Source organism: Culturomica sp. (assembly GCF_003524185.1).
In the GTDB taxonomy this organism is placed as follows: Bacteria; Bacteroidota; Bacteroidia; order Bacteroidales; family Marinifilaceae; genus Culturomica; species Culturomica massiliensis.
The window spans coordinates 1-57,671 of sequence record NZ_DOED01000042.1 but is presented as its reverse complement, the minus strand read 5'-3'; the positions used below and the strand labels follow the sequence as shown (position 1 = coordinate 57,671).

General features: G+C 48.1%; 14 protein-coding genes (1 of these 14 running past the window's edge). All 14 read right to left on the bottom strand.

The genetic code is table 11. The features are described from left to right. Nucleotides 1–47, bottom strand: partial view of a BamA/OMP85 family outer membrane protein gene (locus tag DD657_RS14030; RefSeq protein WP_068690739.1) — the 5' end (the start) only. Its footprint begins 2,506 nt before the window's first position; 47 of the gene's 2,553 nt are visible here — the first part of the coding sequence; the start codon lies at nt 45–47; the stop codon falls past the left edge of the window. Nucleotides 48–118: 71 nt separating this feature from the next. Then, entirely contained in the window at nt 119–862 is a 744-nt protein-coding gene (uppS, locus tag DD657_RS14025) for an undecaprenyl pyrophosphate synthase (protein ID WP_287050523.1), read from the bottom strand. A gap of 157 nt (nt 863–1,019) precedes the next feature. Then, nucleotides 1,020–1,745, bottom strand: coding sequence for a type IX secretion system protein PorG (porG, locus tag DD657_RS14020; protein ID WP_021988047.1), 726 nt, complete (start codon nt 1,743–1,745; stop codon nt 1,020–1,022). Nucleotides 1,746–1,755: 10 nt separating this feature from the next. Further along, nucleotides 1,756–2,652 (bottom strand): NAD kinase, encoded by an 897-nt coding sequence (locus DD657_RS14015; RefSeq protein WP_287050522.1) that lies wholly within the window; start codon nt 2,650–2,652, stop codon nt 1,756–1,758. Next, the gene (locus DD657_RS14010) at nt 2,649–3,122 is read right to left on the bottom strand and encodes a four helix bundle protein (protein WP_068690741.1); all 474 of its coding nucleotides are present in this window, start codon (nt 3,120–3,122) and stop codon (nt 2,649–2,651) included. Before DD657_RS14010 ends, DD657_RS14015 begins: the two co-directional genes overlap by 4 nt. A gap of 258 nt (nt 3,123–3,380) precedes the next feature. Further along, entirely contained in the window at nt 3,381–5,372 is a 1,992-nt protein-coding gene (locus DD657_RS14005) for a tetratricopeptide repeat protein (protein ID WP_273133272.1), read from the bottom strand. A gap of 246 nt (nt 5,373–5,618) precedes the next feature. Then, the gene (locus DD657_RS14000) at nt 5,619–6,563 is read right to left on the bottom strand and encodes a PorP/SprF family type IX secretion system membrane protein (protein WP_021988043.1); all 945 of its coding nucleotides are present in this window, start codon (nt 6,561–6,563) and stop codon (nt 5,619–5,621) included. A 225-nt stretch (nt 6,564–6,788) separates the two neighbouring features. Next, on the bottom strand, nt 6,789–13,607 hold the full coding sequence (locus DD657_RS13995) for a T9SS type B sorting domain-containing protein (protein WP_287050520.1): 6,819 nt from the start codon (nt 13,605–13,607) through the stop codon (nt 6,789–6,791). A 12-nt stretch (nt 13,608–13,619) separates the two neighbouring features. Continuing rightward, the gene (locus DD657_RS13990) at nt 13,620–20,495 is read right to left on the bottom strand and encodes a hypothetical protein (protein ID WP_287050519.1); all 6,876 of its coding nucleotides are present in this window, start codon (nt 20,493–20,495) and stop codon (nt 13,620–13,622) included. A gap of 12 nt (nt 20,496–20,507) precedes the next feature. Continuing rightward, nucleotides 20,508–22,967: a hypothetical protein gene (locus DD657_RS13985; protein WP_287050517.1), complete on the bottom strand. Its 2,460-nt coding sequence runs from the start codon at nt 22,965–22,967 to the stop codon at nt 20,508–20,510. A gap of 304 nt (nt 22,968–23,271) precedes the next feature. Next, on the bottom strand, nt 23,272–34,968 hold the full coding sequence (locus DD657_RS13980) for an immunoglobulin domain-containing protein (RefSeq protein WP_287050515.1): 11,697 nt from the start codon (nt 34,966–34,968) through the stop codon (nt 23,272–23,274). A gap of 12 nt (nt 34,969–34,980) precedes the next feature. Continuing rightward, on the bottom strand, nt 34,981–38,043 hold the full coding sequence (locus tag DD657_RS13975) for an SUMF1/EgtB/PvdO family nonheme iron enzyme (RefSeq protein WP_287050513.1): 3,063 nt from the start codon (nt 38,041–38,043) through the stop codon (nt 34,981–34,983). Between the two features lie 76 nt (nt 38,044–38,119). Next, nucleotides 38,120–56,998, bottom strand: coding sequence for an immunoglobulin domain-containing protein (locus tag DD657_RS13970; protein WP_287050511.1), 18,879 nt, complete (start codon nt 56,996–56,998; stop codon nt 38,120–38,122). 56 nt (nt 56,999–57,054) lie between these two features. Then, nucleotides 57,055–57,671: FISUMP domain-containing protein (locus DD657_RS13965; protein ID WP_287050510.1), on the bottom strand; the 617-nt coding region annotated here is incomplete at its 5' end.

The following is a 57,671-nucleotide window of genomic DNA, read 5'->3' as shown; positions in this document are numbered from 1 at the left end:
CCACACAAAAAGGTTATTATAAAACAAAGAATTACCCTCTTTATCATTTGTATTATTGTTACCAAGTATTATCTATTTTACAAACCTCCCACTTCTTTTTTCAAAGATCCGCCCCGCTTTATTTTCCGGCATTTCCGGATTTCAACTGCTCTCCCGTCATGCCAAACCGCCTCTCGCGCAACTGAAAATTACGAATTGCCAAATATAAATCATCTTTTTCAAAATCAGGCCAAAATTTATCAATAAAATAAAATTCCGTATAAGCACACTGCCACAACAGGAAATTACTCAACCGGCATTCTCCGCTGGTACGGATCAATAAATCCGGATCCGGAATGCCTGCCGTAGTCAGATAAGTAGCAAACAAAGACTCGGTTATTTCATCGACATCTCCGATTTTTCCCGATCGGCAGGCTTCAGCTATTCTACGAGCCGCTTCCGTTATTTCCCAGCGGGCACCATAGCTCAGCGCCAACACCAACTTCACCCCGTCATTTGCAGCCGTCTTTGCCTCCAGCTCCTCTAATTTCAGCCGTACCGTCTCCGGTAAATCAGCGACGTTTCCGATCACCAGCACTTTTACATGTTTCTCCATCAGGTCCGGCGTTTCCCGGATAATCGCATCAACCATCAATCCCATCAACGCATCGACTTCCGCTTTAGGCCGGTTCCAGTTTTCAATCGAGAAAGTATATAATGTCAGGTATTCCAGCCCGATCTCCCCGGCAGCCTCTACAATCCGCCTGACAGTCTCCACTCCTTTCTGATGCCCATAGACACGCTCCAAACCTCTCTCCTTCGCCCACCTTCCGTTTCCATCCATGATAATTGCCACATGCCGCGGCATTTTTTCATCCGTCATAAGTAGCCTGAATTATTAATAATATACTTTAAACACTCCGATCCCCTTTCAGATTTCAAATTGCAGATTATACCAACCAGCCAACCCGGCAAAATAAAATCGTAAATCATAAATCGGATTATACATCGAATACAATATTTTTCCGTTTACAATCAAATCAATATCCCCAGCAAACCGGATCAATCGGAAAGCGGTAAGTCAGTGTTACCCCTCCGACAAAAAACCAGTCCTTATTGAAAATAAAGTTCGTTTCCCCTGTCTTCCAAAGATCTTCCAAATCGTCTAATTTATCCGTAAACAATTTCCGGCAGCCCCATTCAACCCCACAGGATACAGGACCCCATAAATTAAACTTCACTCCTACGCCGAGCGGTATACTGATACTCCCGGCATCTCCGGCACTCAAAAAACCGATCCCCGCATAAATGTATGGCGACCATAAAGAAGATTTATCGACTTTAGGAACCATAAAACTCCGGAAATTAAATTCTCCCACAAGATTTAAATCCCGGATATTGGCTTTAAAACCGGTGGGATAAATTACCCCGTGATTATCCGGCAATATGACATTTTTAATATCAATGCGCGAAAAGCCGGCATTCAGCCTCAAAGCAAAACGGTCGTTCAGATTATAACGGTATAATCCGCCGAAATACCCTTGCGTAAACTTAAAATGATGGGACGGATTATATTCACCTAAATAATATCCACCGCCTCCCATGATCCCAATTTCCGCTCCGGGCTGACTAAAACCGTCCAAAGATAACAACAATAGCAGGAAAAGCGAAAAGTGAAAAGTGAAAAAACGGGTAATAAACACAAAAAGTGTTGGCCGTTTTTTCATTTTCCGATGCTCAAATGCCGCTTCTTCGTTATTTTTCATTTTTCATTCTCTATTTTCCATTCCGGATATCTCCTCCCCATCCCAATTTATCCCGTAATGTCTCATAATAATCGTGTCCCGGTAACTTTACGACATTAATCTTGAAATCACCGGTCGTAATCTCGATCTCACAATCGTCACTCATTCGTTCGAGCCGGGAATCCAGACTCAACATAAAATCACCTGACCGTCCTTCCACCTTCAGCCGGATAACGGCCGTATCGGGCACCACCAGCGTCCGCATTGTCAGATTATGCGGACATACCGGCGTCAAAATAATATTCTTACACGCCGGACTCACAATCGGCCCTCCCCCACTAAGCGAATAGGCTGTTGAACCGGTCGGCGTCGCAACGATCAAGCCGTCCGCCCAATAAGTCGTCAGATAAATATCTCCGATATAAGCATGGATTTTCAGCATAGACGAACTGTCCGTCTTGTGTACTCCGACCTCGTTCAGTCCGTAAGTAAACCCCGGGAAATTGCCTCCTTTCACTTTCAGTCCCAGTACATCCCTCGGTTCCGTATCATACACACCCCCACAAATATATTCGACGGCTTCGTCTACCTCATCGACCGAAATATTAGCCAGAAAACCGAGCCGCCCCGTATTCATCCCCAGTACGGGAATACCACTGTCTCTCACATAAAGCACGGCATCCAGGAAAGTTCCGTCTCCTCCGATACTCAGCAGCAAAGCCGTATCTTCCCGCGGAAAATCAGACTGCCGGTACAATTGGCGGTACCAATCCCTGCAACCGAAATGTTCCGCCAAAAAAGCAGCGAACCCCACTTCACAATCGAGCGCAATACCTTCCGCTTTTATACGGCATAACATCTTCTCCAGGTACGGAAAAAACTCATCCTGAATCGTTTTTCCATAAATAGCAATGCTTCTCCCGTTCATTCCTTTCCTTTTACAAGATCCGAATCTTCAGTGCCTTTTTCCTCCGGTTTTTCCGGGTATAAACGTCCGAACCCCATACTCAACCGCTGAATTTCCTGTTCCAGGGCCGGATATAATTTTTGGCAAAGTACATCTAACTCCCTCGATACCTCATTCGGTATATAACGATAGCAACGGTATATACGTAACATGTGCCTAAGTTCTGCACAAATTTGTAAAGCATCATCCAACAACACAATAGCCTGACGGCGCGACGCCGCAAGCCGGCTTTCAGAAACGGAACACAACAATTGCAGGGCAGCACGCCGCATCTGGATATAAACGCTGTTTGCTTTCACATCCGGTATATACCGGAATATTTCCTGCACCAAATGCCGGGCCTCCTTCCAAAGCCGCCACCCGCTTAAATTCACATCATCACCCATAATCAAATACTTCGTGTCCGCATATCTGAAAACTCCATTTTTCAACGCAATAAAGATACAACTTTTTGGAGATTACGAAGGAAAATCAATGAAAAGTAAACGAATTTTGATTTTCGTTAGTCCACCAGACAGATTTATGATTTACGATTTTTGATTTTTGATTTACGATTGTAGATTGTAGATTACAGATTCAACACACAATCCGACCCGGCAAAAAAGTAAAGTCGTAAATCAAAAATTACACATTGAGTCCGTCCCAGTGTGTAATTTTCGGCAAAGTGCAGGCTTAATTATAAGCCGGTTTTACAAATCTTTCAGCAGTTCTTTCATACCGTGTACATCCCGGGAGGGACTGTCTTCAGCAACCCTTCTCCGCTCATAGCCGTATTCGCTGGTATTGGTAACATATGCTTCCCGGAAACCCAAATTACGCGCACGCTGCAAGGCATTCTCCGCATCTTCCCTTCTATTGTAGCGTCCGGTACAATAACGGTAGCTTCCATCCTCCACCTCATAAACATCCATTTCCCGGATACCGTTGAATTTCGACATATCGAGTACCTGATTGACAGACATCAGCACCACCGTATAGGCACTACGCCTCACGGCCATTTCGGTATCCCGGGGTTTTTCCAGATAACGGCGTGTTTTTTGCGGCTGCGGCCGGTTTCTCTTCGCCTTTTCCTGTATTTCGAGATTTTTCAGGCGGATCAACAACAGTTCGTCATCGCTGATTTTATCCCCCTGCACATCGTTCCGGATTTTTTGCTGTACAACATAACTATCGACATTACACACAAAGGCGTCGCCTATCACTTTCCGGACTTCTTTCAAGTCGTTCTGCGCCACCTGCTCTTCCGGATACTCTCCCAACGTGTACCGATAGATATTATCATACCCCAGATATACCTTGACATTTTGAAATTTATCGAAATAAACCCGCGGCACAGGATTCCGAAAAGCCCCTACCTGTATCGCATACCGGTAATCCACCTTGAACATGTCTTTGGGATCGACGACAACCTGCTGATCCACAGGTGCCGGCACGTCTACTTTAGGAGAACGGCTCGGCAATATCCGCAGACTGAATAAAAAGTCGTTATATCCGGTACCTCCCCGGTTGGAAGAAACATAGCCTTCGGTGCGCTTCGTATCCAGAAACACCAAACCGAAATCATCCATCGACGAATTTATCGGACGGCCCATATTTCGGGGTGCTGTCCATCCCTCCGCCGTCATCCGGCTTTCGAAAATATCCAAGCCTCCCAAACCGACATGCCCGTTGGAAGCAAAAAACAGACAACCGTCACTATCAATAAACGGGAATAATTCGTCGTCTTCCGTGTTGATGACACCTCCCAGATTCTGTACCTCGCCACACTCGTCCCCGTCGACCACCGTCCTGTAAATGTCTTTCCCGCCGTACCCTCCCGGCATATCCGAAACGAAAAACAAAAGCGAATCCCGGTATAAACAAGGATGAGCACAGGAGTAATCGTCGGAATTGATATTCAACTCCCGAATGTTCTCCCATTTCCCGGCATTATTCTCTGCCGTCATCAGCTTCAATATACTGGTGCCGTCTTTTTTCAAAATGGTTTTCGTAAAATAAATCCGTTGAAAATTTTTCGAAAAAGTCACCGCTCCGATGTGGTATTTATCTACCAGTTCCTCTCCGAACGGTATCAGGCGTCCTCCTTTTCCATCTCCGGAAAATACGGCATTGTACAAACGGGTAAACTTATAGCCTTTAGAGTCCTGCATGGCGTTCTCGCCGCTGCCCGGAGCTGCCAGAATAACCCCCTTGCCTTTATAATAGGTAACACCGGCAGAAAAGCCGGCAAAATTGATATTTGTCTTATTAGCGGCATACACCGGCTTTTCCTTCTTCATTTGCTCTGCAAAACTACAGGATTGACGCAAACGCTCCGTAGCGATAACATCACCTCCCATACTTTCGATCATATCCACCAGCCCCAATGCTTTATCATATTCCCCTGAGCGCTGTAAGGTAATCGCATAATAAAGCAAATCATCCGCCCCAAGTTTATCGGGATCCAGTTCCCGGTACAATTGTCCGGCCCGGATAACATCATTCAAATGAAAAAGGCAATTGGCTACCCGTGCTTTCGTTCGCTCCTGGTCTCCCGTACCCGCATCCAGTTCCTTCCGGTACAATTTCATAGCACCCAAATAATCCCCCCGCTCAAACATCCGGTCAGCCCGGCTTTGCTGTTGTGCAAAAGCCCCCATCGACATCAGCATCACAAACAATATGGTGAATATGAACTTCATCCTGATTTTAGATTTAAATTGTAAATTACTTCCGCAGTTCTCCCGGATCCCACGCTGATTTTACTATTCCTGCTTCCTAACTTGTTTACGGTTTCAGATTTTAATTTTAGATTATCGGGCATCCAGATTCGTTATCAGCTTCGTTTCATCTAAAATCGTAAATCTGCAATTTTTAATTCCTCTCAAATTCAGCCTTGTGTATTCAATCCAAAATTCTCTGCGACTTTATGAGTTTGCGACTCCGTATTAAAAATAACGGATTGATTTTATATCGTCGTATTTCTCGTCACTCGTCGCACTGCCGCCGGTTCCTTTCTTACCGCCGAAACGGAAAGTCAGTCCGATTTCCTGTACACTGTTAAAGCTGTTGTCAATATCCGAATGATTGCCTTCAAACGCATACCCCAGCCAGATATCTCCCGTCAATCTTACCCTTACCATAGCAGCGAATGCTTCCTCCGTACGGTATTGAGCGCCGACGATAAAGCTGTCTTTGTATATCAATTTGGCTCCCAGATCCAGCATCGTATTCTCCTCCCCCGAATATGTAATCCAGGAATAAGGCTCCAAATCTGTATTCTCCGCAATTTTAAAGCGGTAACCGCCATAAAGAAATACCTTCAGCATATTCGACATCATCGAATTTACTTTTTGCCCCTCTTCGTTGATTGTATTATACCTGAATTCCGGAATCGACAAACCGACATAATACTTATCGGCCTGGAAGTGCAAACCGAAACCGAAGTTCGGCTGACTGTAATTATCACTGAATATGACTTCTTCCTCGTATTTTTTATAATTTCCGGCATTGCTGACATAATTGATACCCGCCTGCAATCCGAAAAATAAAAACTTACCTTCATTCACTTTCAGCTTATAAGAACCCGCTACATAGGCGAACAATTTTTCATAAGGACCGTATTTGTCGTAAATCAGGTTTATACCCCCTCCCAGATTCTTCCCTTTGATACCGGAATTGATATTAAACACACCGGTAGAAGGCCAGTAATCGGATTTCTCAAAACGACTCCGGTAAAGTAATAACCCGGCCACCCCTTCTTCCATACCCATACAAGCGGGATTGACAACCGGCTGTACCATTGCATAATCCGTAAATCTCAACACATTCGTCTGCGCAATCCCCGCAGTCACCGACATTACCACCAATAAACCTGCAACAATAAATCTCATAATACCATGTCTGTTAAGGTAAAAATACGAAAGTAAAGACGGAATACCGATTTAAAAACTTTATAAACTTTCGTATAATTTTAACCTAATTTAAAACGCTCTAAACTACAAATTAATTTTCAAAATTCCGCGTCCTTCCTTCAAATATTTATAAACGGCAAAAGTCTCCCCGGCCCTTACAGCCCGGGAGATTTTCACCTTTTCATCACCACGTTTTATACCCGTTTAGCGCGAATATCTCCCGAGGTTCATATTTTTCCGGATCTCTACCCATCCTTTCAATATCTCCTTATTACCCAGATCGATCACATAAGTATAAATTCCGTTCGGCAGGTTGAAGTAGGCCACATAGCCACTGTTTCCCTGACCCGATCCATCCCAGTCGTTGTTGTAATGGTCAGCCCTGAAGACGACCTTACCGTAACGGTTGTAAATCGTCACTCTGTGTTCCGGGTAATCAGCCAGGAAATCGAGCTTCCAGGTATCGTTCAAACCATCCCCGTTCGGCGTAATGATATTCGGAATAAAGAAACGGTCTTTGTCTTTTACCTGAATGTAAACATGCCCGGTTTCCGTTGTTCCCGTATACTTATTATAGATCACATACGTCACTTTCTCCATACCGATGAAATCACGATCCGGAATGTAATTGAACTTCCCGTCAAGTCCCATCGAAACCTTACCCGAACCGGTATAACCGCCCTGGGCGATAGAGAACTCTTTCAGTTCGTCACCCGGTTTAAACAAATCCAGATTACGGATACGTTCGTCCCGATAGATCACTACCAGCGTATCGCGGGCCGAGTTGTTGAAATCGATCTCCAGAATATTGGACATGATCTGGTTCTGGCAAATCCGTTCTCCTTTCACACCCAATTGTATCTTATCGCCTTGTTTGAAATCGGAAGAAATCCATTCCTCTTCCGTTTCGCCCGGTTCGATCAGATTATTGACATACCAGGTATAAGACGGATCCTTGATCGGCATTTTCGTAATATCCGATTCGATGATGATTTCGTCTCCCTGCACTTTATTTTCGAGGTCGGCGAAAATCACTACGGCCGGATCCTTGATAACCTTAATCTGTTTAGCTCCGACAAATACGGTATCCTGTCTGAAGCAAACTTCATCCGAAGGCGTCAGTACACATTTGATCCATACGTCGTTTTCATCCAATACCGTCTTGGCATAATATTCGGTTCCGAGGTTCCAATAAGGTTCTCCGATACTGCGTGTCCATTGGAATTTAGGATGCTCTCCGGCATTTTTCCAACGGGCTTCCAGGTAAATCTCGTCGTTGGCACAAGCCAATGTATCCTCGCTCCAGATTGAGAACTCCGGTTCTACGATCTGTTTTACCTGCAAGAAAGCCGTATCGGCATATTCTCCCTGGCGGGTACAGATTTCAGGAGAAGGAGTCATCACCACCTTCATCCACGTATCTTTTTGTCCCATCTTCATCACTACCCGGTCGTTCTTCAAGCTGACCACTTCGTTGGTCGAAGGCTTTTCCGTCGACAGGTCGAAAATATCGTTATACCATTTATAGGTCGGGTTCAAACCTGCCGTTTGTTTCGGATCGTCTATCCAACAAGTTACCGTATCTCCCGGACAGAACATTCTGGACGGATCGACGGAAGTCATCATCTTCCAGTCGAGTTCGGTATAAGCCGTTGCCTTCAAGCGCAGATAACTCTTACATACCGTATCACAGGCTCCGTCGATATAAGCGCACAAGGCTATGGTAATATTATCCTGCCAGGAGGCGGGCGGTACCCAACTCAATACACTGGAATCGGAAATAAACACCATTTCTCCCCAGCGGCCGTCATCGGTAGATAATCCGTCTACCGTCCATTTATACACGGCACTTCCCAGATCGGCATCCGGATCGTCGAGAATCAGTCTGGCACAGATGGCAATCTTTGTTCCCGGACAATACCAGCCGTCAATTGCCACCGTCGGATCGGTTTCCGGACGGATACCTTCGCACATATCCCATTCCAGGTCGAGAATATCGAAACATTCTTTCACATATAGCAGGAAGGTCGTATCGGCAACACCGCAATCATTGGTAACGATACATTGCAGTTTCGTATCGTTCCAGCTCATCGGCACGCCGGTCAGTGTCAACGAATCGGTACGCGAGCCGGATACACCGGGCTGGTCGTCATCGCCGTCATAAAGAGTCAGCCAGGACGAACCGGTCCACCGCTGCCATTCGTATCTCAGATCCTTACCGGTAGCCTTGACTGCAAAAGTCGCATTCTTACCGATGGCGATACTACGTGTCGTACGGGAAGTCGATACAATCATCGGCGGCTCATTTACAAGCACCTTCACCGAAGCGGTATCGGTACAGCCGTTTACGGTTTCCTTACCGGATACCACGTATTTTATCGTTCCTCCCACATTCGGTATATCAAAAATATCCGTTCCCGTCTTTCCGTTGTTCCAGGTAAATTCCGTAGCCGATCCTCCGGCTGTCAGGAATACCGTATCTCCCAGACAGATCGTTTCCGGCGAAGCATTGATCGTCACCGTCGGTCTCGGGATTATCGTCACATCTACCCTGGAGGTTGCTTCACATCCCCGGTCTGACGTCGCAGTAACCGTATAGGTACCCGATGTCGTCGGGAAGAAAGGCCGCCCGTTCACGACATTCGGATCATCCCATTCGAAAACCGTATTTCCCAATTGGGCGGAAGCCGACAAGGTCAAAGCATTACCCTCGCAAACTGCCTTCGTATTTCCGCCGGCTATCGTAATAACCGGAGTCGTATAGAACAAAGCTTCCAGATTTTCAGGCTGTACGTAGGTCGGTAAAATTTCCACCCCGTTTTTAAAGGCCTGGAAGTTCTGTGCAAAATAAGTATCCTGACCGCTCAACGGAATGTTGTAGGTCCAGGGACCCGTTCCTTCGAAAAGTACATCCAGACCGGCATTATTCCTCAAATGGAAGGAATAGGTCGTACCTCCCGTCGCTGTCATTGTCAGTACCATATCCCGGCCCGATTCGGCACACTCTTTCGCCAGTTCCAGACGCAGCAATGCCCCGTTTTCCGGTTGTTTTACCGTCACGCTTACATCCTGGCTCACCGAACATCCATTGTTGTTCGTCAACGTAAGGGTAAAACGCGTATTATCCGTCATCGGCTTGGTATATACCGGATTACCGTTCGGAGAAAGCAAAGCTCCCCGGTCGTCCGTCCAGGCGCAGGTTGCATTGGTCGGATCAACCGTACCGGTCAGTTTCAACTCGTCTCCGAAATCCACTACCGTTACATTGGAAGCACCGCTCGTTACATTATCTACCGCAATCGAAGTAATCGTCGGCTTGCCATATATGGTAACAAGAATATCCTTATACTGTGGCAGTGCGGGATCGGTGGTCGAATTATCCGTCACATGTATCCTTACCCGGTGTGAACCGACAGACGCAGATTGCACCGTCGTCGTCTGTCCGGTAGAACTGGACAACACGATATCTTCGTCAAGTTCCTCCCAGCGGTAAGAAAGACTACCCGATCCGCCCGTTGCCGAAGCGCTCAGCCGGATATTACGGTCCCCCTCACAAGCCGTAACATCATCCGCAACAATGACAATATCGTCCACTTTTTCCTGTACATTGATCACAATAACCGAATCTATACTACAAGTGCCGAGGGCCGCCTCCACTCTGTAAGTATAAGCCCCTGCAGCCGTAAATTTTCCTGCCGTAATCTGGGCATAGCCCGTACCGCCGGTTTGTGCTCCCTGTACCGGACCTCCCGGGATCCAGTTTACCGTAGCCGTACCCGGATTTACCGTAGCCGACAAATTCACGGTCGTACCCACTTTCGCCGTTTGCGGGGAAGCCGGCACGGCAGTAAACACAGGAACAGCAGCCACCGTTACCGTAAAATCATCGGCAACGATATTGCCTTTGGTATCTTCAACTTCCAGATGCACGGTATAGGTGCCGACCGGAGTCGTAGCAGCCACTGTAATATACTGATGATCGGCTGATTCGGTGAAACTGAAATTCGGATCGGCACACGTCCAGGTATAACGGACATACGGTTTCACACCTCCGGTTATATTTCCGACAGAAGTCACATTCAACGGCATTCCGAAACATACCGAAGCATCCGGGATATCCAGTACGAATTCCGTACCGGCTACCGGCACACAAGCCTCTTTATAATCCGGACATTTCCCGTCAGCATTCGTCACCGTCAGTTTAAAGCACGTCGAAGCACTTCTCGACAACGCCACACTCTCTGCCGTCAGTTGATCGGCTGAAACAGACTCTACCAAAGCCGTCGGAGTCCAGTCGTAAACAGTACCGGCAGGCAGGTTTGTCCCCGTTGCCACTACCGACACCTTACTACCCGGCAATACGGAAGTTCCGTCGTCCGGAATCAGGTTGCCGTTCTGGAATATTCCGATCGTAGCGAGCTTGGGCTGTGCACCGACCGTAATATCCACGACGGCCGACTCTACAGTCTGAGCTCCCTGTTTAATCTTCACTTTTACTTTATATACACCCGGTGGGGTTGCCGCTGCCAGTTTCGGCTGAACAGCACTCGGATCGTCAAACGTCACATCGCCGTTCACAGCAATCCATTCGTAAGTAATAGCTCCCCCCGTTCCTCCACCGGGAGTACAGGACAATGGAGTATCCGAACCGGCGCAAATGTATGCCGGATTCAATAAAACGGTCAACGCACCGCCGGTGGTCGTATAATTGATCGTACCCGTACCCGGACAACCGAACTGATCGGTAACCGTCACTTTAAAAGAACCGGCCGATGTCAAAGCTTCCGTCGTCGCGGTTTTATTCGTATTTACACCGTCAATACCGGCTGTACCCGTCGCTTTTACCCACTCGTAAGTATCCGCATGCCCGGCGGCGGCTCCTGTGCCCGGATTGAAACTCGGCGTACAATCCAACGCTCCCGCCGAACCGTAAGGTACACTCACCGGAGAAGAAGTACTTCCGTTCAGCGAAGCAATAACCGTTACTTCATGTCCGACATAAGTGACACTTCTTTTTTCACTTTTACAATTGTTGCCGTCGACGATTTGTACTTCATACAGATTGTCGCCGGCCTTTAATGTTGCCGAAGCTTTCGTTTGGTCGGCCTTTTTCGTAGCCCCCGTCCAGTTATACGTCAATGCTGCCGAATTATCGATCACCGTTGTCGAAGCAGCACCGCCGTTAGCCGACAATTCCACGGCATCTCCTTTACAAACCTCTGTAGAAGTAACCGTAACATCCGTCAAAGTCGGTTTACCGTATACCTTAACCGTTACCTCTTTTTCCTTGGAAACGCCGTTACCGTCCGTGATTTTAATCTTCGCTTTGTAAGTTCCCGGCGCCATTGTCGTCGGAACAGAAGTATTTAATGTATTCGTACTCGTAAATGTCAATCCGTCGGAAGAAGACCACGCATAAGTAACCGGAGCCGGCAAGGTTACACCGGCAGTCGTCGTGGGGGCCAAATTGATCTGAGTTCCTGCACAAGCCTTAGCATCGGCCAATGTAATGTCCCAGGTCGTACCGGCCTTGATCGTAAAGGTTGTTGTTGCACTGGTAGCAGGACATCCGTACTGGTCTTTTACAGCCACCTTATAGGTAGACGTCGCATGGATCGGGTCGGTCGTAATACTGCCCGTTCCCTGCCCGGAAGCGATTGCCGCTCCGGTAGAAGTCCAGTTCCAGGTCGTAGCATCTACGGTACCGGTCGCCGGCGTTGTCGTCGGGGTTGCCGTCAGAGTCTGCGTCACACCGTCAGCCACCTGTATCGATCCGGTTTTATCCAGGGTAACACTGATCTTATGGCCTTTCAAAACAGCCGCTGTAGAAGAATTTGATGTACAAAAGTTATCTTTGGCTTTTACCGTATATTGCGAACCGGCTGCATTTGTGGCAACACTACTGTGTTGTACCGTTGCAGAACTGGTCGGCGTACCGGCAGTTGCTCCTGTCCATATATAAGTATAACCGGCATTCGGGGAAGTCACAGCCAGGGTCGTCGAACCTCCGTCTTCCACACAGACATCCGCTTTCGCCGGAGCCGTAATCGCCGGAGCTACCGGAGCCGTCTTTTCACCTACCGTAACCGTTGCCTCGCCCGGACAACCCGTTGTATGCGTTCCTTTTACCTTATAAACACCCGGCTGATTTGCCGTAACACTACCGGCACCCGCAATAGCTGCACCGTCTTTTTCCCAGGCATAGGTATAACCGCTGGGCCCGTTTGCCGTAAGGACAACTGTCGATTTATCCGATCCCCCGCTACAATAGTAAGCGTCCGCCCCATCTTTTTGCGTATTGGGCACCGTAATCGAGATAACGGCAGCCGCATTAACCGTCAAATTGGCTGCATACTCTTTCGAAGCATCCGCATTATCAATCAATTTTACCGTATAGCTTCCGGCTGTCGTACCGGCCTTAGCCTTTATCTCCGTTGTTGCCCCCAATGCACCGATCGTAAACTTATCCGTTACATCCGTTGCACCACTAAAAACTTTAATTGAATATTTACTGTAATCCGTGACATTACCAATTGTAATATCCGTTTTATCCCCCCCTGCACAGACAGTACTATTGGCAATATTTATTGTCGGATCTGCAACAGGCGGGGTTATATTTGCATAAATCTGCTCCGTTGTACTAAATTTCGTTCTTGGAATATCCATCGTAATGACATCTCCGGAAGGTAATGTCAACGCTAAATTAACCAGACATTTCACAGGATCTTCTGATTGTACCGGAATAAAACCACTTTTAAAAGCCTGTAAAGTTATTTGTAAAACAGCATACCCTCCCACATCCTTTATCGCACAGTTCGGAACTGACGTACCCGGGATTGTTACGGTTTCTCCATTCCATGTAAATGTTGCAGAAAACTGAGATAAATTCAAAGATGAAGAAGGTATTTTAGTCTTCCCATCATAAGAGAACCAAATATACCAAGTGACATTATTGGAAGTTGCTCCCTTTGCAAAAGAGATTCCGAAAATCAATAATATACCTAAAATAAGAATCTTTTTCATTCTCTATCTTTTTTATTTACTCCAATTTAATATGGGATTCTCAACTGTAAACCGAACAGGCCTCCATCCATCTATTTTCAATACATCTGTTGCTTCCTCCGGATCCCAGAAAATCATACCGTCACCGAAATCTATAGATGAAGCATTATCATACACTTGATATGAGAAATCGAATATCCCTAAATAAGTTGTTGGTATCTGACCTCCTAAATATTGACGGGTTTTCTTATTTACCATCGAAATCGGATATAATATAAAGGTTTCAGAACCTCCGGTAGGATTTAATTCGAAATTATAAACAAGCCTTTGTAATTTCCCATACATCAAGATGTTTGCAGATTCAACACTCGCATTTGCAAAAGATAAATTATAGGCACTACCTACCTTCAAATCAAACCCGGGAGCAGGGTCCCAACTCCAAATCATCCATGAACCGTCCCCATTCATATCCATCCAGTCCTCGTTATTCCATATTTGACTTGCAAAATCCCAATATCCGATTACTCCACCACCTTTATTTAAACTTGATGGAACTAATCTTTCAAATAAATCTCTATTTGTATGCATTCCCTTCGAAGACATATCAAACGGATATGCAATGACATTATCAATACCACCCGACGCATTATTCACACTATACAATGTCTGTTTCAACCATCCCACAGTATCACTGGTTATTTGTGAAAGGAATGAACGACCTTCAATTTTTCTTACTGACTGAAGATAATAGAATTTCAAGCGATCATTCATATTGGGTTCTACCCATTTCTTATCAGTCAGTTTTACTGAAGCAAGTATCTGATAATTTTTACCCAATACATTATAAGCATCGTCCACTATACCCATAATTCTAACACTATCACCATTACCATTTTCCCAATGTATCAATATATCCGTCAAGCAGGTATTGGTGTCTATATCAACTGTCGGAGCCTCCGGATAGAGGTATACCGGCATGGTATCGCGGCTTTGGCAGGTAGCTACTTCCTTATTGGCGATAGTCAGGAAAACGGAATCGTCCACAGCAACGTTTCTGACAGTAGCCGTTTTTTTATCGCTGGCTGCCGGAATGTTAGTATGTAAAGCCGTCCAATCGACATCCGAATTAGTTGTCGTATAATGCGAATTAAGGGCATCCAGATAAACGGTTTCCGATCCGTTTTTCTCCACCATTGTATAAGACAAAGATGTCGCCTCTCCTGCCGGATTCCAGCCTGCAATCCGGGCAGTCGGCCTGTAGTACAATTTACCCGTATACTGGCCGCTTGCTTTACAACCGCCGCCGTTAGGCGTTACTTCTACCTTCAGCGTATATCCCATCGAAGGTGTTGTAAATTCCATATCCTGAACAACATAACAAGTATCTGCCGATCCTCCGGCCTTTGTCTTCAAATAAGGCGCACCTGCGGTCAAACTCCAGCTATAGTTGGCATTTTCTTTCGTCTTCGAATAGAGAATGACCTGTCCGCAGCTATCGGCAATCTGCAAACCTTCAAACTTCACGCCCGGTTGCACATCCGCATCGATCTTCAATGTATCCGTACGGCAATAACCGGCGGTTTTAGCTATGACTTTCAGGTTATAATGAACCCCGGTTTCATCCATTACATCCGGCCAGGTAAAGGTGTTACCCCTAACCGTCTCATCGACAACCCCGTTGACAATCCACGTATACTCAGCTCCGGAGGAAGGGGTCAGTTTTACGACCACATCGTTTCCGGCACAACGGTCACCCGGATTTTGTTCCGTCAACGTCGGTGTCGTACCGTCGATAACCGTTACTATGGCCCGGTCGACAGCCTTCATACCGACAGCATTTTCGACAATCACGGCATAAGTATATGTACCGACCGGCAACGATTGGTTGGTCGGATTGAAAATCACACCGGGAGTATTTTTAACGTTCAGGTTATCATCGCCCATCCAGGTATAGGTTTTATCACCGGTTACCGAAGACCAAACCGTCGCATAGATATTCAATTCGTTACCGATACAAACCGTATCCGGCGTCGGCCAGGCCTTCACCATCAGATTCTCTTGCCGGTCGGCGGGATCCAGTACTTTGATGACATCTACATTCACGATAGCCGGAGCACTGACACATTTGTTCCGATCTACACCGTAAACCGTATATTGCTGCGGATCATTCAAAGCAACCGTATAAGGCGACGATAATGTACTTTCCCCACTGGCCAGCTTATCTTCCGGACTCCATTGCCATTCGGTGATTACCGCACCGTTCGGATCGACCACCAAAGCCGTGCGCGACCCGGTCGGAATCTGCAGATCGATACCCGTAAGCGTAGGAGCCGTATTCGTACCTTGTTTCAATTGAGTCGGAACGCCCGCTGTAGAACCGGTTTTCCCTCCACATTCCACTTCCACATGATATTTGTCCGTCTCATTCGGGTTCATGACAACCAGTTCCTTACCGGTTTCTCCGGCCATCAGGGTTCCATCTTTATACCATTGGTAGGTAACATTGTCAGCCGTTACCCCTTCCCCTTTCACCGATGCGGTAAGCACACCGGCCCCGTTTATACAATAGTCGCCGTATTTCGGTGCTACCGTTACATACAGGCTGCCGTCGTTCACCACGATAGAACGGGTTATTTCATCCGACGGACAACCGTTTCCATCGGTCACCGTTACCTGAAAATCATAGGGATGAGAATCGGCTGAAGCACCGCCCGCCAGATTTGCCTCACTGCTGGCAGCAGGAGGTGTACCGGCAGCATTCGCTTCGTCCGTATAGCCCGGTGCATTCGGATTGACCGGTGTAGAAATATGTTTCCAGGTATAGGTATAAGGTGCTTTTGTGGTCGTCGTCACTTCGGCCGTCACTTTTACCGCCGTATTTGCATCAACAAATTCGGGAGTCGAAGAAGCCGCCCAGGCAATAGCCGGTTGCGGATAAGCCGTCAACGGCACTTCCGCTACATTGCTGGCAGGACATCCGCCGCTTGCAGCCGAAGCCGTCACCCGTACCGTCACCAAAGAGGTCGCGCTAACAGCATGTATATAGGTATCAACATCCCGAGCCACGACCGCACCGTCGGCATACCATACATATCCCGACAAAGCGATTCCGTTTTTCTCCGTTACTTTCAATTCCGTACTGCCCGAACAAAGCGTATTTTTACCCCCGGCAGTATTATAGCCGGCCAAAATCAATTCCGGCGCCGTTTTATCCGAAACGGTCACAACAGCCTTATCGACAGCCGTTACCCCCGCTCCGTCTTCAACCAATACCATCAGAGTAGCCGTACCGTTGGCCGATACGTTCATCGTCCAATCCGGAGTTGCCAACGCAGCATTCGACAAAGTTCCCAAGGTCGTGGTCCACTGCCATTTGCTTATCGCCCGGTCACCCGGAGTAACGTCAGCCGACAACGGCACCTTACTGTTATGACACAATAGGCCGGGTGCGTTCATATCCACGGCCAGATCGTAAGGATCTGCCGTCACACGGATTTCCACCTCATCCGGCAAACTCGTACATCCGGCAGCATCGGTCACATAGGCCGAAAAAGTCGTAGCACTGTTCAAAGCTTTCGTCTGCGGATTAGCCGTTGTCGCATCGGCGACAAGATTATTTCCGTCCCACCAGGTCCAGGAAGTAATCCCGTTGCCTTCCGCCAGCACTTCACCCAGCAGATAAGTAGACGTACCTCTGGCAATCGTCCGGTCAGCCCCGGCTGAAATCTGCGGGGCCTGAACAGCTCCCGTCACATTTACGGTCACCGTATCCCTGCGGATTTTCGGAGAAGCTGTATTTCCGTCCTCTACCTTTACAACAATCTTATCGCCATCGGATAAGGGAGTCGTAATGATCAAACGGTCGAAACCGGCACCTCCGTCGATAGCCATCTCTTTCGGTCCTTCGATCGGAGAAGATTCACTGCCCACTTTATACCAGGTCACCCGATAGGGCGCTTTTCCTCCGGTAGCCCTCGCGCTCATGATAGCAGCTCCGCCGGCACAATATTTCACCTGATCGGATGCCAGTGTCAGCAACAAGCCGTTATCGGTAGCGTTGCGGTTTACGATCTCGGATAATTCTTTCGGACATCCGTCGTTCGTCACTTTTACTTTAAATTCGTATTGGGCCAATTCCGCCCCTTCCAGTTGGAAATTATTCGGATTTGTCGTTTGAGTAGCCGAAGTCATCGTTCCTCCTGCCGGAGAAAGCCACTCGAAAGTATAATCATTCGAGGTCGTCGAATTGGAAGCTATAGCACCCGCTTTCAACACCTGACCGGAAACATAGGTTGCCGCCGGCTGGGTAGACCATGCCAGATCGAATCCTTTCACTTTCAGCGGTAAACGGGCATTCACCGTATCCGAATAACACCCTTCCAAGCCGCTGACATTAATTGTCTTCGCTCCTACCCATACGGTATAATCGCCCCGTTTATCGAGTTTCAGTCCGGGAGTCGTCGAAGTCGTCATCGTCACCGGTTTATTCGGTAAAGATTCATCCCGCACAAACCAATAATAATTAGCGATATTCGGGCCGGCAGTTTTAACTACGCTCAGGGTATTTCCTTCACAGGTAGCGTTACCGACCAGATCGAATTTCAGTTTCGGATCTTCCAGGTTCGATAAATTGATCACCGCTTTAGCCGTTCCCACAACCTCCGTATCAGTATCCTTTACATACAGTGTCTGTGTCAACACTTTTCCTTCTGCCGGAATCAGGCTCTTGTTGGCTTCAAAAACCATTTCCTTATTTTTATTAGGATAGCCGATTGTAAATTCATTCGTTGCCCAGGTATAATCATAATTTCCGCTTCCGTTCGACACTTCTGCCGTCAAACGGATTTTACCATTGGCACAAACGGGATTACCCGCTATTTGTATCGTTATATCCAATGTCTTATCAGACAACACGACATGCGAACTATCCATCGATACACAACCGTCGGAGTGTGAGGCATATACAAAGAATGTCGTCGCCTGCGACAAAGCCGAAGTCGTCGGGAACTGCGCCGTATGGGCAGACCCGGTAAACCATTTCTCGGGTTTCCAGTAATAGCTGTCGATGTTGTTTCCATTCGCTCCCAAATCGGCAGGGCCTCCACCCAGGGGTATGTACACCGGATCCCAGGCTTCTACGATATCAGCGGTATAAATCGATCCGGAAGCATTCACCTGCAAATCGGCACTCTTTATCATGCCTCTGGCACTATATACCCATACCTGATATGTTCCTGCCACAGTCGCTGCAAAAGTACTTTTCAAAGCCCCCGGATTTTCATCCCGCAATACTTCTTTATAGGTATTATCCACCTGTTTCTGATACCATACATAATACAGCACAGACTCTCCGGCACAATTAGCTGTCGCCACAGCATCTATCAGAGCAACACCGTTCGCACAAATCCGAACCGGATTTCCGGGATTGAAATGATCCTGCAAAGCCACCGTAAGTCCACAACCGGCAGATAACGTATAAGTTTCCGTCAGCTCGGTCGAACAACCGGCACTATTGGTTACGGTAACCTTTACAACATAAGAAGCTGCGGTCGCACTCTCGATCTGACAGGAGTTTCCGCTACCGGCAGATACCCCGTCGATGGTCCATGCATAGGTATAATCGACATTATTCGGTACACTGAATGTAATATTGTCACCGGCATAATATTTCTTGTCTATCAGCGAAGCCCCGCTTGCCACAATAGCTGAAATGCCGGAAACGACAGGAGCAGCTACACCCTGCAAGGTAATATCGGCAGACACCGGACAATTACCCGTTACCGTGGTTGCCGTAAAATGATAAACCGTAGACGTGGTTGTCAAACCGGTTGTATAGGTTAACGAAGTAGCCAAAGAAGCAGCACTCGCATCTTTAGTCCATTTATAAGAAGAGGCATTCAGTAACGAACCGACAGCCCCCCCGCCCACTTGCTGTGGAGTCAGAGTTACAGACGTATTCACACATTCATCAGTCGTACTCTTGGCAATCTCCAAGGCCGGTGCAGCCGTCACCGTTACGTTTTTACAAAACGGTACAGCTCCGGCTACCGAAGACTGAGGCGTTCCGCAAATTTCATAAGTGCCGCTGGCCGATGTTCCCCAAGCAACAGAAGCCAATTCTTTGGAAGCTCCGACCGTAATCGTACCATCGGTCGATGTTGCTCCGTTCTTTTTTAATTCCCAGTTAATCCCCGTATATGTACCGGTAACCGTCGCCGTGATTCCCTGAGTCGTCCCGGCACAAGCGTCGGCAACAGCCAGATCCGTTATTACTGGAGCGGATTCTGACCCGAGTTGGATGTCAGCATTTCCTGTCTGAACAACACATACCGCAGCACTTTGATCTGTCGTTGCTTCAGAAGATCTTGGAGGACCTGGTGTACGAAGTACTACTCCTGTTTTTCCTGATTTAGATGCTATTTTCCATTTTATATGCATAAAAAATACACCTTCTCCCGGAGCAGAAAATGTATAATAATTCATACTTGCAAAATTCATTTGCAAAAAATGAGGATCTCCAAATGAAGGAGCTTCTTCCAAACCACAGCTTTTAACATCTACATCAGCTTCCCACTCCTCTCCTATTGTATAAGTAAAATCTGATTTATTCGTACTTAAAACATTATAATTATAATCAAAAGCAAGAGTCACGATAGACAACCTTTTCCTTTCCGATGTCCATGCCTGATTAAACCATTTACCAATCCTGCTCAAATAAATATCAAACTCAAGATAATCCCCATTAACTGTCACATTTTGAATAGCAGTCTCAAGTGTATTATCCCATTCATTATTCCCGAATTTAGAGCCACACCAATCCGTTGGCAAATTTTCTGTACCATAAAAGGTCTGTGCTCCCCCTTGGAGTATCTGTATTACAAAAAATATTATAAAAAGTATCCTCTTCATAAATACTCGCTTTTAATATTGAGTCTTTTTCCCCAAATTATTTAAACATCTATTGTAATCAGATGCATTCACAACACCATCAAAATCAAGGTCAGATGGCCGATAAACATCACCTGTAGTGCTGCTCATATTAAATATAATCTCATTCGCATCAGGAACCGTTATAAAGCCATCTTCTGTAACATCTCCAACAAAAAGAGCAGCCCGTCCATCCGGTAATAAATACATAACAGGTATCGTTGGATCAGATACATACACTAAAGATACGTTTGTAAAATCAATCAATGGAGTTGCAGGTAAAGAAGCTACAGAAGTTTTAAGTTCTATTGGTTCTTTTGACATAACTCCTACATGATTTCTATGTGTTACAACAACATGATATTTTGTTTTAGCAAGATTTTTAAAAGTAACATACGGCTTACCATCTAAACTAAAAACAGTCCCATCTTGTCTAACAATTGCAGAAACTGAATCTACAGATTCAAACAAATTACCAATATTAGAAACATCTCTTAACTGAATATATATCCAATCTGTAATGTCCCCTTCTGTCGGTGTCGCAATTGAAGGCATTACAGCCACTTTCTGATCACAATATGGAGAAGTATAATATCCACTGGCATCTCGAGGAAACAAGGCTACCGGATAAGAAACCATCAAATTTGTCGAACTATAAGCAAACCCTCCTTCCAACAAAACTTTTAAACTCAAATAGTAGACATCACTTAAATTCACTACCTGTTGGAATTCCATTTGGCAATTCGCCCCTTCTCCGATATTCATGGTATATTTATAGACCAGGGTATCGCGGCATCCGTCCGGATCGGAACAGGAGGCCGAAGGAGCCGTATACGTCTTTGCAGAGGTATTTATCGAACCGAGTGCCGGTTGTTTCAACGTATAGCTATCAAAACCGGATTTTAATGTCATACTTTCTCCCGCTGACAGGGTCGTATCGGTCAGGGTAGCCACCAGAGTCTGATTCTGTGGCAGGTCTTTTACATACAGGGTATCGTATTTCCGGTAAGAAGAACCGTTATTACATCCCGCTTCGGTAGAAATCGATCTGATCCACACCAATTTGTCGGTAAGTTCCTGTGCCAGTAAAACCGAGCCCTTATACAAACATTTGCCGTTGGGAGCGTTTTTCCCGTTTACCTTTTCCCAGGACGAAACGCGGTAGGTATCTACATCACTGGCTCCCAAAGCATCCTGCCATTGGTAGGTCACGTCCATATAACTCCCGATTATCTGGTGATCGGCATCGCAATCCGGTCCGAAGAAATAGAAAGACACCACTGCCCCGATACTGGGACATCTCATCACCGTATCGGTCCGGTCACTCGCCCCGATACCGGCAGGGCCATCGTCCCGCAGCGTCGGATCGGAAGAAGCAAACCAACCGTGAAGGCTGTCCCGAACCAAAAGCTGTGTTTTTTGATTGTCCGTACCGTTTGCCGTATTCGTCGAATAACGGGGCGCTCCGGACAAAGAGGCATCCGACAATTCACATTGGAAATAAATACTGTCCATGGATATCGGCACATTGAAAATATGCAGCGTATCCACCCGCTCCAAACCGTCGTTGGCACAGGTAATGTGGTAACGAAGTTTTCCCCATTTCGAAGTATTCAGGAAATCGGCTACATGCACTTGACCGGAAACCAGGTTTCCGGTAATATTACTTGTAAATTTAGCTGCATCGTTCGGATTGCCGTTGTAAGCTCCCACACAATCCGGGTCTTCGGCCATATACCAGGCAATCTTCAGTTTGTCCCCGGACGAATGTCCTTTGGCCCAGATTTTGGCATCCCCGCCTTCACATACCCATTGTACATGGGAATTATCAACCAGTATAATGTCTTTTTGAGGATTGAGTCTGATATTTCCATCCAAAGCAAGGATAAGGGGCTCCCCTATCGTCGATTGACCGCCCGTAGCTTTTACATCCCATTCCAAACCGGGATTCTGATTCGGATTCGTCATCTTCAAACGCACCCGGCACAACTCTACCGGCTGGTTGTATAAAACGGACACCACCCGCATATTGCTCATGGGGTTTTCTTTCGGACTGACCTTGATGGAAAAACGGTAAGCATAATAACGGGCTTCGATATTCATCAACGCAAAGCCCCCCGCCGTATTCAGATCCAAATCCGCATGTTTACGTACAATTTGAGGTGCCACATTCTTATCGAACACGACATCTTCCAACCAAAAATTAAGGTCGGTATTCCCCAATAATGTATCCTGTATTCCATTGTCTCCGACCCAACTTTCATTCGTCCGCCAAAACATTACCGAGTACTCCAAAAAATCCCCCTCGATTTTGGCGCTATCAATCTTAAAAGTCAATGAATCGGTATATACAGCCGCCTCTGTCTTTTGGGTACAAAACAGAAGAACGAGCAGGAACACACTGATCCCTAACCACTTGCATAAAATCCCCTTCATCACATTCATATTATACATTACAAAGTTAATATATTTTTTGTAAAAAAACTTTTTTTTACATTTTTTCTTAAAATTAACCTAGGTTTAAAATTTTAGATTTTAGATTTACAATTTTAGATTAAAAAAATTAATGACGAATCAAGTTGCCAAACAACCTACAATCTATATGAACGTTTTCATCGTAGATTTATGATTTCAAATGCCGGATAAAATGAATCCGATAACAAATCAATCTGTCAAGCATCATAACTTCAAATTGTAAATTCAAACTCACATTTAAGGCAATAATTTATACTTTATGTTCATACCTGCCATCCTTCGTTTAAGGTTCGAGTTCTATTTCCGAAAACTTATCCCGGTTCAACAACAACAACCAGGCATCTTCACTGCTGCCGTAGCTGTTGATCTGGCTCCAGTCTGAAATATAGCCGGGGAAATCGACAATACCATCGAAATTCACATCGAAAATACTATAACCGGGAGCTCCTGCATTGAAGAAGGAGGCATTCGGATTCGACATACTTACCAGCAAGGCCTTTTGATTGATGTTCAGGTAAGCCGGTGCCATTGCCCAGATATCTATACCGCCGTTAAGCAACACAATCCCTTTCCAGGCGTGTTTTTCCAAATCGTTATCCCGGGTCCAGAAATTCTCTTTGTACCAGAAGGTCACCGTTTGCGGCGCCGTCGGACTGGCTCCCAACTGTATCGGATTCGCCGTCATCACCGGCAAATGATTCCGGTGCAATACGGCAATGTAGAAAGTCTTCCCATGCGTTCCCGTTTTGGGTAGTTTCAAAACGTTGGAACCGTCTCTGCCAAGCGCCTTACCGTTTTTCAACAGGATACAGCTATCCCGGGCCACGACTGTCCACTTACCCAGTACATCCTGCGTACGGGCTTCCACATAAATCCAATCGATAAAATCGGCACTCTTCGCCAGGGCCATCGGTTCCAGATCGGTAGTCGGCAATAATCCGTAGGTCATCAAATCTGATTTCATAACCCCCGTCAACATCAATTGACTTCCATTGACAGATTGTCCGCGCAGCGTCGGATCGACCGCACCTCCCAACAACACTCCTTCCAGCTTAAAGTAGCCGTCGGGTTCAATACTGATTTGCCGGTGTGTCGTCCCTAAGTTGTTCAGACTACAACCGTGAGCGTCTTCACAATTGAACAAATAATGTCCATCCCGTTTCTCGATTAAAATAGTATCCTTGGCATACACGGTATAGGTCGTCACCTCCCCGTCCATAATCGGATAGGAATTGCCGTAAGTCACCGTCAAGGTCCAGGGTGCCGTTCCGGACGTCATCCGGATGCGGAAGCGCACGCTATCTCCCGTCGCTATACTGTATTCCTGCAATACGGAATTCCAGAAGCCGTTGTCGTATGCCTGGTTGGAACCTTCCACGGTCACCCGCGGCAATTGGGCAATTGTCAGCGAGGTCGAAATTTCCGGTCCCGCAGCCATAGCACATCCGTGACGGTCTTTCAGTTCCTTCAGCACATAGCGCACAATCGAATCGGTATTGACGATGTAGAACGGTACTTCCTGTCTCGGATAACTGATGGTTGTCCCCACCGGAGTACCGGCTTCCCAACCCGGCCGCGTAAACGGCTCTACCGTTCCGTCCCGTCTCAGACGGCTCGATTCCACACGGATATAATCCATCGGCTCTGCCCCCCGCATTTCAACATACACCCTCGGCGGCATATTTCCCGTACAGATAATCGTATCTTTCGGTATAAAATGAGCCTTCGGCAACGAATCGATCACAAAGATAATTTTCGAATTGGTTACCTCATCACAGATGCCTCCCGTAGAATAAGTTACCTGATAACGCCCCGGACCGTCCGTCTGTAAAATAAACGGAGAGTTCCAATTACGGTCGAAAGTAATATCCTCACTTCCTCCGGGTTGCAATTTGGTAATATGGTATATACCGTTGGCCACCGAGGGATTGAGAATGGTGTTCAGATTAATCGGTAACTCACACTCTCCGTAATCGGTACGTCCGACCGGCATGCCCCAGTTCACATTCGATTTGGGTACGATATTTACATCGATGATCTCCGTTCCGGAGTCGATAAATACCTCGCAAGCCCCGTCTATTCCGTCGCCACCGTTCAGGTCGCGGACCGTTACCATAAAGCGGGCCGGATTTACCACCGGAATATTATATACATAGCCGGCATGTGCTTCGGCAGCCTCTATATAGAACGGATTGACATTGATCCATTCGTTGAACACCGACCAATCCGCCTCTCCGGTCTTTTTCTGCCAGATGGTTACTTCAAACGGTCCGGTGCCTCCGGCTATCTTCACATAAATCGGCAAGTCGGCCTGGGCACACAAGGTTGTGTCCCGTTTCCCGTTCGGCAAAGACATCTGAGCCGTAGCCTTCGTCCGTTCGCTTATCGTAAAGACGGCCATTTCCTGGTCTTTGTAATCACATACGCCGTCCGTCAGGTTCTTCACGGCATAGTTTCCGGGCTGCAAACGGGTAACGGTATCCACAGCCCTACCGGCCTCAACATCCCGGTCGATCGGGTTGTAATCCTCCCGGCAAAGCTCATAACTCCAGGCGCCGGATACATAAGGAGCACCGTGTCCGTCCATTAATTTGACATGTACCGTCGCCAGGGAATCATAACATACCCACGTTTCCGGTTCCACATCTATGTTGTGCCGTCCTTCGATCTCCAGGATCACCGGAGTGGACTCATCCAAGCCGCAATTGTTATACACGATACACTTCAAGGTATCTCCGGCATACCGCTCTTCCGTTACCAACGACAACATATGGGTATCTTCCCATTCGTAGCCGATCCCCCGCGCCACGGTATCCACTGTCCCGTCTTTATGGCACAGTATCCAGCGGAATTGCAGATCACTACCTGTCGCCGTAATGGAAGGCGTATACAAACTTCCTTCACACATCTTACCGGCAGTAGCCGCCAAATCGGTTACAATCGAAGCCGGAGTATTGATACGTACCCAGCAACTGTAGTCATAGCGCATCCGTCCGCAATCGGTCGTCATCATACAGGTATAGAGCCCGGAAGCATCCTTATTATCGGGAATCGTATAGGAATTCGCCGTTTTTCCCCGGGCAACGGTATCCGTCTCCGCGGTACCTGCCGGATTAAAAATCCAGACATACTCGTGAACGGTGGTACCGGTCATCGTAGCCGTCAGGGTTCGATCCGCTGACGAACCTCCCGAACCTTCGCAGAAAGTCATTTCTTCCGGCCAGGGCGTCGTCGCTTTAATGCTGACTGCCACATTGACCTCCACATCCTGATAAGCACTGCTTGCATAATCGTTACAGGTATTGTAATAGAACACCCGGTAAGTAACATGGGCCACATCCTTCGGTACATCCACCTTTATACCGGCGCTGTTTCCGATCACCGTTTTCGGTTCTCCGGCAATAATCTGCTGCCATACATAATTGACTCCGGACATCGGAGAAGTACGTACTTCGAGGTAAAGCGGACCATCCGTACAAAGGTTCTGATCGTCCGTATGCCAGATGTGATCGATGACCGTATCCACAACAATGTCGTAGGCCGGAATCAAATCCCGTTCTCCGCAACCGCTGCTGATCTTCACCGCATAACGCCCGGCATCGGTTGTATAGAAAGTCTTGCTGTACGCTCTGGCTGTCGCACCGGGTATCGCCTCTCCGTTAAAATACCATTGTATATTGTAACCGGGCAAATCCACACTCATGGATTTTGTCGTTCCCCAGCACAGAGTATCCCGCTTCAATTGTATGCGGGCACTGTCCACATGATTGGATACTTTCACAAACACCGTATCGGCATACACATTACAATATCCTTTTTTCATATCTCCGCCGACACAAACATAATACCCTTCGTCGGTATGAGTTACGTTCTCAAATTCCAGCCAGGGATGCGTACTGAGTACGCCATCCGGTTTTTCTGCCCGGTACCAGATGTAATCTCCGTCATTGACGTTCTCGAACTCGCTGAAAATCAATCCCGGCGTACCCTCACAAAGGGTTTTGACACCCATCGGAGTCATGACGGTCTCATCTTTTACATAAAGCACTATGTTCGGCTCGCTGCGGAAAGTACCGCATGTATTGGTAATATTACAATAGTAACTTCCCGTTTGTCCGATTTCCAGGTCGGCATCTCTTCCCACTGCAATATTACCGGAAGTACCCACCCGGAACCATTCATAACTTAAACCGCATCCGGTAGCCCGGGTTTTCAGCAATACACCCTCTCCGTCACAGAATTCATAATAAGGAGCCGTCATTGCCGCAACCTCCGGCCGTTTGTCTCCGATAACCAACACCGGTGCCTCCATCCATTTGGAGCAACGGGTTGCCGGGTTATAGGCCCATATTCTGTATAATGTTCCGTTGTCGAAATCCTCGCCCTTACAAATTTCTCCGGCAGCCACATCCGTCCATTCGAGCGTTTCCCCTTCAACGGTACATACCTGTTTCAGGTAATCCCCGACCACAACCGGATCGACACCATCCTTACACAACCGGTATTCGATACCCGCCTGGGCATTCAACAGCGTAATTGTTCCTCCGACAGCAGTTTCCGAGCAGTAATGTACTTCATAATCCCTGAGGCTACATTCCCGTATCGTATCTACCTCGGCCAGAAATACCGTATCTACACCGTTTACTTTCAAACGGCTGCTGCATTGCGGGCGGGTATAGAAGGTCGCATTTACATAGAATTCTCCCCGCTCACAAACCGGGTACGGGAACCACAACGTATCACGGTCTCCCCAGCCGACAATATAGTTGTCGTTGTATTCGTAATCTCCGTCCGGATCGACCTTCATCAATGAATATTCGACATTGTATTGGTCGCCGGCAATACCGAAACGGGTACATTCGGCTTCACACACGGCATCTCCCGTACTGATGGCCTCGAACTTCGTGGGAGGTTCGACCTCCTCGACATCGAAATAATGATGCCCGCGGCATCCTCCCTTTGTCTGGAATGTCAGCACGTATGAATATTGCTCACCGGCCGGACACAGGTGATTGAAAGAAATCGTATCGCTGATACCGTCTCCCCAGTACCGCTGTACCGTATCCCGCTCAATAGGATCCGTTCCGAGTCCTCCGTCCCTCAACTCAAAGACACATTTGTACGGTGCTCCGAGTACTTCGATCTTAGCCCCCGTCTCTGCACCCTTACAATAATAATAGGTATCGTAAAGCTGCAATTTCGGCAAAGTATCCATATACACCGTAATCTTATTATTCATCTCCTGTGTACAGGCTCCTAAAAAGCCGACCACGGAGTATACCCCGGCTTCGCGTACGCTAAACGTAATCTCACCGCCATCGACACGGTACTGCCGCATCGGAGACACCTCCACGCCGTCCCGGAACAAGGCATATTCTACAGCCTTTTCGGTTCTACCCAGAGAAATCGTCGCCGTATCACCTTTACAGAGGTATATATTTCCGCCGTCGAGTTCCGGATAACGGGTAATATCGAATGCCTGCGGGGCCTGCCCGATAGCGTATGAAGGATACATGGTATCCCGGCAGAAACGGGCTTTGCTCACCGGATCGATATTGTCTACGATCACCCAATAACGTCCCGGTTCGGTCTGGGGCCTGAACTGTATATCACTTTCCGAAGCCGACAACGTATCCAGCGCCTCTGCTTTCGAATCAATGTAGAGGTAATAATTCTGATTCGGTAATTTCCCGACCAGACTCACCTCCAGTTGCCCTTCGTTACCGCAGATGCTTGTTCCGTCCAAACCCGACAACTGGGGCATCGGTTTGTAATAGACGTTGATCCGGGAACTGGAAATACATCCCTTGTGATCCATATCCAGCACATAAGTATCGTAAGCCTTGTATGCCCCCAGGAAAATCCGGTCCGTATTGTTGTCTTCCGTAGCGGTATAAGACGTCAGCGAATCCCGGTACCCGCCATCCATCAAACCGATCAATACATATTTATTATCCGCTTTCACCTGGGAGAGGTAAATATTTTCCCACTCGTTGATACAGGACTCTACCGGAACATTGTCCAAAGAAGTGACATTTTCCATGGAAAGCACACCGGAACCGGGCTTTGTTACACCAACCTCGATCGTATCCAAAGGAATATCGCCACACACATCCCGTCCCCATAAAATATACCGGGAGTTCTTGGTCACCCTGCCGGAAACATAAGGCTTGATCATCCGGGGCCCCACCGACGACCAACTGATCGCAGAGCCGGTACCCGCAAGCACGTCACTCATCAAGGTATCGGTAGTGGTAACATCTTTCAGGTAATAGGACCAACCCTTACTGCTGCAAGGATAGATCAAATCGGTTACCGTAGCCGCAGTACAGGTGGGCCGCTGTTGTACCAGATCGCAGATATCGAGTTCCGTAATCTGCACATTGCCGTTCATATCAGCTTTACAATTCGTCGTTGTATTTTCAGCCTTCACCGTATACACGCCGGTCGTATTGTAAACTCCGAATTTCAGGGTATCTCCCGTTCCGGCCATCGTCGCAACAACCTCGTTATCTCTGTACAAGGTATAACGTACTCCTCTCTCGCTCGAACGAAGGGTGATATTTTTCTCCTGTGCACAATCGGCGTACAGGGTAAATTCCTTCGGAGCTTCTTCGGCTTTTACCTCAAAATCCGTCGTCGTAAAACAACTCGTCTCGTCATTTTGGGCAAGCACCGTATATTTTCCGTTCTGTATTCCCTGAAAGGTTTTGGTGCCCGGTCCTACAATCGTATCGAAAGAAACGCCTTCCCATTGCAGTATATAGGTCACTCCCGCTTCCAGACCGGTATAGGTCAGATCGCTTCCTTCGCCCAGACTCAATTTCCCATAAGGATAGCAATAATATACATCCGGCTGAACCACCGGCTTCGGATTCCGGTTGAAAGTAAACCAATTCACCAGTGTCGGACAGCCTTCCCGTTCGGCCTTCACCTGATAGGTGCCGTAAGGTCTGGCCGAAAGCACCGTTTCAGCCACGCCCCCGTTTCCGGTAAACAACTCCGTACGCTCTCCGTTCGGAGCCTCCAGGAAATAAGTCACATCTCTTTCGGTTGGCGACAAAGCAAGTGTCGCATTCTGTCCCTCACAGGCTCCCAGTCCGTTGTTGACAACAGCGTCTACCTGCGCCGGAGGAACGACTTTACGTATTTCGATATCGACCGTATCCGAACAGGATTTTGTCAATCCGTTCTCGAACGGATAATGACCGTTACGGGTATATACGAATTTATACGTACCGGCTCCGAACTGTTTGTGGAAATAATCGTTAGGTGCATGGATCGTCTCGAAACAGATGTTTCTGTTCGACAAAATAGAGTAAGACATATCCGTCGACGTCGAGTTCAACTGCAACACCAGTTGCTTTCCGTCACAATATTTCAAAGAAGTAAGCTCATCGTGAGAAGGCGGCGCAATAAATTCGATCGGCTCGGAATAAGTGGAGCAATGATGATCGCCGGCAACACTCTCGGCCTTTACCCGGTAGACTCCGGCATCCCTGACAGGCGACTCCACCCGGAACGGAATGGCTCCCCCTCTGGAGTTATTATACCGGTCTTTTTCGACAAAAGAACCGCCGTTGTCCACACTGTATTCCAGCACATAATTGACTCCCGCCGTTGTCGGACTAAGCACTTTAATAGTCTCGCTCTGTCCCGGCAAAACACAACGCGCTCCCGGATCTTCGACCTCGGGTATGCCGGGACTTTCCCGCAACAGAATATAAACGCTGTCGGTAATCACCACATCGTCGTTGCGGGCCGTCAGGAAGAACCAGCCGCTTCTTTCCGGCGTAAAAATCCACCAACCGGTATTCGGACCGGTAAAACCGTCTCCCCACCATTGGGTTGTCGTTACATCCCCGTCTCCTCCCGCGGTATAGGCGTATAGTTTAGTTTCTTCTCCTTTACACAGATACAAAGAATCGATACGGTCCTGTCCGTTCCCGTCCTGTATATAGGCGGTAAACGGACGGCGGTATACCTCAATCCAGATACTGTCACGCACTTCCTGTCCCATACTCGTAACACGCAGACGCAACCAGCCCGATTGCTTGGCGGTAAACATCACGGTATCCCCCTTCATTCCACCCCATGAAGCATCGGCATATCCGGGAGCGTCGAACGACCAGTTTTTCTCGTACACATAGTCACCCCCTTTGGCATCCGAACAGAAAAACAATTCGTCGTTCTTATATACAATGGTATCGGTTGCTTCGAGATTGGTACAGCAATACCACAGATCGTAATATTTCTGGTAGCGTCCCCTGTATTCGATATATTCCGTCTTCCGCTTGATACAACCCTCGTGTTTGTGGGCATGGTACTGACGGATACAGTTTTCGGAATTACAATACCGCGAACAGTAATGGTAGCCTGTATGTTGCCCGACACAAGGACAGAACGGATATTCGTAATGCTTGTGTATGTCGGAAAAAAGAATTTCCGCCCGTAATTTACCGCCGATCACCCGGACGGTTACGTCATCGCTGTGTACACACCCGGCTCCGTCGGTTACCGTCACTTTATAAGTACGGTCTTCGTTCACCGGTGTCGTCAGCCGGTTGCGGAAGGGATTGCTCTTATCGTTCTCATACCACTCCTGTCCGGCATCATCCGTCACCTGATCCCGGCAATAGTACAGGTCGTACCATTTTCCCCTACGGGCATAACCGGCCACCGTATACGTATTCCACTCCGTTCCCATATAAACACAACCGTGTGCGGCGGGATTGTAAGCATGGTACAGGTACGGGCAATTCGTCAGTGTACAGTTCGGACCGTGGGAATACATATGAACCCAATCCGATCCATAGGAATCATGCTTGGCTGCACAAGGACAGAACGGCCAATAATATTGTTTGTGCACTGTCGTATTGGGTAAGGAAATCACTCCCGTCTGCTGCAATTCCGACTCTTTCTCCCACTGTACTTCCAGCGGCTGTACATAATTTCCGGTAATATCGACATGCAGCCAGGTCGTCAACCCTTTAGCGTCCAGATAAATATCCGCCGGATTGGTCGACACCTGGAAATTACTGGCTTTGACAGTAATATCCTTGGAAAAAGAAGTACTGCACATACCCGTCGGGTCGATCGCCTTGGCATAAAAAGTCGCCCGCTGGTTCGGAATAATAATATCCTTCGGATTACCGTCACCGATAAATTTATACCACAACTTTGCCGGATCCTGACGATATACCTCGTAAGTTACCCCCGGCTCCGTCGCATCTATCGTCAATGTTTTGGTATCCCCGTCCGTATCCAGCTCGGCACACAGGCTGCCGCTGGCCGAAAGTGTCTGCTCCTTGGGAGCATCCACATTGCGTATCCGGACTTTATTGGTCGTTCCCGTACAACCTTCACGTGTCTCCACATGCACCTCATATTCCCCTTCGCCGATATGCGACCAGCCGATGGGAGAGGTACGGTCGGGTTCTTTGTCCGGATCCGGTACCCCATTCTTATACAAGGTATAAGTCGCCCCTTCCATAAAACGGTCAACCTGTAATTCGGTAAATTCCGTATAAATCGTACCGTCGGCAAGCTTGATGTTGCAATTTACGGTATCTCCGTGCAGAGCCGACAACTTATGAATGGAAGGAGGAGGCAACATATACACGGAATCTTCGAGCGTAATGGTCGTCGTACAACCGTTGACACCGGTAGCCACAACCCGGTAACGCCCGTAATCCATATTTTCATAAATACGAGGCTCCCCGTCGGGAGGCGAATTCAATTCCGGAACGGCAAAGATGCGTACACCTCCCGTAAATGTCGTATAAGGCACATTCTGGAAGCCACTTCCCTGATTGCGTTCCAACTGATACTGCACATCGTTTTCCCATTCTCCCAATACCAGGGTGGCGCCGCTGTTTCCCATACAATAGTAAGAGGAAATAAAAAAGTTCGGGGCCTTGGGCGAAGGCCATTCGTCGATATAAGGCCGTCCGTTCATTTCCTGGGAACATTCGGTTTTGGGGTTCGTGGCCATAATGTAGTAGATACCACCCGCCATATTCTCGAATTTCAGGGAATCGCCCGTACCTTTCAATTCCTTGACAAAAATACCGTAATCCCGGTATAGTGAATAAGTTAACGTATCGGAAGAACCGGCTAAGGTCAAATTCCCCGTCGGCGTATGCCCGGCACAGTATTCCCCCTCTCCGGTGAATTTATAATGCTCGAAAACCTCTACATCCACCCAACCGCTGTCCAAGGCCGCATTACATACGTTATAAGCATATACCTTGTATTTATTCCGTTCCGTCACATCCTGGCCCTTCACTTCTACGAAATTGGTATCCGATTCGTATGTATGTTCGTTAAGTACCCACCGGTAATGAATGGGAGTCGTACCCGTCGTCGCTACCGAAAGTTTTTGTTCCATTCCGGCACACAAAAGCATGTTGTATCCTCCGACACCCTTTTTAAAGCTGACCGGAATCGCCAGATTTTCCAGACGCACAGGCTCACTCAGAGTACCCCCGCACTGGTTATAGGCCTTCACCTGATAGAGTCCCAGATCACTCTCTCCGATATGAAGAATATCGAAATCCTCCGAAGTCGTATTTTCATAATGCCCGTTATCATACAAAGGCAACCGGTTGAAATACCAGCGCAAACTATCGGTTGTCAGATCGGGTTCCACACCGAAATAGGTAATGGAATCTCCCACACAAGCCCGTTTTTTCAAAAAAGGATCCCGGTCGAAACGCGGACGTAAAGTCACTTTTACCCGAATCGGTCTGGATGTCTCCTTTTCGATACAATTATTATAAGCGACACAGAAATAATTACCGGCATCGCCTTCCTGAATATTCTCCAGACGAAGCACATTGCCTTCGGATTCCGGAATACGTACTCCGTCTTTCGTCCAATAATATTGGTTTGCCGAACCGCTGGCCGTACAGGTCATTACAAGCGTACTCCCCTCACAGACCGTCGTATCCGGAAATACATACACTTCACTCGCCGGCCGGATAAAACTGGGCTTTTTTTCTACTTTCAATTCGATGATTTCACTGTAGGAATCTTCATCCGAACATTGGTTGGAAATCGCCCAACGGTAATAACCGGCATCCGACATCAGCACCCCGTTGATAAAAATAGAGGAAGAAGGCAGCAATTTGGAATTCTGTACCCTCCATTCTCCCGTACTCCAATCTTTATATAACTTCTCCAAATAGCAGGTATAAGATCCGCCTCCTGTAATTTTAGCCCTCAGTTCCAGGCGTTCGTATTCACAGGTCGTCAACACCCCGTCGACAACAACATTATCCCAGATGACCTGAGGGATATCGTATACCGGCAAAAAGACCGAATCCGAAACGATACCGCATTCGTTATAGGCCGATACCACATACAGCCCTTCCACATCTTCGGCGGGAGGTGTCAGCTTAACGGTCAGATCCCGGGTCGTATCAGGCAATATCGTCGTTCTTCCGCTTAACGTATCTATCCTTTTCCAGGCATATTGAATATCGTTTTTCTCTGCAGCAAAACTGGGTACCAATTGTACGGAACCGGTATTGATACAGGCATATTGTAAATATTCGTGAGCCGCCATCGGATTCGTCAGCCAGGGCGCCCGGTTGAGATCGATATGGAATACCTCACTGGTATCCGAATCACAACTATTCACCACCAGACAGCGATAACGTCCGGAATCGGTGGCACTGGTCGGATTCAATATCCGCAAGGAATCAGTCCCCAATCCTAAATACCTGGACGCATCTGTCAAATCCGTAAAGAAATTAGCACCCAGCTTCTGCCATTTGTATTGCAGATTGGTGCCCGTGGCATGTACGACCAATAGAATGGTATCGCTGACACAGGTAATTTCCGTAGCACTTAACGTTTTTACTACCGGAGGTACACACGACATAGTCGCTCCGTCCCCTTTTCCTCCGGTGTATATCTGTCCGGCAGCCATATAGCCTGTCAACAGCAAAACAATGCACACTAAAAAGCGTCTCATACGCAATATAATTTATTTTCTTACTTTATAACAACGTATCGGGTGTTTTCCTTCCGTAACCAGCGGATTTCCTACGGTCGCATCCATTTCAAAAGACATAACACTAAAATAAGGATCCGCCGTATCGTAGCTGATATTAACATACCAACCGTTCGAACCCTTCAGCCACCAGCCACCTAAATTACCGTCGGCAGGAGGTACCCCCATCCCTGCCATAAAATTATCGAGTCCCGGTGCATACAAGCCCGGATTATACCCCGTCTTGCATGAATCTGCTTCACTTACATAATCCTGTGTAGCCGGATCGCCGCACAAAGATTCACCCTGTGTCGCATAAAAACGCCACAGCACATCCCACATCTGCTTCGTCGGAATAGCAAATCCCGGCGGGCACAAATTATCTCCGTTGGCCTGTATCTGTTTCCACGTATACATTCCTCCGGTAGAAGCACCGTTTACAAACACTTTCGAATTCACCATCATCCAGCAATATCCGTCCGGTTGTTGTGCTACAGCATAGGAATTTCCGTCATTATCCGTTACTGTAGCCGGACAAGCCAATCCGGCCACCCGAACCGCCAAATCCAGGATTTTTTCAAACGTACAGGCCCCCAATGTCACGGTTACCCGCACTTTACAGGCTCCGCCGTCATTCAAAGGAATCTCGGAAGTCAGATCGGTCCGGTTAACCGTCACGATATCTTTCGTTACCCCTGTCTGATTGGACAACAAATGCCACGTACTCTTCGACTCCAACCTCCATTCCACTTTTACATCTCCGGCAACTCCCAGATCCGTCTGTAAAGTAACCGAAGAAACATACGGGTTCATCTCCATATAGCTGTTGCCTCCGTTAATGACATAGCCCGGTACGACTACCGTTACCTCGTTTCCGTATGACTCGGCATGTGAAGCAATACTTTGCCGCCGGAATTTATAAGTGTGATACAATGTCTCATCTACCAGGCAGGTATTCAGAGTCCGGTTCTGGGTATTACTGTTGGGCAAAGCCTCCCAACCTGCTCCCTCATCGTTCATTTCCCACAAATAAACAGTAGAAGCCGGGGTATCGTCTCCCGGCTCAACTTCCGTAATCACATACGGCTGAGCAGCACATATAACGGCCGTATCGGGATTTCTCCCCCCCTGTCCTTCAATTTTTCCGGTAAGGATTGATTTCATCGGCACACTGCGTCCTCCCCGGAAACCGGAATAAGCATAACGCAATTCATCCGGCAAAGCCCTGGCATATACCGTATCTCCACGATACGACACCGCCATATTGTCGGCCACCAGCAAAGAACTGCCGGCACCTAAGGCTTCCGAAGCAAAAGAACCGCCTTTCAGGATAAAGTTTTCTTTCGCAGCCGGCCAGTCCATTACCGGCCAGGGAATCGTTACATCCTCATCTACTACGATACGACATCCTAAATAACTTCCGCAATATCCGGATTTCGACTGCCGGACGATGGTTGTCATCCGGTTGCCTTTTTTATTGATGGTCTGCATCGGAAGACTTTTGGAAGCAATCACCGTATAATTTCCATGTCCGACATCAAATATCCCATAAACATGTACCACCGTATCCGTCCGCCAGGAAGCCACAGACGACCATATATTCCCATCCCCGAAAACTTCCCCGTTGAAATTTTTTCCCTGCCGGGCATTGTAGTAAACCTCGGCTAAATTCCCCGTCATTTCCATAATACCCCATTTGGAAGCACCGGCTTTATAGATATCGGAAGTCTCCGTCGCAAAAGCCCCGCATCTGACCGGTCCGAGATTGTGCACTTTCGGGCCGTTCATACGACCGGCAGTGGCAGCATTGGCGATCAATACTTCCTCGTCTTCCGCATTGTCATTTTTCACGGTCGAAGTATTCCAGGCCTGCAAAGAAGCAAAATTAGGCGAGCCCCACGCAAAAGAGCGGTCATTGGCCCCAATAGCCGGATTCCGTTGACGGCATCCTTTTTCATATTCCATTTCACTGTGCGGACGCAAACCCGCCCAATCGCAATAGGCCCGGACATCATCGGGCGTCAGGTAATTACAGGCCACACTTTTTCCGTCGGCATCCGAATTGATCGGATTATCCCCGTTCAGATCGAAACCGAAGATAACGGCCGTATCGTGTGTACGGAACCGTTCCTGCAAAATGATACCGTTCCGATAATTCGGCAAATCTTTTTTTCCGAAAGCAAATTGCCCCGGAGCCAGATTGTCCAGGTCATTTCCGATACGCTTTTTCTGATCGGTATAGGTAATCCGGTTCAGAAAATTCACATACTGTTCCTGCGACACCTCATACTTCATCGTATAAAATCCGGTATAGCCCGTCGGATACAAATCCGGCACCACCCATCTGTTCAGTACTCCCCTGTCTGCCGTCGCTCCCATAATATGCACCTTTACCTCATCGTCCGTATTTACATAAAAAGCAGAGTTGCATTCCTCGGAAACGAAAGAATAAGGAGAAATCCGGTCCCCCAGGTAATAAGGCCCGTTAGGGACATACACCATTTCTACCGCCTGTACGGAAACCTCTATCTTCCCCTGACGGATATCCTCTACCGTTACGTCGTAATACAGATTCAAATCCCCTTGCTTGAAATCCCATTCCAAAGACACCCGGGGAATGTTCAGATTCCCGTTTCCGGGTGTACGCCGGAATAAAAATACCCCCGCTACCTCCTGCTTGGATGTCATCTGTGTCGGCTGATAATTTCCGGCATATATGACGTCCATCCGCAACAAATTGATGTTCTCCGTTTTTACCGGCAAAAATTCCATCGCCGGGACATTTCCTCCCCCCGTCACCCGGTGTCCGTCCTCTTTCAGATAAGCATGATGCCACGGCTCATTCACTCCTACCCGTCGGTACTTTACGAATAAATACACGGCATCCCAACTCTCGCTTTCCCGCCAGGAATGCTCCCAGGACAACGGGAACGTAATCAATGCCGTATTCTCCGTAATAGCCTGAACTTTCGCCTCGCCCCGGATACGAACATCATTACCGGTTGCCGGCCGTAACCAGACAATCAGCAATAAGATTGCAGTTATTATTTTTACCATAATTATGGGAAATATTATAAAATATTGACATTTTCTTGCAAATTTACTAACATTAACACATTTTTCAAAACATATGCTAATTTATTATCTCCGAAAATTTATCCCGGTTGTTATAAATTTTAGACATATCGTCCCGTTCCGCTCCTGCCGGGTCCGGATAAAGTTTTCCGTCCGAAGAGGAAATCTGCGGAATCGTAACGAATCCGTCGAAATTCACGTCTGCTTTATAGTATCCGAATTCATGGATCGCCTTCCAGATACTTTCATTCGCATTGTTTATGGTTATCAAAGCATTGTCGAATACATCCCCGACACACATTCCGAATACCGAGACGGAATTGATCTGGCCCAACCAAACGACATGCAGCGTTACATCCCCTTCCTTAACATAAATATTCCCCAGCATACGCATATCCATCAGTACAGCTTCGTCACGGGTCATCGCCAGAGTAACCGGCAAGGCAGAACCGATAGCCAGATGGTTCCGGTGTTTAATGACCATATGATATTTCGTATCGAAATCGACATTAGGTATGGGCAAGGCTTCGCTTCCCGTTCGGTCGACCACCGTTCCGTCATCCAACAACAGGAATTGACCGCTGAATGCCTTTTCTCCGTTGACGCTGTCTTTCCTCAATTCAAGCGTAACCCAATCGACACCTTTCCGTTCGCCCAATGCCGGCCATTTATTCCCCCACTGGGCATTGGGAACCTTATTGTTGGTCCACAACGTACTGGCCATTTTCTTTTCATCTTTGCGATAAGCCCCTTCCAGAAGCACTTTCGTCTTGATAAAGACGGTATCCAATACGGTAACCGTACGTACAACCGTCTTCCGGCCCGGACAATAGGCATCTGAAACCGTAAAACGGTAAGTTCCGGCTTCCGTCGACTGGAAGAGACGCGCATCTGTCGTCAGTTTCAATTTCGAACTTGTACCGACAGACCCGTCCAGACGGGTGTATTCGACATAACTGTTCCACGGCTTGGTCCCCAACTCGTTCGGCATATATACCATAAAGCTCACAATCTTATTGGAAACAGGAACCACGAAATTTTGAATCGTTTCGTCCTCGTTATTTCCCGTCACAATCGGATGCCTGCCGGTTACCCGGAATCCCGGTGATTTGCGGCAATTCAATTTCAGCGGCTCATCGGCCGGTTTAACAACACAACCGTGCTTGTCCGTAATACTGATCAATTGATACGTACGATATGAATCCGAAGAATTCATCGTCTCATCGTAACTGAGCGCGTAAGAAATCGCATTATCCATCGTATTGCTCAACGACGTAGGCCGACCGATCATCTTTCCGTTGACATCATAAGCAATGGCCCGGATCGTAAAATTAAAGGCACCGGCACCGTTGGCTTCAAGTAACAGATCAGCTTTACCGCCGTGACAAATATCCGGAGTACTCAAACTCAATTTCGGTTCCGGCAGCTTATCCAACCGGAGATAAATCTGAGCCGAATCGGCACATCCCGCAGATGTCTCAGCCCGGTACACCACCTTATACCTTCCCGCAGCACCGGACAGGATATTATCGTCGCTCAATTTACCGTTGAGGTAGAATTTACCGATAGAGGCATCCGGATAAGGCTGCAGCAAATCCACCAGATTCACCTGTTGACATTGTCCGAAAACGGTATCCGTCACATTTCCGATACGTGTGCCGTAAGGCTGCTGTATCACGAAAAGCACATCCTCGCCCCGGACAATACCGGCACATGCATCCGGGTCCGTAAATTGAGAGGCAGAGGCAATATAGAATTTCTGATCGGTAATTACATTCAGTTCGAAAATCGTATCGTTGGACCAGATCTCAACCGGTAAACTTCCCAATTCAGGAGCCGTATTTCCATCTCCCCTGCGCCGGATATCGATCCGCCACGGAGCTTCGCCTCCTTCCACTTTGACCCTCAACCGAACGGACTCGCCGCGGCAAACCGTATCCCGGCCAACATGGTCCAAAGAGACATAGAACAAGTCATGCGGCTGTACGGTCACCATCACCTCACTCTCTGCGGCATAACATTTCGTATCCGTCGTAAAGATGTCGAATATCCGGTACACTCCTTCCCGGTTCAATCTCAGGGTATCGCTATCGGAACCGGCAACAGAATGCAACACCTTTTCCTCCCCTTCGCGGGCCACATAATAATCCCAGCGGGTACAGGCCGGGACAGTCGTAGATACCACAACCTTCGCCACATCATCGGGGCAAATATAAGCCAGCGTCCTGTTCGTCCTCAGATCAACCTCCCGGTCTACCCGGACAATCACCGTATCCGTCAACACATAACCGCAACTGTTTTCAACCATACACCACAACCGGCAACTATCGAAATCATAAGACAATTTCTCCATCGTACACTGCGCTTCCGACTCGATCTCACCTTTCTCCAGATAACCGACACGCTCGGCAACAGCGGAATTCTTCTTTATCGCATACCAATTGTATTTCAAATCCCCGCCCCGGGCTTTCATTTTCACGCCCAGCGTACTGTTTTCACAATACGGATTGTCGGCCTTCGGCTGAGTGACGACTGTCGGAATCGTGTCGATATGTAAATTCACATCTCCGGAAGTAACCGTACTGCAGGTATTGCTGACAACACAATAGAATACCCCCGTATTGGCCACTTTTTTCTCAATCTGCAACGTATCGCTGTTACCGGCCGGTATTGTCGTGCTTCCACTCCGTTTAAACCACCGATAGGTATTATAGGAAGGCAGGTTTTGTACCGGGTCCCGGATAATGACTTCCGTCTTTCCTTCTCCCGAGCACACACTGACTACGGAATCTTTCACAAAATTTGCCAGTTTCACCGGTTTATCGATATATATATCATGTACCTTCGATCCCCCGCCGCACTTGTTCCAATAGTTCACCTCTATAAATCCGCCTTCATCCCGGGCTGTGGTATTGATGGAATAAGTCAGCGCATTGGTATAGCCCGGATCAACAATATTCCGTTTTGCCCACGTTGTATAGATACGCGATCCGGCCTCCGGATCCGCAGCCGGTTCGAACTGCACGTTCAATTGTAACAAGGAGCCTTCACAATAATGCTTGCTGTCCACAGGCAGAACTGTCGGACGCAATGTATCGTCAACATACAATCGGACAAGATTGAATTCCTTCTCTTTACAAGCATTACGCGCCAATACTTTATACGTACCCGCCTCAGCATACGTAACCGAATCGATCTGCAATTTCTGATCCTGCTTACCGCTGATCAGCCGGTCATTCCGGTACCAATACAGCGTATCCCGGCTCTCGATATTCAATTCGAATGCCGAACCGGCACAAAGGGTATCGGTACGATAAGTAAAGCCCGTCACATCCGGTTCCCGGTTGAATTCCAGCCGTACCGTATCGAACAAAGCACCGCAACTGTTCCATGTACAGCAGACATAGTCTCCGGCATCTGCCGCTTCGGTTACATTTTTCAACGTCAATACGGGCGTTTTGGCCAGAGTATCCGTTGATCCGGCCTTGTACCAGAAATAGTTTTCACCGACTGCCAGACTGGCCAGTTTGACACTGTCGCTTGCCGTGCCGCAGACCATCTTATCGACCATCTTCTCCGGCATACGAACGACTTCCCGCACCGATACCGTTATCGTATCGATGTCGATGCTCTTACAATAATTGGAGACGGTACATTCATAAACGCCCATATCCGCCATCGTCACGCTGTCGATCACATAAGAAGAAGAATTGCCGACAATTTCCCCTTTCACAAGCACATCCCCCTCGTCCGTATGAACAATACGGTCGCGCGACCTCCACTCGTAATGCAGCAAGCAGCCGTAAGCCTGAATTCCCAGTACAGCCAATTCACCCGTACAAACGGAAACGTCATGCGGCTGTTTGATCAATTGGGGCGGATTAACGGCAACGATATTCACCGTTCCGGACATTTCTACCTGGCACTTACCGTCGGTAGCCACTACTTTATATTCATTTCCGATATCACTGTTCTTATCACAGGTTTTACCCAGCAAGTTCGACCATTTCAGCTTACCGCCGCTGGTTCCCGTCAGGGTCTGTCCCGGTACCGGATTATTGTTACAATACAACTGATATGTCACCTGATCGGACTGGCTGCTTTCCAATATCACAGAACCTCCCGGTGCTGCCGGCATTCCGTCGGCACCCAAATAACAATATCCGTCGTTCTCTGCAATCAGCCGGTATCTCTCAAGTTTAGAAGCCACATACAAATGCACCTCTGCCCCCATCCGGGCTTCTGCCCTGATCGTCTCCCCGCTCGCCACATCCAGAATATCCTTGGAAGCGATGACATAATAGTAGCCCGTATCACACTGTGAACCGAAATCGATCGTCTTCCCCGAACCATCGGCCGAAGCCACAAAGTCTACCTTTTCACCCGCACGGCGGAACAACTCGTAATGCGTGCCCTTTTCACTACCGGAAAGGCGGAGCTTACGACATTCTCCCGCCTCACACATGTAAGGCGTACCGATAACCTCCAGATCGAACTCTTCGACCCCGACCTCTTTCACGACAATACTATCGACGGCCACACATTTGAATGCCCCCGGTCCTGTCTGGAAAGTCCATACCATATATGTCCCGGCTTTATAACGGATACCCGTTGTGCTCAAATTGACAGCATCCCCGTATTCATTGGCAGCCGCATAGTAAATCGTCTTATTCGGATAGTCCTGTTTGGTACCGATCTGATAATATACTCCCGGACTGGTCGGTCGGGGTATCGTAATCTCAACCCCGTTTCCTCCCTTTATATAAGTATACTCCTTAATCACATTCAATTCCGGTTTCGGATTCAGAACGACATTCAATTCGCCGTCAAGCATAGCCGTACAGGCATCGGATACCCGGGCCAGTACTTTATAGTTACCGGGCTCACTCACCTGAGCAACCACCAGCGATTCCCCTTCTCCGTATGCCGAATCCCGCTGAACCACATCGTTCTTTACCAAATGGTATTTCACACCGGCCTGCGGTTGCAATACAACCACCTCATGGCTTTCCCCTTCACACAACTGCCCGTCCCAATCCGTAGCAATCGAACGTACTTCGGGAGCCAGACTCATACACCGGGCCGGATATTCGGCATCGCACTTCCGCGTTTTACTGGTAGCATACAATGAATAACATCCGATTTCCGTCTGAGGCTTAAAGCTCAGATTACTCGTCGGAGCATCCCCGCGTATCGTATCTACGGGATGTCCGTTTACCATCAGATAGTAATCCAGCAAAGGCACACGCGGCTGATATAAACTTATCGTAATGGAACTCCCCGCTTCCACACAGATATCTGTACCGACGACATGCGGATTCTCCGTTGTACGGTCCTTAATCAACCGGAGTGAGTCGATAAAATATGTACACTGGGAAGTATCTACCGTCGCATACAACATCGCTACCCGCTGATTCGTATTCATCGTTACCGATCCCAGATGCAATTCGGATTTTCCGTCTCCGATCGCTTCAAAGATTTCTCCGCCGAAATTCAGGGTATAAGTAACCCCTCTTTCACTGGTGCCTAAATTGAAATCATAACTGTCCTCGTCACAAACGACACCGTCCCTGTAACGTTTCAGACTTACCTGCTGCGGAGCAGCCGCATCATATACCCAGGCCGTATCCATAGCAATGACGGAATCACATGCATTGGAAGCATACAGAATATACCGGCCGGAAGGCAACCGTTTACCGCCGATCTTATTCCAGGTGAGCTCGACATAAGGTGCTCCCTCCTTCTTCTCCGATACCGAAGTTTCGTTGGCGATATAATATTTCCAGTCGCGTTCCGTCTTGGTTGCCGTAATCGTCACTTCTCTTGCCGATGCTTCCCCGCTACAGTTATAACCATCTACTTTCAACTCGGCATTGGCCGGACGGTCGTACAATACGACACTGCCGTCCATCCAGGCGGAACAGGTTCCGTCCCCTTTCACGGCATACACCGTATAGTTACCCGGAGTCTTATATTTTTTAAAGTTAACCCCTGTCTGCGAAGCCGTTACCGGACCTTCCACCTGATAGAAACCATCCATATAGAGGTAATACTTCACACTGTCTCCTTCATATCCGCCGGAAAGCGCCACCTGTACCTCCGTAGCACAATCCCCGCCTCCGTTTGCATTGACAATCGGATAGACTTTCGGTTTGGTCAGACGGCGGATAGACATTTCCGCTACGACATCGGCACACTGATTCTCGATATAAGTACCGGTCACGAAATAGTCACCTGCCGGCAATGCCTTGTAATATCCGGCACTGACACCGTACAGGGTATCCAGAGCCTGACTGTTGGCTTTATTGTACAATACATATTCGGCCGTCGTTTTCAACCCGGCAAGATACAATTCACATCCCGTCTCCTGTATATCGGCATCCTGGCAATAATCACAATCGGACACCTCTGCTTTAGGCGGCACATCACTGACGGTAAACGTATCGTAATATTTTTTCGCACACAACCCTTTATACGCCATCTCTATCTTATAATGACCGGCCGGCTTCCGCCCGACGAACTGTATACGCCCGCCGTTTCCGTAAATGGTATCCAAATAGGTATCCGTATCCGTATTTTTTAACATGTAATATACATGCTCCTCGGAATTGCTTATCGTAATCTCATTCGACCCGGCAGCACACAAAGCCCCTTCCGGCACTTCGACATCCAACCGGACATTCGGGAACGGATATTCCTGAACGGTAAAGGTATCCGTCGTCCAGCACCCTCCCCACAATCCGATACGCTCGCTCTTAAATACATAACGACCGGCCGGAACGGTCTTGTTAAACACCGTTGCCGAAGTCATACTATCGACAGGCACTCCGGTATCGGCATTTTTCAAGGTATAGAGTACGCCGTAAGTCTGTCCGGAAATATGCACCTGCACTCCTTTCTCATTCTGACAATATTCCAACTGTCCGACAATCGAATCCTGCGGTACGCTGTTCCGTACGGTTGCGGTCAAAGGTTCTGACGTACAGGTAGTCAACGGATCGTATGCCACCAACGCATATTCTCCGTTGCTGACATTCCGGATCAACGTATCGCCGGCAAAAGCTTTCACCTGATAGGATTCAGTCATTCCGGCCAAAGTATATTGATAATCGGATTTTAACCCGGTCAACTGAATCGAGGAAATCCGATCCGGCTGGCAATCGATTACCTGCATCGTATTCTCTGCCAATACCGGCAACGCAATACCCGGGAATTCGAAAGCACCCCGTTCCACGGTACAATTTTCCCGTCTGGCAGACACATAATAATCCGATCCGGCAGGCACCTCGGCAAATACCATTTTACCGTCGATATCCGTCCCTTTATATCCGGACTTACCATCCAGCGTATACAGCGAATAAACGGCATTTCCTTCCCATTCCTCCAGATACAACATCGCCGTATCTCCCTCGCACTTATTGGTAACAATACCCTGCAACTCCCCGATCAACGGAGCCGCAGCAGCCGTGATCTTGTCTTTCAATTCCCGCGTACATCCGTCCCTCTCTGCCGATACGGTATATACTCCGCTGCCGACTTGTGCAATATCCCATTTCACTTCCGCATCCCCGGGCAATACCGTCATCCCGGCATCCACTCCGTTGTATTTCAGCATATAGCTGGAACCGCTCTCCGGTTGTTTCACCACGATCGACATCAGACTGTCGATACAAGCCTTCCCTTCATAATCCAGATTTACCAACGCCGGTAACGGCCGCTCCGTAATCTCGATCGTATCCAGCATAGGCAGATTGCAATAGTCCGTCCGTATCCGGTAAGTACCGCTCTTATAGCGGCCTCCGAACAACATGGGACCGGAACCGATACCGGACAACTGAACACCCTGCACATCCTTGAAATTTTCTTTAACGATATCCCAGGTCTGCAGATAATAAATCACGCCTTCCTGTGTTCCGGTTATTCCGAATTGTACACCTTCGTCTCCTTCGCAATAACTCAGGACATTCCCTTCCGTATAGATCTTATAGAAAGTCGGTAATTCCCGGATATGATACCGATGGCTCATCACACTTTCGCAACCTTCGGCATTCCGGGCCCGGATGGAATAAATACCCAGGTCCTGATAATAGCCGAAAGTCAGCTTACCGCCCCCCTCCAATGTTTGCAACGGTTCCGTATCATCATCCTTGTACAAGGAATAGGTTACGCCCGTAGCTGAAGTGGCCAGACCCATCAAATGAGGCATTCCGATACATCCGAGTGTATCGCCGAGCAAAGTCATGTCCGAAGGCGCATAGGAAATCCCCACATTGAAATACCCCTTGGCAGCCGAACAGGTTCCGGCATTGGCATAAATATCAAACTCGTTACCGCTTGTTCCGGTCACCTGAATCACACCATTATAACAGATCGTGTCGTCTTTCAGGTGCATAAAATCGCCGATCTTATTCCCCAAGGCATCACGCAACTCATATTTAACCAACGGATCAGCCCCCACCGCAATGATCTCCCCGCCGTCAACCCCGGCTTCATTGTTACAATATTTAAAAGCCGTCTTCGGCAATGTCAGGCTTCCAGGATCGGCAATAACCGTCAATCCCTGCACGGTATCGCTACATTGCACACTCGGGTCGTAAGCCACCAGGAAGTAATTTCCGACAGTAACCGGATCGGGCAAAATCAGAGGGAAATCTTCCGAGCCCCCGGCTTCTCCGACGATCTCGTTTACATTATCTTGCTGGTAAATCGAATACCTCACTCCAAACTTCGGATTAACGATCTTCACACGAATGGCCGTCTCACTGATACAATGATCGTGCATACCTTCCACCAACGGATCGATAACCGGGCGGGGCTTGGAATTGATATCCGCAAACCGGGCCATCGTATCGATACACCGATCCAAGGCAGCAACAACCTGATAATGTCCTGTGCCGTATGTTCCCCTGAATTCCAACCGATCTCCTGTTCCGGTCTTCTGTTCCACAAACACCGGATTTTGTCCGGCAATCTTGCTGCCTCTCAGCAAACGATAGGTAACATCGGTTTCCGAATGGCCGAGATATAGCGTATCCTTCCGCTCTCCCTCACAATATTCCGTAAAATCACCAGTCCTGAGGGTATCGCGCTTCGGAGCCCGTCTGATCTGGAATACAGGAGTAGTAAATACACACTGTGTATTTCCTTCGACCTCCGTATAATTCTTCGTTGCCTTCAACTGGTAATAACCGGCATGTTCTGCATCTGCATAGGCATTAACCGGGAAAGAAGCAGCGTTGCCGTCACCCGTCACCTGCCCCCTGGAGGCATAAGCCACCGTTACCTGGGGACGCCAGAACAATTCATATACGACACCGGCTTCCGTACCCGAAAGTCTGACAGCCGTATCCGCTCCCGGAACAACACAGGTTAACGAACCGTTTTCCAGGAATACATCCGGTTTTTTACGTACCCGTATCCACACCGTATCGAGTACTTCCTGTATATGGTCTTTATAGACAGATTGCACCTTCAGAGTGACAAAGCCGTCCTGATTACCGTTCCGGATATATGTAATTTTACTCTTATGAGCCACAGGAATGCTGTCCGTATAAAAATCATCCGTCCACGAGTAAACGTAATCTCCGCCGCCGCCGGTTACAAAAGCACACAAACTGACATTGTCCCCCTCGCAAAGATACAAGGTATCGATCGGGGTAAAACAATCCGAAGCCCTTAATTCTGCCGCCAACTCCTGTCCTTCCACATTTACCTGCACCATCCCTTCGGCCGAGCAATAGTCGTCCTGTACGGTAACGGCATACAATTCACCCTTTGTCAATATCTCCGTCATCACATCATACGAGCCTTCAATCGGCGTATATTTACCGGCAGGAGCCCAGACAACTTCCGGTGTTCCCATGGCATTCTCTATATTTACCCACAAATGAGCCTTCGTATTGACAATGATCAAGGTATCCGGTATAACGCTGATTTTTAATTTATTGGCGTCTATTTTAACCTCATTCCCCATATTTTGTATACACATATCGTGCGTATCCCGGGCAACAACATAATACGTCTCGTCTTTTGTCAGGGTCACCGGCCAATTCAGATACTTACCGTCTCCGAACATCGTATCCAGGGCTACACTTGAAGAAGCCGCATAAAGCCTGTATTCGGTTCCCGGCGTAGAGCCTTCCTGAACAACATAATGCCGCTCCCCGGTTTCTTCCTGACAGAACACCCGGTCGCCGCTCAACAGCCAGAGATCCAATTGAGGCAAGTCGACTACCTCTACCCGGCCCATATCTTTTTCACAACCGTAATTCGTAACGGCATGTACGGTATAGACACCGCCTTTCACTTTATCCCAAAGAATCAAGTTTCCGGACTCGGTTCTGCCGGTTGTTTCCCCGTCTTTATACAAAGTATATTGACAGGTTTTCTGACTATTGGCCAATTGCAACACCACATCACTCTCCATACCGTAACAGGCCGTCGTATCGCCGCCTACGGCAAACAAATCGTAAGCCACCGGATAAGGACGCTCAGCTATCGTATCGTTTTCTCCGATTTGCACCTCACAACCCGATACTTTATTTCTGGCAATCAACCGATAAGCATCCGGAGCAATATTCTCCCATACCAACGGAGCTCCCGTTCCCGGCAGCGGAGCCCGGAAGGTCACCCAGCCTTCCAACATCGCCAGTTTCCGGTAAACCTGCAACTCGTATTCCACATCCTGTGTTTCCGTCTGCGCCAGTTTCAACGAACCGTACTTTTCTCCGGTACACATCGGGTCTGAAACAAAGAAATCGAATTGCTGCGGTGTCGGCTTCTGATAAATGTATATTTCTCCCTGCATTGTAGCGGTACAGGTCGTCGTCCCTTTTCTGGCAGAAGCTTCCACATGGTAATACCCTGTTCCCCATCTGCCGAAAGTCAGATAAGGCGTGCTTACCGTATCCCCGTCGATTGTTCTCAGGGTCGTATATGACGTTTCATCCAGCTTATTCCTGCGCTTCAACGTATAAGTTACTCCCGTCTCAAACCCGCTGAGTCTGATTTCCCGGAAATCTTCGGCACAATAACCGCCGCCGCCCTGAATTTCATATGCAACGGGCGTAATCACTTCTACCGTTGTCTTGGTTGTAGCACCCTCCACACCGCTGCATTCATTCTGTATATAACAAGCATACTCTCCTGTTGCATCATGTGTCACATTAGACAGTTTCAGGGAAGAAGACCTCGCTCCGCTGATCGGCTCCCCGTTTTTCATCCATGTATAGGTAATCGGAGCCACCCCACTCGTACTGACCGAAAGAGTCAGGGTACTGCCGACACAAAGCTTCGCTGCCTGATCCGAAAGATCACGGGTAAAACGAGCCTTCTCTTTTATATTCAGATACACCTGATTACTGGAAGTCACACCCGGACAATCGTTCTGTAATTTCACATAATAGGTCCCCCGGTCGGCATATACCGCATTATTAATGGTCATATGCCAGGTATGTGTTCCGCTGAAATGCCCGTCGTCTGCCAATTGAGTATTTTCACGCACCCAGAAACACTTCACTTCTCCGGCATCCGACGTATAATCGATCTTCATCTCTACGGTAGCTCCCTCACAATAATTACCGCCGTCATTCAACTCGACAGGCATCGTAATTTTCGGACGGGATTTCGTACGTACCGTATATTGCTTGATCTGTTTTTCCGGACAGGAATGTTTAGCCCAGCAAATATAAACTCCGGCATCCGCCTCTTCCAGATTGGTAATCCGGTAACTGCTACTGCTTCCGGACAAGCGTACACCGTCTTTTTCCCAATAATATTGCAAGGTCGGAGTCGGATTCGTTACATTCCCCTGTGCCACCATCAGCAACGAATTACCCACGCCGGCACATACGGTCGTATCCACTAACTCGAAATCAGCCACAATGGGTTGCTCTACCGTCAAGCGGAAAAGCTTGCTCCGGGCAGAATCACACTGATTGGATACCCTCCACTGGTAATACCCGTCATCGAATGCTTCTACCATATTAAAGGTATAGCTCGGAGAGGTCTGCTCACGCATCATACGCCGTTTATCGCTCACATAATTTCCTTTATTATCGACATTTACCTGCCAGAGCGAATATTTATAGGTACCACCGCCTTCTACTTCCGTCACCACTTCGACACTTCCCCGGTCGCACACATAAATATCCGACGGCTGCTGTACAAAACGCGGAGCCTCCCAGATTTCCTGGAAAGTAGTATCGTAAGCCGAACCACAGAAATTTTCCGCCTGCACCATATAATAACCTTCATCCGACTCCTTGCACGGCTTCACCGTAAAGGAAGAATTATCGTAATCTACCTCCGGCTTGCGTTGCGAGAAATTGATACCGTCTTTCGAATAATACCATTTCCAATGCAGATTCGTTCCTTGTGCAGTTCCGCCGTGCGGAATATCCGCATTCGTAATAAAGGTAAATTCCGTCTTCTCACAAACCGGAGTACCGACAATCGGATAAGCCGACAAATCCGGTGTTCCTCCTTTGACAAGACGGATTTCCCGGCTGTACGTATACCCGTAATTGTTACGTATCTTGCAGCGATAACGGCCACCGTCATCAGTCAATATCGATTTAAAAATCAAACGGGCCGAATCCTGTCCGGAAACATGGGTATCTCCGACAACCGGCTGGAAAGTCTTCCATCCTCCCGTTTCAAAATATTTTTCCCAACTGTAAATCAGATTTTCCGATTCCAGCACAGACACCCACAATACAGCCGTATCGACATTACATCCCAGCAATACATCACACTGATCGAGAATCTGCGGCAGGTTGTTCGGCAACACATACCCGTCGTCATTACCACCGGCATAAGCCGTATTCTCACGCACATAGATCATTCCGTTCAGCTCTACCGTACATTTACCGGTTGTACTGACCGTATAAGCCATCGATTTGGTCAAAGAAGAAGCTGCCAACTCCAACGGATTGATATTGCGGTAATAATTACTGCCCACCAGCCAGGTCACCGGCTCCGTCGCCGAACCGTTCACTTTAGCCGTCATCGTCAACCCCTCTCCTTTTTTCAGGTGGTGGATTGTCTCCACTTCCAGGCGTGTCTTTACAACAGACACGGATACCGAATCGGTAACATAACAATCCCCGTCGGATACCACCAACCGATACACACCGTCTTCCTCAATCCGGGCCTCGGTTACCGGACTTACATAATTTTTCAGTCCTTTCCCACCCCACAAATAACTATAGGTAATATCCGGTTTCAATTGGGAATTGTCCGCTTCCAGGCGTATATCTTCTCCGTAGCAAACAGAGGTTTCGTCCACCTTAATCGAAGATTTGGGCAATTCCTTCACCTTCATATAGGCCCGCTCGGTCGTCAGCGTCTTATCGTTATTGACATCCGTAATGATACAATAATAATAACCCTCATCTTTCTTCGTTACCGATTCGAACTTACACAACGGAGAAGAAGGGAATTCCCGGCTCTCTTCACCGACCTTTACCCATTTATAGCGGTAAAAATCATCTCCGACCATCGGTACGTACAACGTTGCCACATTGCCCTCACACACTTCATCCGTCAATACAATCGGTTTACAATAGGCACCGGAACCTCCCGTCACAAAACCGTCGTCCTCTCCTCCGGAGAAGGTTCCCGTCGTCTTCACAAAAAAGCGGCAGGTATCGTATCCGATACAACGGCTGTCGTAACGCTCCACAATTGCAAAGCCATCGTCAATCACTCTGTACTTCAACGTATCACCCGGCTGCATTTCTACCATATAATCAGGGGCATTATTATAATAAAAACGCCACATAATCTCATCCCCGTCCGGATTATCCACGCCGATCGCCACATTCTCCGGTTTCGGTAAGAAAACCACCGGCTGCACGTAAATATCCGGCTCGTATATCTGCATATCTACCGTATCGTAGGTATAACATTCTCCGAGCGAAGCTTTGACAATGTAACGCCCTGAATTTCCCATCTTTGCCGTAATCTCATAATCACGGGCTGTAAATGTAATGCCTTCCCCAAACCATTCGTAAGCATAAACATCCGAACCGTTTACCTTCTTATTTTCCGTAGCCAGCGCACTGATCGTCTCCTCACTGCCCCGGCAGAAAATATCTTTCAACCGGTTGGCATTGGGTACGGAGATTTCAGCCAACGGACCGTTGATCATGGTGACGGTAGCCGTATCCGTACTGACCGTCTTTTTAAAATTATCCTTGATCGAAGGATCGGCTACAATACAATAATACTCGCCGGCATCGTCCATACTATTTGCCCGCAACACCAAAGTAGACTCTTCACTCAATACGGTCCGGCTTTCATCGCCGACCTTATACCATTTGTAATTCAACACCCGTCCCAACTCAGCCGTATACAGCGGAATAACGATATCCCAACCCCGGCATACATCCAGTTTATTTTTCAGCAACCCTACTTTCAATTCCAGATCCGAAGCGACAAAACCATCGTCCTCACCCCCGCCGAAAGTCTGCGGATACTTGACAAACACTTCGGTCGTATCGAATCCATAGCAACTTCCCTGTTGGAAGCATACGATAATACGGGTGTCTTCCGTTACGTTGATAACGGCAGGATTGTCCGATGTCAGGGAAGTACTCGGATACACCCGCTTATGCCAGGTAAAATTCCCCGTCCCGTTGGCTTCTGCCTGAATCGTTATATTTCCCGATGCCGCCAACTGATAAGTCGCGGGAATCCGCACTTTCGGAGAGGATATATTGAATTTAACATGCACGGTGTCCTGACAGCCGTCTTCTCCATCCTTCACCGTCAGTAAATAAACACCGTCCCTCAACGGCCGGGCTTTGATCACCTCCTCGCTCATCAATTCGAAATTATCCCCCGACCAGGTGTAGGTCACCCCGGAAAACTCCCCTTCATTTTCCAAACCTCCGAACAATACCGTCTCGCTTCCCAAACACGTATTCCAATCGGTCGAACCGTCTTTCTGCTCAATCTTAGCCACCGGACCGTTCTTAATAAGCACCTGGATGGAATCCGTATAATACATTTTCGGTTTACTGTCTTTCAAATCTTCCAGGTCCGAAATAATACAGTAATATTTTCCGGCCTGATCAAATCCCATATAGTCGATATCGAGTTCCGCTGCCGTACCCAATTCCGGACCGACATGTCCTTCCGTATCGTCTTCCACCCGGTGCCAGCTATAAGTATAACGTCCCAAACCGCTGATACCCGCCTTCAAAGACAGGCGGTTGTTAAGACATAAATGCAGGGTATCTATGGTCGGCTCAAGCCACACGTTGGTGGATACTTCCAATACGCTGAAACCGTCATCTTCCCCTCCGTAATAGGGTTCCAACTGACGTACCCGGATATAACAGGAATCATAAACGGTACATCCGTTTCCATCCGTCGCCCGGGCAATCGCCCAACCGTCCCGGGCCACACTGATCCGGTCGCCGCTACCGGGAATCAGAGCGTTCGTGGCTGTTTCCCGGAAACTCCATTCTACCGTAGTTCCCTGCGGGATATCGGCATTGACCTTATAAGAAGCATTGGGCGCCGGTAATTGCACACGGTCGGGCAATCCGATTACGGGGGAATTTACCTGTATCGCTACCGAAGCCGTATCCGAACAACCTTCATTGCTGACCCGTACCGTATATACGGCATCGGCCTGAGGCGAAACGGTAACAATCGCATCCGTTGCATTCTCTGCTGTAATGCCCTCTCCGGTCCAATGGTAAGTAACAGCTCCACCGGCTCCGTCAGCCGAAGCGCTGGCATCCAACGAAACTTCCCCGTCAATACAAACGACTGTTTGAGTCGGCGTAATCTGCGCTATCGGACCGATCCCCACCTGCAACAGTAAGGTATCGGAATACAGCACTCCCGTTCCGTCGGCAGTCCCGTCCAGCCCGGAAGCCGTACAGAAATAACGGCCGCCGTCGTCCCGTTTCACATTAAACGTATATTCGGCTCCTTCATATATCAATTGCGGATCACCTCCCGGTACGAACTTCCACCATATATAACTGAAATTCTCCACTTCGGGATAAAGGATACGGAAAGTCAACAAAGAATCCGGACAGGCATTGATTAACTGCAATTCTCCGGGGATTTTCGGTTTTACCCGGGAAAGTGTAAACCCGTCGTTCTCTCCTCCGTTAAATGTCGGAGCGAATTTCACAAACACCCGTGCCGTATCCCGCCCCATACATCCTTTCTCACTGGCGATAACCGTTACATAACCGGTGGAATCGAAGGTCATATTCACCTCTTTTCCTGTCTGCGCATCGGCGACACCGTTTTTTCCCCACTCAAAAGTCGAAACGGCTGTCTCCGCCCGGAAAGTAAGTTCTTTTCCTTTTTCCAGGGAAGTCAGTGGCGGATAAATTTTAACCTGAGGTTTCACAACCGGAATGGTAATCGTATCTTCCGACCAGCAACCTTCATTTTTTGAGGCCCGTAAGGTAAAATGCAAAGCATCGCCTACCTTTACCTTTATATTCGGAGTGCCTTGTCCCGACACAATACCTTCTCCCGTCCATAATAAAACGTCGGCAACTTCAGCACCGCTACCACCGAAAAGCGTAGAACTGTGGATATCGATGATTTCTCCGTAACAGGCCTGTGCAAGCCCGTCCCTGTCGATAATGGCCTCCGGACCTTCATCTACCGTCAAGGTCAGGGTATCGGAATAAATGATCGTAGCCGGATCTTCCGGATCGACAGCCACGCAATAATATTTTCCGTAATCATTGGCTCCGGCGTGAAATATCGTATAGGAAATACTGTCGCTCAAACCCGTCTGATCCGGAGCCCCGACTTTACGCCACTCGTATTTGTAATTATCATACCCCAGATTGTACACGGAAAGCGTAACATCCCGGCCGATACACACCCGGGGAACCGTAGACGTTACCCGCAGACTCGGATAGGATAAAGCGAAACCGTCATCCGGAGCCGCCGGATCTGCCGAAGGCACGAATTCCCGGATCATAACGATACAGGTGTCGTAAAAACTACACCCTTCTTTGTCCATTTTAACAACAACCAGCGAATCGCCTTCCTGAATATTCAGATAGGCTGTCGGGCCGTCTCCACTGCCCTCCTGTACGGCACGAGCCGGGTCGGCATTCGGATACCACGTCAGAATGCCGCCCTCCGGACGGGCAGCCACAAACTGCACCTGATCCGTAGCTTGCGGCAGAATCAATTGCGAAGCAATATCTATCGTACGTATAATGGTAGGGATGTAAATATCCGTTGTATCCCAGCAGCCGTCCATCCCTACCTCCAATTGGTAGAATCCGTTTACGCCCATTTTAGCCGTCAGTTCGGACGAATGCTGTCCACTGACGATACCGGAACCCGTCCAACGGTATTCAGTCATCGGAGATGCCTGTAAAACATCCCGTCCCTTCAGGGTTACCAAATAACCACCGCACTGTCCGGTCAGAGCGTCCGGTTCCGTTATTTCTGCGACAGGTCTGTATTTTACAACCACCTTTACGGTATCCGAATACACATAGCCGTCGGTTTCCACATCATAAGCCCGGCAAAAATACTTCACGCCGCTGACAGCCGTCACTTCTGCCGAAGCAATATGCATAATGCGCCCCGTATCTACCGGAGATACAGAAGCACCCTCTATTTTCATCCACTCGTAGGTATAACCGTCATATCCTCCGTATGCAACTTCCAGTGTCAACGGCTGACGGGCACAAAGAACCGTATCCGTCTGGATAATGTCCAGCGGTTTACGACTGATTACATAGCCGTCGTTAACGGATGTCGTATAAGCAATCTTAGGCAACCCGATGATCTGACAGGTATCGCTGTTGCTACACTGCAAAGCATCGGCTGTCTTTACCTCCAGAGCCACGACAGTCTTTCCCTTCACGGCCTTAAAAGTATAGCTTTTCGACGTAGCTACCCCCGCATTTGTTCCATTGGTCCAGGAATATGTGTAATTATCGCCGACAGCTGAAGATTGGAGCGTCACATTTTCCCCCTCGATAACATAACGGCTTTCCGGCAACAACACCTCGGGACGCACCATCGTCAACTCGACGGAATCTTCCCGCACACAACCGTTATTGGTAATCATCGCCCGGTAAACGGACGTATGCTTCAGGTTCACTTTCACCGCCGGATCTCCGGAATCGCCTTCCAAAGCATTCCCGGTCCACAAAAACCGGGCATCGGGCTGTCCGCTTTCCCCGTTTGCCACCGTAAGCGTTACTTCCGAGCCGTAACAGAAAGCAAAGGACTTAGCCGCATTATTGGTAACCCCGTTCACGGTGATCCCAACCTGCGGATAACCGGAAACCCGGACATCCAGGGTATCCGATAAAAACACAAAACCGTTGGTTAAATCTTCTACCTTACAGTAATACTCTCCCGCATCGGCGAGCTCCACCGGTTCGACGGTATAAAATTCAGCATGCCCGACGGGATCTGCCGAAGGCAGATGATACCAGGTATAGGCATATTGAAAAGTATCGCTCACCGCCACACCGTATTTTACGGTATCTCCCAGACAAAGACGGGTAAAGCCGTAAGCATTTACCTTGGTATCTATTACTTTGATTTCCAGCGTATCCGAAGTATAGACAGAACTGTGATCCGTATCGGTAACCAGGCAATAATAACGGCCGCTCTCGATAGCAGTCATATTGTTCAGACTCAACGTTTCCTCCGTCGAAAGGATTTCCGACCGCCCCAGCTTACGCCATGCCAATTTATAAGCCGGTCTTCCGTCAGCCTCAAATGCCAAATCCAAACCGAACTGTACATCGTCCCCTCCTCTGAACACCCGGTTTACAGGATCAGGAGTCAATGTCAGTTTTACGGAAGCGATACCGGTTGCACCCGCAGACCTTCCCTGCACCGGGCTTACATTCCCAGCCGACAAATGCGGTATTCCCCATACAAAAAACAATATGACCAAAAGCCACGCTTTCATTCTATCTTATTTTACAGATACGTTCATTCATTTATCACCTTTTCTCTCTTCGTCCCTCAATCTTTGACACAGCGGACACTGAAATAAAAATTAGTCCTCACCCGGGTCAATGCATTCCCATTGTTCGAACTTGTATTATCCAAAATATAATGGTGTACAGTCGAATGGAAAATCGTATTCGTCAGAGAAGCATAAGACGGATTTACAATCTTATTGATATTGAAAGCCACTTTGCCGTCCTCATCCATCCGCACATAATAAGGCATATACTGCATCGACCAACCCGTACTATTGGAATACCAATAACTCCACAATGTTCCGGTTGTCGTCGACGTCCACCACCAACCACGCTCACCAATATCATTATAACCGTTCCTCGAAGCAATGCCGGCTTCCGTCATATAACTGCCGCTATATGCATAAAACAAACCGCCTCCCGGCTGGGCATTAAAGCCTATCGTATTATCACCGATATTAGCTGCCGGATTGGTTTTTCCTCCCCAATAATTCAATTCTCCCTTAATCGCTTTTCCGTCAACAACCGAATTCGAAGCATCCACCGTTGTTCCTAAGGTCGCAAACAAATCGATCCACTCGTCATTTGTCGGCAAATGCCAGCCCGTAGGACAAATACCCTGCACACCGGCCCCAGCATCGTTCTGTGTCGCTGCCA

Coding starts and splice junctions, on each gene's coding strand:
- DD657_RS13975 (WP_287050513.1), bottom strand. CDS start 38,043: ATGGTAAAAATAATAACTGCAATCTTATTGCTGATTGTCTGGTTACGG.
- porG (WP_021988047.1), bottom strand. CDS start 1,745: ATGAAAAATAACGAAGAAGCGGCATTTGAGCATCGGAAAATGAAAAAA.
- DD657_RS14000 (WP_021988043.1), bottom strand. CDS start 6,563: ATGAGATTTATTGTTGCAGGTTTATTGGTGGTAATGTCGGTGACTGCG.
- DD657_RS13985 (WP_287050517.1), bottom strand. CDS start 22,967: ATGTATAATATGAATGTGATGAAGGGGATTTTATGCAAGTGGTTAGGG.
- DD657_RS14015 (WP_287050522.1), bottom strand. CDS start 2,652: ATGAACGGGAGAAGCATTGCTATTTATGGAAAAACGATTCAGGATGAG.
- DD657_RS13980 (WP_287050515.1), bottom strand. CDS start 34,968: ATGAGACGCTTTTTAGTGTGCATTGTTTTGCTGTTGACAGGCTATATG.
- DD657_RS14005 (WP_273133272.1), bottom strand. CDS start 5,372: ATGAAGTTCATATTCACCATATTGTTTGTGATGCTGATGTCGATGGGG.
- DD657_RS13990 (WP_287050519.1), bottom strand. CDS start 20,495: ATGAAGAGGATACTTTTTATAATATTTTTTGTAATACAGATACTCCAA.
- DD657_RS13970 (WP_287050511.1), bottom strand. CDS start 56,998: ATGAAAGCGTGGCTTTTGGTCATATTGTTTTTTGTATGGGGAATACCG.
- uppS (WP_287050523.1), bottom strand. CDS start 862: ATGACGGATGAAAAAATGCCGCGGCATGTGGCAATTATCATGGATGGA.
- DD657_RS13995 (WP_287050520.1), bottom strand. CDS start 13,607: ATGAAAAAGATTCTTATTTTAGGTATATTATTGATTTTCGGAATCTCT.